43 protein-coding genes (1 of these 43 running past the window's edge) are annotated in these 49266 nt (G+C 58.8%); 37 read left to right on the top strand and 6 right to left on the bottom strand.

From position 1 onward, the window contains the following. Window positions 1-169 precede the first annotated feature (169 nt). Entirely contained in the window at window positions 170-1801 is a 1632-nt protein-coding gene (locus KGB25_RS14750) for a Na+/H+ antiporter (protein ID WP_008039389.1), read from the top strand. A 40-nt stretch (window positions 1802-1841) separates the two neighbouring features. Here the strand turns inward: KGB25_RS14750 and dapC are convergent, their stop codons facing one another. The 3 genes from dapC to map all read right to left on the bottom strand — a co-directional run bounded on the left by dapC (window position 1842) and on the right by map (window position 6724). Then, window positions 1842-3041, bottom strand: coding sequence for a succinyldiaminopimelate transaminase (gene dapC / locus KGB25_RS14745; protein ID WP_008039390.1), 1200 nt, complete (start codon window positions 3039-3041; stop codon window positions 1842-1844). A gap of 152 nt (window positions 3042-3193) precedes the next feature. Next, window positions 3194-5896 (bottom strand): [protein-PII] uridylyltransferase, encoded by a 2703-nt coding sequence (locus KGB25_RS14740; protein WP_223435462.1) that lies wholly within the window; start codon window positions 5894-5896, stop codon window positions 3194-3196. 45 nt (window positions 5897-5941) lie between these two features. Beyond that, window positions 5942-6724, bottom strand: coding sequence for a type I methionyl aminopeptidase (gene map, locus KGB25_RS14735; protein ID WP_008028962.1), 783 nt, complete (start codon window positions 6722-6724; stop codon window positions 5942-5944). Between the two features lie 373 nt (window positions 6725-7097). On the opposite strand from map, the gene rpsB reads away from it, so the two are divergent. The 23 genes from rpsB to ispD all read left to right on the top strand — a co-directional run bounded on the left by rpsB (window position 7098) and on the right by ispD (window position 33245). After that, the gene (rpsB, locus tag KGB25_RS14730) at window positions 7098-7835 is read left to right on the top strand and encodes a 30S ribosomal protein S2 (protein WP_008028964.1); all 738 of its coding nucleotides are present in this window, start codon (window positions 7098-7100) and stop codon (window positions 7833-7835) included. Between the two features lie 193 nt (window positions 7836-8028). Continuing rightward, complete coding sequence (gene tsf / locus KGB25_RS14725) at window positions 8029-8892, top strand: translation elongation factor Ts (RefSeq protein ID WP_008028965.1); 864 nt, start codon at window positions 8029-8031, stop codon at window positions 8890-8892. 210 nt (window positions 8893-9102) lie between these two features. Then, entirely contained in the window at window positions 9103-9846 is a 744-nt protein-coding gene (pyrH, locus tag KGB25_RS14720; protein WP_003172271.1) for a UMP kinase, read from the top strand. Next, on the top strand, window positions 9843-10400 hold the full coding sequence (gene frr / locus KGB25_RS14715) for a ribosome recycling factor (RefSeq protein ID WP_008028968.1): 558 nt from the start codon (window positions 9843-9845) through the stop codon (window positions 10398-10400). Before pyrH ends, frr begins: the two co-directional genes overlap by 4 nt. A 13-nt stretch (window positions 10401-10413) precedes the next feature. Then, entirely contained in the window at window positions 10414-11169 is a 756-nt protein-coding gene (gene uppS, locus KGB25_RS14710; RefSeq protein ID WP_008039394.1) for a polyprenyl diphosphate synthase, read from the top strand. Beyond that, on the top strand, window positions 11169-11975 hold the full coding sequence (locus KGB25_RS14705) for a phosphatidate cytidylyltransferase (protein ID WP_008039396.1): 807 nt from the start codon (window positions 11169-11171) through the stop codon (window positions 11973-11975). The genes uppS and KGB25_RS14705 overlap by 1 nt, the downstream gene beginning before the upstream one ends. After that, window positions 11972-13162, top strand: a complete 1191-nt coding sequence (ispC, locus tag KGB25_RS14700) for a 1-deoxy-D-xylulose-5-phosphate reductoisomerase (RefSeq protein WP_008039399.1) — start codon at window positions 11972-11974, stop codon at window positions 13160-13162. The genes KGB25_RS14705 and ispC overlap by 4 nt, the downstream gene beginning before the upstream one ends. Before the next feature lie 52 nt (window positions 13163-13214). Then, a complete protein-coding gene (gene rseP / locus KGB25_RS14695; protein ID WP_223435460.1) occupies window positions 13215-14567 on the top strand; it encodes a sigma E protease regulator RseP in 1353 nt (450 codons plus the stop codon). 74 nt (window positions 14568-14641) lie between these two features. Next, on the top strand, window positions 14642-17017 hold the full coding sequence (bamA, locus tag KGB25_RS14690; protein WP_008039402.1) for an outer membrane protein assembly factor BamA: 2376 nt from the start codon (window positions 14642-14644) through the stop codon (window positions 17015-17017). A gap of 45 nt (window positions 17018-17062) precedes the next feature. After that, entirely contained in the window at window positions 17063-17566 is a 504-nt protein-coding gene (locus KGB25_RS14685) for an OmpH family outer membrane protein (RefSeq protein ID WP_008028980.1), read from the top strand. A 3-nt stretch (window positions 17567-17569) separates the two neighbouring features. Next, window positions 17570-18625 (top strand): UDP-3-O-(3-hydroxymyristoyl)glucosamine N-acyltransferase, encoded by a 1056-nt coding sequence (gene lpxD, locus KGB25_RS14680; RefSeq protein ID WP_008039404.1) that lies wholly within the window; start codon window positions 17570-17572, stop codon window positions 18623-18625. A 108-nt stretch (window positions 18626-18733) separates the two neighbouring features. Continuing rightward, entirely contained in the window at window positions 18734-19174 is a 441-nt protein-coding gene (gene fabZ / locus KGB25_RS14675; protein WP_008028982.1) for a 3-hydroxyacyl-ACP dehydratase FabZ, read from the top strand. Beyond that, on the top strand, window positions 19171-19947 hold the full coding sequence (gene lpxA, locus KGB25_RS14670) for an acyl-ACP--UDP-N-acetylglucosamine O-acyltransferase (RefSeq protein ID WP_008039405.1): 777 nt from the start codon (window positions 19171-19173) through the stop codon (window positions 19945-19947). The genes fabZ and lpxA overlap by 4 nt, the downstream gene beginning before the upstream one ends. A gap of 2 nt (window positions 19948-19949) precedes the next feature. Then, window positions 19950-21080 (top strand): lipid-A-disaccharide synthase, encoded by a 1131-nt coding sequence (gene lpxB, locus KGB25_RS14665; protein ID WP_192228497.1) that lies wholly within the window; start codon window positions 19950-19952, stop codon window positions 21078-21080. Next, on the top strand, window positions 21077-21715 hold the full coding sequence (gene rnhB, locus KGB25_RS14660; RefSeq protein ID WP_008028985.1) for a ribonuclease HII: 639 nt from the start codon (window positions 21077-21079) through the stop codon (window positions 21713-21715). Before lpxB ends, rnhB begins: the two co-directional genes overlap by 4 nt. 76 nt (window positions 21716-21791) lie before the next feature. Next, window positions 21792-25313, top strand: coding sequence for a DNA polymerase III subunit alpha (dnaE, locus tag KGB25_RS14655; RefSeq protein ID WP_008028986.1), 3522 nt, complete (start codon window positions 21792-21794; stop codon window positions 25311-25313). 140 nt (window positions 25314-25453) lie between these two features. Beyond that, window positions 25454-26401: an acetyl-CoA carboxylase carboxyltransferase subunit alpha gene (locus KGB25_RS14650; protein ID WP_008028987.1), complete on the top strand. Its 948-nt coding sequence runs from the start codon at window positions 25454-25456 to the stop codon at window positions 26399-26401. 158 nt (window positions 26402-26559) lie between these two features. Further along, window positions 26560-27888 (top strand): tRNA lysidine(34) synthetase TilS, encoded by a 1329-nt coding sequence (gene tilS, locus KGB25_RS14645; protein ID WP_223435459.1) that lies wholly within the window; start codon window positions 26560-26562, stop codon window positions 27886-27888. A gap of 274 nt (window positions 27889-28162) precedes the next feature. Continuing rightward, window positions 28163-29794, top strand: coding sequence for a CTP synthase (locus KGB25_RS14640; protein ID WP_008028989.1), 1632 nt, complete (start codon window positions 28163-28165; stop codon window positions 29792-29794). A 5-nt stretch (window positions 29795-29799) separates the two neighbouring features. Beyond that, the gene (gene kdsA / locus KGB25_RS14635) at window positions 29800-30645 is read left to right on the top strand and encodes a 3-deoxy-8-phosphooctulonate synthase (protein WP_008028990.1); all 846 of its coding nucleotides are present in this window, start codon (window positions 29800-29802) and stop codon (window positions 30643-30645) included. Window positions 30646-30801: 156 nt separating this feature from the next. Beyond that, the gene (gene eno / locus KGB25_RS14630) at window positions 30802-32091 is read left to right on the top strand and encodes a phosphopyruvate hydratase (protein ID WP_008039408.1); all 1290 of its coding nucleotides are present in this window, start codon (window positions 30802-30804) and stop codon (window positions 32089-32091) included. A 171-nt stretch (window positions 32092-32262) separates the two neighbouring features. Beyond that, a complete protein-coding gene (ftsB, locus tag KGB25_RS14625) occupies window positions 32263-32541 on the top strand; it encodes a cell division protein FtsB (RefSeq protein ID WP_008028992.1) in 279 nt (92 codons plus the stop codon). Then, a complete protein-coding gene (ispD, locus tag KGB25_RS14620) occupies window positions 32538-33245 on the top strand; it encodes a 2-C-methyl-D-erythritol 4-phosphate cytidylyltransferase (RefSeq protein WP_223435456.1) in 708 nt (235 codons plus the stop codon). The genes ftsB and ispD overlap by 4 nt, the downstream gene beginning before the upstream one ends. A 157-nt stretch (window positions 33246-33402) precedes the next feature. Here ispD and KGB25_RS14615 read toward each other — a convergent pair whose 3' ends face one another. Next, window positions 33403-34299 (bottom strand): LysR substrate-binding domain-containing protein, encoded by an 897-nt coding sequence (locus tag KGB25_RS14615; protein ID WP_223435453.1) that lies wholly within the window; start codon window positions 34297-34299, stop codon window positions 33403-33405. Window positions 34300-34405: 106 nt separating this feature from the next. Between KGB25_RS14615 and KGB25_RS14610 the strand changes: the two genes are divergently transcribed. The 8 genes from KGB25_RS14610 to rpoS all read left to right on the top strand — a co-directional run bounded on the left by KGB25_RS14610 (window position 34406) and on the right by rpoS (window position 41538). Then, window positions 34406-35518 carry an S-(hydroxymethyl)glutathione dehydrogenase/class III alcohol dehydrogenase gene (locus KGB25_RS14610; protein ID WP_008029001.1) on the top strand — a complete coding sequence of 371 codons (1113 nt, stop codon included), beginning with the start codon at window positions 34406-34408 and terminating at the stop codon, window positions 35516-35518. A gap of 8 nt (window positions 35519-35526) precedes the next feature. After that, window positions 35527-36372, top strand: coding sequence for an S-formylglutathione hydrolase (fghA, locus tag KGB25_RS14605; RefSeq protein WP_008029003.1), 846 nt, complete (start codon window positions 35527-35529; stop codon window positions 36370-36372). Window positions 36373-36425: 53 nt separating this feature from the next. After that, entirely contained in the window at window positions 36426-36899 is a 474-nt protein-coding gene (ispF, locus tag KGB25_RS14600; RefSeq protein ID WP_008029005.1) for a 2-C-methyl-D-erythritol 2,4-cyclodiphosphate synthase, read from the top strand. After that, entirely contained in the window at window positions 36896-37954 is a 1059-nt protein-coding gene (gene truD, locus KGB25_RS14595) for a tRNA pseudouridine(13) synthase TruD (RefSeq protein WP_008029007.1), read from the top strand. The genes ispF and truD overlap by 4 nt, the downstream gene beginning before the upstream one ends. After that, entirely contained in the window at window positions 37942-38691 is a 750-nt protein-coding gene (gene surE, locus KGB25_RS14590) for a 5'/3'-nucleotidase SurE (RefSeq protein WP_008029009.1), read from the top strand. The genes truD and surE overlap by 13 nt, the downstream gene beginning before the upstream one ends. Window positions 38692-38729: 38 nt before the next feature. Further along, window positions 38730-39365, top strand: coding sequence for a protein-L-isoaspartate(D-aspartate) O-methyltransferase (locus KGB25_RS14585; protein ID WP_177318174.1), 636 nt, complete (start codon window positions 38730-38732; stop codon window positions 39363-39365). A 202-nt stretch (window positions 39366-39567) separates the two neighbouring features. After that, the gene (locus KGB25_RS14580) at window positions 39568-40425 is read left to right on the top strand and encodes a peptidoglycan DD-metalloendopeptidase family protein (protein WP_223435447.1); all 858 of its coding nucleotides are present in this window, start codon (window positions 39568-39570) and stop codon (window positions 40423-40425) included. A gap of 105 nt (window positions 40426-40530) precedes the next feature. After that, complete coding sequence (gene rpoS, locus KGB25_RS14575; protein WP_008029016.1) at window positions 40531-41538, top strand: RNA polymerase sigma factor RpoS; 1008 nt, start codon at window positions 40531-40533, stop codon at window positions 41536-41538. 1600 nt (window positions 41539-43138) lie between these two features. Here rpoS and fdxA read toward each other — a convergent pair. Both fdxA and mutS read right to left on the bottom strand, forming a co-directional pair. Further along, complete coding sequence (fdxA, locus tag KGB25_RS14570) at window positions 43139-43462, bottom strand: ferredoxin FdxA (protein ID WP_007908827.1); 324 nt, start codon at window positions 43460-43462, stop codon at window positions 43139-43141. Between the two features lie 142 nt (window positions 43463-43604). Beyond that, complete coding sequence (gene mutS, locus KGB25_RS14565; protein WP_008039328.1) at window positions 43605-46184, bottom strand: DNA mismatch repair protein MutS; 2580 nt, start codon at window positions 46182-46184, stop codon at window positions 43605-43607. A gap of 201 nt (window positions 46185-46385) precedes the next feature. Here mutS and KGB25_RS14560 point away from each other — a divergent pair, with 201 nt between their 5' ends. The 5 genes from KGB25_RS14560 to KGB25_RS14540 form a co-directional block, all read left to right on the top strand. Continuing rightward, a complete protein-coding gene (locus KGB25_RS14560; RefSeq protein WP_008039327.1) occupies window positions 46386-47120 on the top strand; it encodes an XRE family transcriptional regulator in 735 nt (244 codons plus the stop codon). Window positions 47121-47616: 496 nt separating this feature from the next. Then, window positions 47617-47802 (top strand): Com family DNA-binding transcriptional regulator, encoded by a 186-nt coding sequence (locus KGB25_RS14555; protein ID WP_223435440.1) that lies wholly within the window; start codon window positions 47617-47619, stop codon window positions 47800-47802. Between the two features lie 9 nt (window positions 47803-47811). Continuing rightward, on the top strand, window positions 47812-48681 hold the full coding sequence (locus KGB25_RS14550; RefSeq protein WP_223435438.1) for a putidacin L1 family lectin-like bacteriocin: 870 nt from the start codon (window positions 47812-47814) through the stop codon (window positions 48679-48681). Between the two features lie 96 nt (window positions 48682-48777). Then, window positions 48778-49125 (top strand): phage holin family protein, encoded by a 348-nt coding sequence (locus tag KGB25_RS14545; protein WP_008039324.1) that lies wholly within the window; start codon window positions 48778-48780, stop codon window positions 49123-49125. Window positions 49126-49213: 88 nt separating this feature from the next. Further along, on the top strand, window positions 49214-49266 hold the start of the coding sequence (locus tag KGB25_RS14540; RefSeq protein ID WP_223435437.1) for a hypothetical protein. Its footprint extends 472 nt past the window's final position; the window shows 53 of its 525 coding nt (coding positions 1-53); it begins with the start codon at window positions 49214-49216; its stop codon lies off the right edge, out of view.

The following is a 49266-nucleotide window of genomic DNA, read 5'->3' as shown; positions in this document are numbered from 1 at the left end:
ACATTGATAGTGGCTGACCTGCCGCTTTCGCGAGCAAGCTCGGCTCCTACAGGGTTTGGGGTTTTTTCGAGACTGGCGACAGCCTGCGACATTGGTACAACGGTCAACCCGCAGTCTAAGCGGCTAATATGGCACTTCAATGCTGTCGATTGTCCGGGAACCGCGCTTTATGCAAACCGCCTACACCGTCCTGATCCTGTTGATGCTGGTCAGTGTTTCGCGCCTGGTCGGACGCGTGATCCCGTTGCCATTGCCGCTGGTGCAAATCGGTGCCGGCGCCTTGCTGGCCTGGCCGACGCTCGGTTTGCACGTCGCCCTGGACCCGGAATTGTTTCTGTTTTTGTTTCTGCCACCGCTGCTGTTCTCCGACGGCTGGCGCATGCCCAAGCGCGAACTTTGGCGATTGCGGGGGCCGATCCTGACCTTGGCGGTCGGCCTGGTGCTGTTTACCGTCGTCGGTGCGGGTTACTTCATTCATTGGTTGTTGCCGAGCATTCCGCTACCGGTGGCCTTTGCCCTGGCGGCGGTGTTGTCGCCGACGGATGCCGTGGCCGTCTCGGCGATTTCTCAAAACCGACTGCCGACACCACTGATGCACATGCTGCAGGGCGAGGCGCTGATGAATGACGCGTCGGGCCTGGTGACCTTCAAGTTCGCCCTGGTCGCGGCGGTGACCGGGGTGTTCTCGCTGGCCAACGCTAGCCTGACGTTCGTGTTGGTGGCGGTTGGTGGCCTGGCGGTCGGTGTTGCGTTGAGCTGGCTGGTCGGGCGTTTGCGCTCGTGGATGATTGCTCGCGGTTGGGATGATCCGGCGACTCACGTGGTCTTCATGTTGTTGCTGCCGTTTGCGGCATACGTGCTGGCCGAACGCCTGGGGGGCTCGGGGATTCTGTCTGCCGTGGCGGCCGGGATGATGCAGAGCTGGCTCGATCTGCTGCCGCGCCAGACCAGCACCCGACTGCTCAACCGCAGCGTCTGGTCACTGCTGGAGTTCGCGTTTAACGGGCTGATCTTCCTGCTGCTGGGTTTGCAGTTGCCGGACATCATCAAAGCCGTGGCCAGCCACGAAACGTCGTTGTGGCCAACGCTGCTGTATCGCTGCCTCGACGTGGTGGCGATTTTCCTGGTGTTGGTGGTGTTGCGGTTTGTCTGGGTGCAGAGCATCTGGCGATTGTCGGGGCTGCTGCGTCGTTGGCGCGGCAAGGGCGAAATGACGCAAGTGCCGACGGCGCGCTCCTGCTGGTTGTTGACCGTCGGTGGGGTGCGCGGTGCGGTGACGCTGGCGGGTGTGTTGTCAGTGCCGATACTGATGGGGAATGAGGCGTTTCCTGAGCGTGATCTGCTGATTTTCATCGCGGCCGGGGTCATTCTGCTGTCGCTGATTGCCGCGTGTATTGCATTGCCATTGCTGCTGCGCGGCATCGAGAAGAGCCCTGACGACAAACGTCGCAGTGAAGTACGCGATGCCTGGCGCAAGACCGCCGAAGCCGCCATTCATGCGCTCGAAACCGAAGAGGCCAATCCGCAGGACGCCGCCCAGGCGGCGCTCGCTGTCGAACTCAAGGCACGGATCATGTCCGAGTATCGGCATCAACTGGAGGTGTTCAACGATTCGGCGGAAGCCCAGGCGCTGGCGTTTCAGATGGACCTGCTGGAGCGGCGTCTGCGCTTGAAGGCGCTGCGGGCGCAACGCCTGGAGTTGTATAAGCTCAGCCGTCACCACCAGATTGGTGATGACGTGTTGCGCGAGGTGCTGGGGGAGCTGGACTTGAGCGAAGCCAATCTGGGGCAGGTGAAATAGCGTCGCTCGTGCCGGCAAGCCGGCACCTACAGGTTTGTGTTTATTTGCGGCGCTGGATGAAGGCGCGGATGCGTTCAGCGGCTTCCACACACTCGGCCAGTGGCGCAACCAGCGCCATGCGCACCCGACCGGCACCCGGATTCGCACCGTCAACGTCACGGGACAGATAAGAGCCAGGCACCACGGTCACGTGTTCTTCGACGAACAGATCGCGGCAGAACGCCTCGTCATCACCTTCAACATTCGGCCACAGGTAAAAACCGCCATCCGGGCGCTGTACGTCCATCACCGGGCCGAGGATTTCCAGCACCGCGTCATACTTCTCGCGATACAGCGCACGGTTGGCGCGCACATGCACTTCGTCATTCCAGGCGGCAACGCTGGCCAGTTGAGTCTGAACCGGCATTGCGCAGCCGTGGTAGGTGCGGTACAGCAGGAAGCCTTTGAGAATGTCGGCATCACCGGCCACGAAACCCGAACGCAGGCCCGGCAGGTTGGAGCGCTTGGACAGACTGTGGAACACCACGCAGCGCTTGAAGTCCTTGCGGCCCAGTTCCGCGCAGGCGCTGAGCAGGCCGGCGGGCGGGGTTTGTTCGTTGAAATACAGTTCGCTGTAGCACTCGTCCGCAGCGATCACGAAGTCGTACTCATCGGCCAGGGCGATCAGCTTTTTCAGGGTTTCGACCGGGATCAACGCGCCGGTCGGGTTGCCCGGCGAGCACAGGAACAGGATCTGGCAACGCTTCCAGATGTCCGGGGAAACGGCATCGAAATCCGGGTTGAAGCCATTCTCGTCCAGGCACGGCAGGTAATGCGGCTTGGCGCCGGCGAGGAACGCGGCACCTTCATAGATCTGATAGAACGGGTTCGGGCTGACCACCAGGGCGTCGTCGCCACGGTTGACCACGGTCTGGGTGAACGCGAAGAGCGCTTCGCGGGTGCCGTTCACCGGCAGTACGTTGCGCGCCGGGTCGAGCCAGCCGTTCGGCACGTTGAAGCGGCGTTCGCACCACGCGGCGATGGCTTCACGCAGGGCCGCAATGCCGAGGGTGGTCGGATAGACGGCCATCTGGTCCAGATTGCTTGCCAGGGCTTCGGCGACAAAGCTTGGCGAACGGTGCTTCGGCTCGCCGATGGACAGCGCGATAGGGCGCTTGTCCGGGTTTGGCGTGACGCTGCCGAGCAGGGCGCGGAGCTTCTCGAACGGGTAAGGCTGCAACTGGGACAGAGCGTTGTTCATCGGTAGATCTCGTTCAATGTGGAGGCCTGCCTGCCCTGTGTAGGAGCTGGCTTGCCGGCGATGGTCGTTAACGATGACGCGTGCTTATCGGGTAAGCGCGGGGCCTTCAAGTCCATCGCTGGCAAGCCAGCTCCTACAAAGAGCCGGCCAATTCAAATGCTTATGCGCGACAGCTTGATATCGGGTTCCTGGCTGACACTGAGCTGTTCGACGATCGCATCCTGCAAACGGCTGCACAACAGTGGGTCAGACAACGGTTGGTTGTTGGCGTCGGTAATGAAGAACACGTCTTCCACACGCTCGCCGAGCGTGGCGATCTTGGCGTTCTGCAGCGACAGGTCGAATTCCAGAAAAATCGTACCGATCCGCGCCAGCAAGCCCGGGCGATCCGGGGCGCTGAGCTCCAGCACCGTCACCGGGCGCTGGGCGTCATTGTGGATCGTCACCTGAGGTGCAAATGCGAAATGCTTGAGCTGGCGCGGTACGCGACGCTGGATGATCGTCGGGTAATCGTCCGGGTTGCGCAGGGCTTCGGTCAGGCCTTCGCGGATCTGTTTGACCCGGGCCGGGTTATCGCCAATCGAGTCGCCGTCAGTGTCGAGCACGATGTAGGTGTCGAGGGTGAACTGGCTGCTGGAGGTGATGACCCGGGCGTCGTGAATGTTCAGGTTGAGCTGGTCCATCGCGGCCACGGTCACGGCGAAGAAGTCGTGCTGGTCCGGCGCGTAGATGAAGATCTGCGTGCCGCCCTCGAACTCGCGCTGGGTGGTTTCCTTGATCAGCACCAGCGGGCCGCCATCGGCCGGCTGCTGCAGGATCGCATCGGTGTGCCAGGCCACATCGCCGGCGGTGTGACGCAGGAAATAGTCATCGCCCAGTTGCGACCACAACTGCTCGACGTCGTCGGGGTCGTTGCCGCCGCGTACCAGAATGTCCAGGGCTGCGCTCTGGGTCTGGCGGATCTGCATTTCGCGATCCACCGGGTTTTCCAGGCCGCGACGCAACGCACGCTTGGTCTCGGTGTAGAGCTGGCGCAGCAGGCTGGCGCGCCAGGAATTCCACAGCGTCGGGTTGGTGGCGTTGATGTCGGCGACGGTCAGCACGTACAGGTAATCCAGGCGGGTTTCGTCACCGACGATCTGCGCGAAATCATGGATCACCTGCGGGTCGGACAAGTCCTTGCGCTGGGCGGTGGTCGACATCACCAGATGGTTCTGCACCAGCCAGACGATCAGGCGGCTGTCCCAGATCGGCAATTGATGGCGCTGGCAAAAGGCTTCGGCGTCCACTGCGCCGATTTCCGAGTGATCGCCATGCCGGCCCTTGCCGATGTCGTGGTACAGGCCGGCGAGGTAGATCAGCTCGGGCTTGGGCAGCTTGCCCATGAGCTTGCTGGCCAGCGGGAATTTTTCCGACACTTGCGTGTACTGCAACTTACGCAGGTGCTTGATCAGGTTCAGGGTGTGCGCATCGACCGTATAGATGTGAAACAGGTCGTGCTGCATCTGCCCGACAATGAAGCCGAACTCCGGCAAATAGCGCCCGAGGATGCCGTAACGGTTCATCCGCCGCAGGTTGCGGTGAATGCCGATCTTGCACTTGAACAGTTCGATGAACAGGCTGGTATTGCGAATGTCGTTGCGGAAATCGTCGTCGATCAGGTGCCGGTTTTCCCGCAGCAGACGAATGGTGTCGGCGCGCACGCCTTTGATTTCCGGTTGCTGGGCCATCAGCACGAAGATTTCGAGCATGGCGAACGGCGTGCGGCGGAACACGTTGTCGTTGCGCGCCTCGATGTAGCCATCGTGCAACTGGAACCGCGAGTTGATCGGCTGCGGCGGCGCTTCGTCTTCGGGCGCGAGGATGACTTCCTCGAAGTGCTGGATGATCAGGTCGCTGAGCTGGGCGATGCTCATGACCACCCGGTAATACTGCTGCATGAAGTTTTCGATGGCTTGCTTGGCGTCATCGCCCTTGAACCCCAGCAGGCCGGCAATCGAACGCTGGTGGTCGAACAGCAAGCGGTCTTCCGAGCGGCCGGCGAGCATGTGCAGCGCGTAGCGGACTTTCCACAGGAATTCCTGGGATGAAGCCAGCAGGGCGTTTTCGCTCTCGACCAGAAACCCTTCGCCGGCCAATGCCCGCAGGTTCAGGGTGCCGTATTCGCGACGGGCGACCCACAGAATCGTCTGAATATCCCGTAGTCCGCCGGGCGAGCCTTTGACGTTGGGTTCCAGGTTGTATTCGGTGTCGTTGTACTTGTGATGACGGGCTTTCTGCTCGGCGCGCTTGGCCAGGAAGAAGTCCTTGCTCGGCCACATGTGCGCAGTGCTGGTGACGTCGAGCATGCGCTGGCGCAAATGCTCGGGGCCGCAGATGGTGCGGCTTTCCATCAGGTTGGTGACAACCGTCAGGTCGGCGCGGGCTTCAACGGCGCATTCTTCAACCGAGCGAACGCTCTGACCGACTTCCAGGCCGATGTCCCACAACAACGTCAGAAAACGCTCGATGGAATCGCGGAAAACTTCGTGGTCGGCGCTGTCCAGCAGGATCAGCAAATCGATATCGGAATAAGGGTGCAATTCCCCGCGACCGTAGCCGCCGACCGCGACCAGCGCGATGTCGGCATCTTCACTCCAGTTGAACTGCTCCCAGGCCTTTTGCAGGATGTTGTCGACGAACCACGCACGATCCTCGATCAGCCGGCGAATCTCCCGGCCGCTGCGAAAGCGCTCGTCGAGCACCTCGCGTGCCTGGCGGATGGCCTTCTTGAAGGCCGCGATCGGGCTGGCCTTCAGGGCCAGTTCAGCCTGGAACTGGCCACGGTCGAAGAGTTCGGGATCCACCTGCGGCATCGATTGGCTTTCCTATCTATAAGGCTGAGAGCTGTGCGGACCGGATCAGGCCGAAACGCGCGGGATGGTGTCGTCGCTGCGCAGGGTGAAGATCTCGTAACCGGTTTCGGTCACTGCCAGGGTGTGTTCCCACTGGGCCGAGAGCTTGCGGTCCTTGGTGATCGCGGTCCAGCCATCGCCCAACACCTTGGTGTCGGCCTTGCCCTGGTTGATCATCGGCTCGATGGTGAAGGTCATGCCCGCTTTCAGTTCCATGCCGGTGCCGGCGCGGCCGTAGTGCAGGATCTGCGGTTCTTCGTGGAACACCTTGCCAATGCCGTGGCCGCAGAACTCGCGAACCACCGAGAAGCCGTTCTTTTCGGCGTGCTTCTGGATCACTTCACCGATGTCGCCCAGGCGGCAGCCGGGTTTGACGATTTCGATGGCCTTGTACATGCATTCCTGGGTCACTTGCGACAGGCGTTCGGCCCAGACCGGCACGGTGCCGACGTGGAACATGCGGCTGGTGTCGCCGTGGTAGCCGTCCTTGATGACGGTGACGTCGATGTTCAGCGTGTCGCCGTCTTTCAATGGCTTCTCGTTCGGGATGCCGTGGCAGACCACGTGGTTGATCGAGGTGCAGATCGACTTCGGATAGCCTTTGTAGTTGAGCGGGGCAGGGATGGCCTGCTGCACGTTGACGATGTAGTCGTGGCAGATGCGGTCCAGCTCTTCAGTGGTGACGCCCGGCTTGACATGTTCAGCAATCATTTCCAGCACATCGGCGGCCAGTTTGCCGGCGACACGCATTTTTGCGATGTCCTCCGGGGTTTTGAGGGTGACGGTCATACAGGCTCTCTCTACGCTCGATGGCGCTTGTCAAAACGGAATGGGCAGTGTGCGATCAATCTTTACCGCCCTGAAAAACGCGATTCTAACAGACGAACAGCGCAAATCTGAGCCTCTGTACATCGCTTCTCTCTATAGATAGGCGCATTCTTGAGCGATTCCAAGGGCGCGGATAAAGGCGCGCGTCAGGAATTGAGAATCCGGGTTCCGTTTTTGCGAGCCTTGTGATATAAAATGCGCCGCTTTCCGGGGATACCCCGAAAGGCTTAAATCCACACACGTGTCGACACGATGACCTGGGTGCCTTCAGCTGATGCTGCTGGTTGGTCATTGGGATACGTGGAGGCCAAACCCGACTTATTAAGGAACTATCATGTCCCAAGTCAACATGCGCGATATGCTGAAGGCCGGTGTGCACTTCGGTCACCAGACCCGTTACTGGAACCCGAAAATGGGTAAATACATTTTCGGCGCGCGTAACAAGATCCACATCATCAACCTTGAAAAAACCCTGCCAATGTTCAACGAAGCTCTGACTTTCGTAGAGCGTCTGGCCCAGGGCAAAAACAAGATTCTGTTCGTCGGCACCAAGCGTTCCGCTGGCAAGATCGTTGCTGAAGAAGCAGCACGTTGCGGTTCGCCGTACGTCGATCACCGCTGGTTGGGCGGCATGCTGACCAACTTCAAAACCATCCGTGCTTCCATCAAGCGTCTGCGTGACCTTGAAGTACAAGCCGAAGACGGTACTTTCGCCAAGCTGACCAAGAAAGAAGCGCTGATGCGCTCCCGTGACCTGGAAAAGCTGGATCGTTCCCTGGGTGGTATCAAGGACATGGGCGGTCTGCCAGACGCTCTGTTCGTTATCGACGTTGATCACGAGCGCATCGCGATCACCGAAGCCAACAAGCTGGGCATCCCGGTTATCGGCGTAGTCGATACCAACAGCAGCCCGGAAGGCGTTGACTACATCATCCCAGGCAACGATGACGCAATCCGCGCTATCCAGCTGTACATGGGTTCGATGGCTGACGCAGTAATCCGCGGTCGCAACCACGTTGCTGGCGGCACCGAGCAGTTCGTTGAAGAAGCTCCGGCAGCTGCAGCTGAGTAACTGACGCCTTGGCGTTGACTCAGTAAGCAAAAAGGGGGCTTGGCCCCCTTTTTGCCACCTCGAAAACCATTTGTCCGGTGGCGCATTTACATCATTTGTAACTTGCAGCTGCTAACAAGGGTGGTTCGGGAAGAATTGAACGCCCGTTCGATCGGGTGGAATGGTTGAAAACCTATCCAAGAGGAATTTTGAAATGGCAGAGATTACTGCAGCGTTGGTCAAAGAACTGCGCGAGCGTACTGGCGAAGGCATGATGGACTGCAAAAAGGCCTTGACCAAGGCTGGCGGCGACATCGAAAAAGCCATTGATGACATGCGTGCTTCGGGCGCCATCAAGGCTGCCAAGAAAGCAGGCAACGTGGCTGCTGAAGGCGCTATCGCTCTGAAAGAAGACGGTAAATCCGCCGTTCTGCTGGAAGTGAACTCGCAGACCGACTTCCTGGCTCTGCAGGACGACTTCAAGGCATTTGTTGCTGCCAGCGTTGAAAAAGCGTTCGCCGACAAGCTGACTGACGTCGCTCCGCTGATCGAAGCTCAAGAAGCTGCTCGCCTGGTACTGGTCGGCAAGGTTGGCGAAAACGTCAACATCCGTCGCCTGGTTCGCGTTGAAGGTGATGTTGTTGGTGGTTACCTGCACGGCAACAAAATCGGTGTTGCGGTTGTTCTGAAGGGCGGCGACGTTGAGCTGGCCAAAGACATCGCTATGCACGTAGCGGCCAGCAACCCTGAGTTCCTGCTGCCATCGGAAGTTTCTGCTGAAGCTATCGAGCGCGAAAAAGCCGTGTTCCTGCAGCTGAACGAAGAAAAAATCAAAGGCAAGCCAGAAAACATTGTTGAGAACATGGTCAAAGGCCGTATCAGCAAGTTCCTGGCTGAAGCAAGCCTGGTTGAGCAGGCGTTCGTCAAGAACCCTGAAATCAAGGTTGGCGAACTGGCCAAGAAAGCCGGTGCAGAAATCGTTTCTTTCACCTACTTCAAAGTAGGCGAAGGCATCGAGAAGCCGGTCGACAACTTCGCTGAAGAAGTTGCTGCCCAGCTGGCTGCCGCCAAGCAATAAGACGGTTTTTTAACTGTCGCCCTGAAGAGGCTGCCCGCTTACGCGCGCAGCCTCTTTTCAGATGGGGCACCAATTTTTAATTGGTTTCCTTTTGGAACTGGCTTACAAAGCCATGTTCCGATGGCGCTGAAGCAGCGCCAAGCTAGAGTGAACGCCAGCTGTAAACAGCTCGCAAAGAATTTTTAAAATACGCCGCAGGAGAGATTCGCAATGGCTCAGCAGGGCAGTGGTTATCAGGCTCGCTATAAACGCATTCTACTCAAGCTTAGCGGCGAGGCCCTGATGGGCTCGGAAGAGTTCGGGATCGATCCGAAAGTTCTGGACCGCATGGCGCTGGAAGTCGGCCAACTGGTCGGCATCGGCGTCCAGGTCGGCCTGGTGATCGGCGGCGGCAACCTGTTCCGTGGTGCAGCGCTGAGCGCGGCCGGCATGGATCGGGTCACCGGCGACCACATGGGCATGCTGGCCACCGTGATGAATGCCTTGGCCATGCGCGACGCGCTGGAACGTGCCAATATCTCGGCCATCGTGATGTCGGCGATTTCCATGGTTGGCGTGACTGATCACTACGATCGTCGCAAAGCCATGCGCCACCTGAACGCCAAGGAAGTCGTGATCTTCGCGGCCGGTACCGGCAATCCGTTCTTCACCACGGATTCGGCTGCCTGCCTGCGAGCAATCGAAATCGATGCCGATGTCGTGCTGAAAGCGACCAAGGTCGATGGCGTCTACACCGCTGATCCATTCAAAGACCCGCATGCCGAGAAGTTCGATCATCTGACCTACGATGAAGTGCTGGATCGCAAGCTGGGTGTGATGGACCTGACCGCCATTTGCCTGTGCCGCGACCACAAGATGCCGTTGCGCGTATTTAACATGAACAAACCCGGCGCCCTGCTGAACATCGTGCATGGCGGCGCTGAAGGGACCCTGATCGAGGAAGGCCAACAATGATCAACGAAATCAAGAAAGACGCTAAAGAGCGTATGCAGAAATCCGTCGAGTCGCTGATGCACAACTTCGGCCGTATTCGTACTGGCCAGGCGCACCCAAGCATCCTCGAAGGCGTGATGGTGCCGTACTACGGTTCCGACACCCCGATCAAGCAAGTCGCCAACATCACCGTCAAAGACGCCCGTACCCTGCAAGTGGTCGCTTTCGAGCGCAACATGCTGGGCGCCGTCGACAAGGCCATCGGCAGTGCTGGTCTGAACCTCAACCCGACCAACCTGGGTGAGTTGCTGCTGATCTCCATGCCGGCCCTGACCGAAGAAACCCGCAAGGGCTTCACCAAGCAGGCTCGCGATGTCGCTGAAGATGCCCGTGTTGCCGTGCGCAACATCCGTCGTGATGCGAACAGCCAGCTCAAGGATCTGGTCAAGGAAAAGGAAATCAGTGAAGACGAAGAACGTCGCGCCACTGGTGAAATTGATGATCTGACCAAAAAGTACGTGGCTGAAATCGACGCGAATTTGGCCCAGAAAGAAAAAGACCTGATGGCCGTATAAGGGTCGCGTTTTCATGGAAAAGACCAAGCAGTCAGTGCCGTCCGCGGTGCCGCGTCATGTCGCGATCATCATGGATGGCAATAATCGCTGGGCGAAAAAACGCTTTATGCCGGGTGTCGCCGGGCATAAAGCGGGTGTGGACGCAGTTCGTGCAGTGATCGAGGTGTGTGCCGAGGCCAAGGTCGAGGTATTGACCCTGTTCGCCTTCTCCAGCGAGAACTGGCAGCGTCCGGCCGATGAAGTCAGTGCCTTGATGGATCTGTTCTTCAAGGCGTTGCGTCGTGAGGCCAAGCGCCTCAACGACAACAACATCAGTCTGCGCATCATTGGCGACCGTTCGCGTTTCCATCCAGAGCTTCAGGCTGCGATGCGTGAAGCGGAAGCGATGACCGCGGGCACCAATCGCTTCGTTCTGCAGATCGCCGCCAACTACGGCGGTCAGTGGGACATCGCGCAAGCCGCACAGCGTCTGGCGCGGGAAGTTCAGGCCGGGCATCTGCGTCCGGAAGACATCACCCCGGAACTGTTGCAAACCTGCCTGGCCACTGGCGATCTGCCGTTGCCGGACTTGTGCATCCGTACCGGTGGCGAGCACCGCATCAGCAACTTCCTGCTGTGGCAACTGGCCTACGCCGAGTTGTACTTCTCCGACCTGTTCTGGCCGGACTTCAAACACGACGCCATGCGCACCGCGCTGGCCGATTTTGCTTCTCGCCAGCGCCGCTTCGGTAAAACGAGCGAGCAGGTCGAGGCTGGGGCCCGGGTTTAATGCTCAAACAACGAATCATCACCGCGCTGATCCTGCTGCCGATCGCCTTGTGCGGGTTTTTCCTGCTCGAAGGCTCCGGTTTCGCGCTGTTCATCGGGCTGGTCGTGACCCTCGGTGCCTGGGAATGGGCGCGTCTGGCGGGCTTCACTGAGCAGCCGATCCGCGTTGCCTATGCTGCAGTCGTCGCGTTGATGCTGTTTGTCATGCATATCCTGCCGGGCCTGGCACCTTGGGTGTTGGGCGCTTCGGTACTGTGGTGGGGCGTGGCGACGTACCTGGTGTTGACGTATCCGCGTTCGAGCGAGCGTTGGTCCAGTGCGGCGACCAAACTGGTGATCGGCCTGTTGATTCTCCTGCCGGCCTGGCAAGGTCTGGTGCAGATCAAACAATACCCATTGGGCAACTGGTTGATCATGGCGGTCATGGTGCTGGTCTGGGGTGCCGACATCGGTGCTTACTTTTCCGGCCGGGCCTTTGGTAAGCGCAAGCTGGCACCGCAGGTCAGTCCCGGCAAGAGCTGGGAAGGCGTGTATGGCGGTCTGGCGCTGAGCCTGGTCATCACCGTCATTGTCGGCCTGGTTCGCGACTGGACGGTTGCCGAGCTTTTCAAAGGGTTGATCGGTGCCGCAATTATCGTGTTCATCTCGGTAGTGGGTGACCTCACCGAAAGCATGTTCAAGCGCCAGTCCGGGGTCAAGGACAGTAGCAATCTGCTGCCCGGCCACGGTGGTGTACTCGATCGCATCGACAGCCTGACGGCAGCGATCCCGGTGTTCGCGGTGTTGTTGTGGATGGCGGCACCGTGAGCCGCCCTCAACAGATTACCGTTCTGGGGGCTACCGGCTCGATCGGCCTGAGCACGCTCGACGTTATTGCCCGTCATCCCGAGCGTTATCAGGTGTTCGCCTTGAGCGGTTTCACTCGCCTGAGTGAGTTGTTCGCGTTGTGCGTCCGTCATACGCCACGGTTTGCCGTTGTGCCAGAGCAGGGCGCTGCCCGAGGCTTGCAGGACGACTTGCGTGCGGCCGGGTTGTCGACCCGCGTTCTGGTGGGGGAGGAGGGGCTGTGTCAGGTCGCCGCCGATCCTGAAGTCGATGCCGTCATGGCCGCCATTGTCGGTGCGGCGGGCTTGCGCCCGACGCTGGCGGCGGTCGAGGCTGGCAAGAAAATACTCCTGGCCAACAAAGAAGCACTGGTGATGTCCGGTGCGTTGTTCATGCAGGCCGTGCGTAAAAGCGGTTCGGTGCTGCTGCCGATCGACAGCGAGCACAACGCGATTTTCCAGTGCATGCCGCAGGATTTTGCTCGTGGGCTGGGTGCGGTCGGTGTCCGTCGGATCTTGCTGACAGCTTCCGGTGGTCCTTTCCGGCAGACGCCTATGGCTGAACTGGTGCATGTGACCCCTGATCAGGCGTGTGCCCATCCGAACTGGTCCATGGGGCGCAAGATTTCGGTAGATTCGGCCAGCATGATGAACAAGGGCCTCGAGCTGATCGAAGCCTGCTGGCTGTTTGATGCCAAGCCGTCCCAGGTCGAAGTGGTGATTCACTCGCAGAGCGTGATTCATTCGCTTGTCGATTACATCGATGGCTCGGTCCTGGCTCAGTTGGGTAATCCCGACATGCGCACGCCTATTGCCAATGCGCTGGCCTGGCCGGAGCGTATCGATTCGGGTGTCGCACCGCTGGATCTGTTTGCCATTGCGCGCCTGGATTTCCAGGCTCCCGATGAAGAGCGTTTCCCATGCCTGCGCCTGGCGCGTCAGGCCGCAGAGGCTGGCAATAGCGCGCCAGCCATGCTCAATGCGGCGAATGAAGTGGCTGTCGCGGCCTTTCTCGACGGGCGGGTTCGCTATCTGGAAATCGCGAGTATCATCGAAGAAGTGTTAAATCTCGAGCCCGTGGTTGCGGTGGATGATCTCGAGGCGGTGTTCACGGCTGACGCGAAAGCGCGAGTACTGGCCGGGCAGTGGTTGAGTCGTCACGGGCGGTAAGTGCTGCAATACGTTGGCCCATGCAGCACCGGATAAGTTGCGGAGAAAGTAGATGAGCGCGCTCTATATGATTGTCGGCACCCTGGTAGCCCTGGGCGTGCTGGTCACTTTCCACGAATTCGGCCATTTCTGGGTCGCACGTCGCTGTGGAGTCAAAGTGCTGCGTTTCTCCGTGGGCTTCGGTATGCCGTTGCTGCGCTGGCACGACAAGAAAGGCACTGAATTCGTGATTGCCGCCATCCCGCTGGGTGGCTACGTGAAAATGCTCGACGAGCGTGAAGGTGAAGTGCCGGCCGATCAGCTCGATCAATCCTTCAATCGCAAATCCGTCCGTCAGCGCATTGCTATCGTGTCGGCGGGGCCGATTGCCAACTTCTTGCTGGCGATGATTTTTTTCTGGGTGCTCGCCATGCTTGGCAGCGAGCAGGTGCGGCCAGTCATCGGTGCCGTTGAGTCCGGCAGTATCGCCGCCAGGGCGGGTTTGAGTGCAGGTCAGGAAATTGTTGCCATTGATGGTGAGCCGACTTCGGGCTGGGGTGCAGTAAATCTGCAACTGGTTCGCCGTCTTGGTGAAAGCGGTTCCCTTCAGTTGCTGGTTCGTGAGCAGGGTTCCACAGCGGATTCGCCGCGTGAGCTGGTGCTGGATAAATGGCTCAAGGGCGCTGACGAGCCGGATCCGATTCGCTCGCTGGGTATTCGCCCATGGCGTCCGGCGTTGCCGCCGGTGCTGGCGGAACTCGATCCGAAAGGCCCGGCGCAGGCTGCCGGCCTGAAAACCGGTGACCGATTGTTGGCTCTGGATGGCAAGGCGCTCGATGACTGGCAACAAGTGGTCGATATCGTCCGTATTCATCCTGATACCAAAATCATGCTGCGCGTCGAGCGCGATGGTGCTCAAATCGACGTCCCTGTGACGCTGGCTTCTCGCGGCGAGAAAAAGTCGCCCAGTGGTTATCTCGGCGCCGGGGTGAGGGCGATCGATTGGCCGCCGGAGATGATTCGCGAGGTCAGTTACGGTCCTTTGGCAGCGATTGGCGAGGGGGCTCGACGCACCTGGACCATGAGCATACTGACCCTCGATTCGCTCAAGAAAATGTTGTTCGGTGAGCTCTCGGTAAAAAACTTGAGTGGACCGATAACCATTGCTAAAGTGGCGGGCGCTTCTGCCCAGTCGGGCGTCGCTGATTTCCTGAATTTCCTTGCTTATCTGAGTATTAGCCTGGGTGTTCTGAATTTGTTGCCCATTCCGGTACTGGATGGGGGGCATTTGTTGTTTTATCTGATTGAGTGGGCGCGTGGTCGCCCCTTGTCGGATCGGGTGCAGGGTTGGGGGATACAGATCGGCATCAGTTTGGTGGTCGGGGTGATGTTGCTCGCTCTGGTCAATGATTTGGGTCGTCTGTAACACTTCGCTGAATTGCGAATCTGCCGCATTTTGCGGCAGTTTGTTTATTGCCAGTTGGAATAAGAAAGGACTTCATGAAACGTCTGCTGCTAACTGCGGTTCTCACCGTATTGATGATCGCCGAAGTTCACGCCGAGTCCTTCACTATCTCTGATATTCGCGTCAATGGCCTCCAGCGGGTCTCCGCGGGTAGCGTCTTTGGTGCCTTGCCGTTGAACGTCGGTGAACAGGCGGATGATCGTCGCCTGGTGGAATCCACTCGTGCGCTGTTCAAAACCGGGTTCTTTCAAGATATCCAGCTGGGCCGTGATGGCAACGTCCTGGTCATTACTGTAGTCGAGCGTCCGTCCGTCGCCAGTATCGAGATCGAGGGTAACAAGGCGATCTCCACTGAAGACCTGATGAAGGGCCTCAAACAGTCCGGTCTGGCCGAAGGCGAGATCTTCCAGCGCGCCACCCTCGAAGGTGTTCGTAACGAGCTGCAGCGCCAGTACGTCGCTCAGGGCCGCTACTCGGCTACCGTTGACACCGAAGTGGTGCCGCAGCCGCGTAACCGCGTCGGCCTCAAGGTCAATATCAACGAAGGCACCGTTGCAGCTATCCAGCACATCAACGTGGTGGGTAACACGGTTTTCCCTGATGAAGACCTGATCGACCTGTTCGAACTCAAGACCACCAACTGGTTGTCGTTCTTCAAGAACGACGACAAGTACGCTCGTGAAAAACTGTCCGGTGACCTGGAGCGTCTGCGTTCCTACTACCTGGACCGTGGCTATATCAACATGGATATCGCTTCGACCCAGGTGTCCATTACCCCGGACAAGAAGCACGTCTACATCACCGTCAACGTCAACGAAGGCGAGAAGTACACCGTTCGTGACGTCAAGCTGAGCGGCGACCTGAAAGTTCCTGAAGACCAGGTCAAGTCCCTGCTGCTGGTGCAGAAAGGCCAGGTGTTCTCGCGCAAGCTGATGACCACCACCTCCGAACTGATCACCCGTCGCCTGGGTAACGAGGGTTACACCTTCGCCAACGTCAACGGCGTACCTCAGCCGCATGATGAAGACCACACCGTCGATATCACTTTCGCGGTCGATCCGGGCAAGCGTGCTTACGTTAACCGCATCAACTTCCGTGGCAACACCAAGTCCGAAGACGAAGTGCTGCGCCGTGAAATGCGTCAGATGGAAGGCGGCTGGGCTTCGACTTACCTGATCGACCAATCCAAGACCCGTCTTGAGCGTCTGGGCTTCTTCAAGGAAGTCAACGTTGAAACCCCGGCTGTACCGGGTGTCGATGACCAGGTTGACGTGAACTACAGCGTTGAAGAACAAGCGTCCGGTTCGATTACCGCCAGCGTCGGCTTTGCACAGAGTGCCGGTCTGATCCTCGGTGGTTCGATCACCCAGAACAACTTCCTCGGTACCGGTAACAAGGTCAGCGTTGGCTTGACCCGCAGTGAATACCAGAGCCGTTATAACTTCGGTTATGTCGACCCGTACTGGACTGCTGACGGTGTGAGCCTGGGTTACAACGCGTTTTATCGCACCACTGACTACAAAGACCTCGACGTCGACGTTGCCAGCTATGCGGTAGACAGCTACGGTGCCGGCGCGAGCGTCGGTTATCCGATCAGCGAGACTTCGCGTCTGACGTTCGGCCTGACTGCGCAACAGGACAAGATCAAGACTGGCCTGTACACCGTTGACGAAATCTTCGACTTCGTTAACAAGGAAGGCGACAGCTACCTGAACTTCAAGGCTTCGGCCGGTTGGTCCGAGTCGACCCTGAACAAAGGCGTGCTGGCGACCCGTGGTCATTCGCAAAGCCTTGTGCTGGAAACCACGACCCCTGGCAGCGACCTGTCGTTCTTCAAACTCGACTACCGTGGCCAGTTGTTCCAGCCGTTGACCGAAAACTACACCATGCGCCTGCATACCGAACTGGGTTATGGCGATGGCTACGGTTCGACCGATGGCTTGCCGTTCTATGAAAACTACTATGCTGGTGGTTTCAACTCGGTTCGTGGCTTCAAGGACAGCACCCTGGGTCCTCGCAGTACTCCAAGTACCGGCAAGAACCCTGGCACTGCGCTCGATCCGGACCAGGATCCGCTGCCGTTCGGTGGTAACGTCCTGATCCAGGGCGGTGTGGAGGTTCTTTTCCCTCTGCCGTTCGTCAAGGATCAGCGTTCCCTGCGCACCTCGGTATTCTGGGACGTGGGTAACGTGTTCGACTCGCAGTGCAAGTCGACCACCAATGCCGATGGTTCGAAGTCCAATACACAGTGCAACGACATCAGCCTGAGCAACATGGCCAGCTCTGTCGGTGTAGGCGTGACATGGGTTACCGCACTGGGTCCTCTGAGTTTCGCGTTGGCCATGCCGATCAAGAAACCGGATGAGGCTGAAACTCAAGTGTTCCAATTCTCCCTCGGCCAGACGTTCTAAGCGTCTGACCCAAGATAACGACAATGGATTTTGTAGGAGTGCATCGTGCGTAAGTTGACTCAATTGGTTCTCCTGGCGACCGTACTGGTAGCAGGCCCGGCTTTTGCCGACATGAAAATTGCCGTTCTGAACTATCAAATGGCTTTGCTGGAATCCGATGCGGCCAAGAAGTACGCCGTGGATGCCGAGAAGAAGTTCGGCCCGCAACTGACCAAGCTCAAGACGCTGGAAAGCAGTGCCAAGGGTATTCAGGACCGTCTGATGGCTGGCGGCGACAAGATGCAGCAAGGCGAGCGTGAGCGTCTGGAACTTGAATTCAAGCAAAAGGCCCGTGACTTCCAGTTCCAGTCCAAGGAATTGAACGAAGCCAAAGCCGTTGCCGACCGTGAAATGCTGAAGCAGCTCAAGCCGAAACTGGACAGCGCTGTGGAAGAAGTCATCAAGAAAGGTGCTTTTGACCTGGTCTTCGAGCGTGGCGCAGTGATTGATGTCAAACCTCAGTACGACATCACTCGCCAGGTTATCGAGCGCATGAATCAGCTGAAGTAATCCATGACAGCGACCATAAAACTCGGCCAGTTGGCCGAGTTCCTCGGCGCCACCCTACGTGGCGACCCAGAGAAGGAAATTACTGGGCTAGCCACTTTGCAAGAGGCTGGCCCAGCTCAGTTGAGCTTTCTGGCAAATCCTCAATACCGCAAATACCTGGCTGACAGCCGGGCTGCAGCACTGTTGCTGAAAGCCGCTGACGCTGAAGGTTTTGCCGGGAATGCATTGGTCGTACCTGATCCGTACGCCGCCTACGCTCGTGTTTCCCACCTGTTCGATCCCAAGCCCAAGGCGGCTGCCGGCATTCATCCGACCGCAGTGATTGCGGCGGACGCGGTGGTTGATCCAGCGGCGAGCATCGGTGCCTTTGTGGTCATCGAGAGCGGGGCGCGAGTTGATGCAGGTACGACCATCGGCGCGCATTGCTTCATCGGCGCTCGTAGCGTTATCGGCGAAGGTGGCTGGCTCGCACCGCGCGTCACGCTGTATCACGACGTGCGCATCGGCAAGCGGGTGGTGATTCAGTCCGGTGCAGTATTGGGTGGCGAAGGCTTCGGCTTTGCCAACGAGAAAGGCATCTGGCAGAAAATCGCCCAGATCGGTGGCGTTCTGGTCGGTGACGATGTGGAGATCGGCGTGAATACCGCCATCGACCGCGGTGCACTGGCCGATACCATTCTTGGTAATGGCGTCAAGCTCGACAATCAGATTCAGATCGCCCACAACGTTCAGGTTGGTGATCACACTGCCATGGCGGCGTGCGTGGGGATTTCCGGCAGCACCAAAATCGGCAAGCATTGCATGCTCGCCGGTGGCGTAGGGCTGGTGGGACATATCGAAATTTGCGACAAGGTTTTCATCACCGGAATGACCATGGTGACCCACTCGATTACCGAGCCGGGCTCCTACTCTTCCGGCACGGCCATGCAACCGGCTGCCGAATGGCGCAAAAGCGCGGCACGTATCCGTCAGCTCGATGACATCGCGCGGCGGCTGCGACAGCTGGAAAAGCGAGTAGGGGAAGTGACCCCTGACGGTATTGCTTCATCAGATGGCTGATACCATTTCCATATCAAGTGTGCACAGCCGCTAGACTGCCTCCTTGATTTGCTAGAGGAGCGCGCGTCAGTCGCGCGTTCCCAATCTTTACATAGGCTTCCCCCCGAAATGATGGACATCAACGAGATTCGCGAATACCTGCCTCACCGTTACCCGTTCCTGCTGGTGGACCGGGTCGTGGATCTGGATGTGGAAGGCAAGCGCATTCGCGCCTACAAGAATGTCAGCATCAACGAACCGTTCTTCAATGGTCACTTCCCTGCGCATCCAATCATGCCGGGCGTACTGATCATCGAAGCGATGGCTCAGGCTGCCGGGATCCTTGGTTTCAAGATGCTGGACGTGAAGCCGGCTGATGGCACCCTGTACTACTTCGTAGGCTCCGACAAACTGCGTTTCCGTCAGCCGGTCAAGCCTGGCGACCAGTTGATCCTTGAAGCCACGTTCATCAGCTGCAAGCGCAAGATCTGGAAGTTCGAATGCCAGGCATCGGTAGATGGCAAGCCGGTCTGCTCGGCCGAGATCATCTGTGCGGAACAAAAAGTATGAGTTTGATTGACCCTCGCGCAATCATCGATCCGACGGCCATTCTGGCCGACGACGTCGAGGTCGGCCCTTGGTCGATCGTCGGCGCTGGTGTGGAAATCGGCGAGGGGACAGTGATCGGGCCGCATGTGATTCTCAAAGGCCCGACCCGAATCGGTAAGCACAACCGCATCTACCAGTTTTCTTCGGTAGGCGAAGACACGCCCGATCTGAAATACAAGGGTGAAGAAACCCGTCTGGTCATCGGTGACCACAACGTCATCCGTGAAGGCGTGACCATTCACCGCGGGACTATTCAGGACCGTTCCGAAACGACCCTGGGCGATCACAACCTGATCATGGCCTACGCTCACATCGGCCACGACAGCGTCATCGGCAACCATTGCATCCTGGTCAACAACACCGCGTTGGCGGGCCATGTGCATGTTGAAGACTGGGCGATCCTGTCCGGTTTTACCCTGGTTCACCAGTATTGCCACATCGGCGCCCACAGCTTTTCCGGTATGGGCACCGCCATCGGCAAGGACGTTCCAGCGTACGTCACGGTGTTCGGCAACCCGGCCGAAGCTCGCAGCATGAACTTCGAAGGCATGCGCCGTCGTGGTTTCAGCGAAGACGCGATCCACGCCCTGCGCCGTGCCTACAAGGTGGTTTATCGCCAGGGCCTCACGGTTGAGCAGGCACTCGCGGAGCTGGCCGAGCCTTCGGAGCAGTTTCCGGAAGTTGCGGTGTTCCGTGACTCCATCCAGTCTTCGACCCGCGGCATCACACGTTAATCATGGCTAATCTGCGTATTGCGCTGGTGGCGGGTGAGGCTTCCGGTGACATTCTGGGCGCCGGTCTCATGCGTGCGCTCAAGGCACAGCATCCGGCGGTCGAGTTCATCGGTGTCGGTGGCCCGCTGATGCAGGCTGAAGGCCTGACCTCGTATTTTCCGATGGAACGTCTCTCGGTCATGGGGCTGGTGGAAGTGCTCGGTCGGCTGCGCGAGTTGTTGAAACGCCGCAAGAAGCTGATCGCAGACCTGATCGCCGAGAAACCGGACGTGTTCATCGGTATCGATGCGCCGGATTTCAACCTCAACATCGAACTGAAGCTGCGTCAGGCCGGGATCAAGACAGTGCATTACGTCAGCCCGTCAGTGTGGGCGTGGCGGCAGAAGCGAGTGCTGAAGATTCGCGAAGGTTGCGACCTGATGCTGACGCTGTTCCCGTTCGAAGCGAAATTCTATGAAGAGAAGGGCGTGCCGGTGCGGTTTGTCGGTCACACCTTGGCCGATGCGATACCCCTTGAGGCTGATCGTCGCGCTGCACGCGCCGAGCTCGGTTTGCCTGATGGCCCATTGGTCGCGCTGATGCCGGGTAGTCGCGGTGGCGAAGTCGGGCGTCTGGGCGCTTTGTTCCTCGATGCCGCCGAGCGTTTGCGCGCCATGCGCCCTGGCGTGCGGTTCATTATTCCTTGCGCCAGCCCTCAGCGCCGCGTGCAGCTTGAAGAACTGCTGGCCGGTCGCGATCTGCCGCTGACCCTGCTCGACGGCAAGTCCCATCTGGCGCTGGCCGCCTGCGACGCAGTGTTGATTGCCTCCGGAACGGCGACCCTCGAAGCCTTGCTGTACAAGCGTCCGATGGTGGTGGCTTATCGCCTGGCACCGCTGACGTTCTGGATCCTCAAGCGCATGGTGAAAAGCCCTTACGTCTCGTTGCCGAACCTGCTCGCCCAGCGCCTTTTGGTGCCTGAATTGTTACAGGACGATGCAACGGTTGAAGCCTTGGCCCAGACGCTGTCGCCCCTGATCGAAGGTGGCGAAGAGCAGACCCGCGGTTTCGACGAAATCCACCGGACCTTGCGCCTGGATGCCTCCAATCAGGCGGCGGACGCGGTATTGAATCTGATCGGCAAAACACAATGACAAAAGCACAACAGATGGGCCTTGATTTCACCCTGGTCGCCGAAGTCGAAGAGCTGGTTGCCGGTGTTGATGAAGTCGGTCGCGGGCCGCTCTGCGGCGCTGTGGTGACGGCAGCGGTGATTCTCGATCCGAATCGTCCGATCCTTGGCCTCAACGATTCGAAGAAGCTCACCGAAGCCCGCCGCGAAAAACTCTTCGACGAAATCTGCGAAAAAGCCCTGAGCTGGTGCATCGCTCGCGCGGAAGTCGAAGAAATCGACGAGCTGAACATCCTGCATGCCACCATGCTGGCCATGCAGCGTGCGATCGAAGGCCTGCACATTCAGCCAAAACTGGCGATGATCGACGGTAACCGTTGCCCGAAACTGGCCATGCGCGCTGAAGCCGTGGTCAAGGGCGACAGCAAGGTCCCGGCCATCGCCGCGGCCTCGATTCTGGCCAAGGTCAGCCGCGACCGTGAAATGGCGGCATTTGAACTGATTTACCCGGGTTACGGCATCGGCGGCCACAAAGGCTACCCGACGCCAGTTCATCTGGAAGCGCTGGCACGCTTGGGGCCGACGCCGATTCACCGCCGCTCGTTCGCACCGGTGCGGTTGGCGTATGAGGCGCGCGAAAGCCTCATCGAGAGTTAGTCGCGAGGCTGATGTTTTCGCCAAGGCCCGGTACAATCCGGGCCTTGTTGTTTTCATGACATAACGCAGGATCACTATGCCGGCTTCATTCGTTCACCTACGCCTGCACACTGAATACTCCCTGGTCGACGGTCTGGTGCGGATCAAACCGCTGGTCAAGACCCTGGTCGGCATGAACATGCCTGCCGTAGCGGTCACCGATCAGAACAACATGTGTTCCCTGGTCAAATTCTATAAAGCCTCGATGGGCGCAGGCATCAAGCCGATCTGCGGCGCCGACTTGTGGCTGTCGAACAAGGACCCGGACAACGCCCTGAGCCGGATCAGCCTGCTGGCGATGAACGCTGTCGGCTATCGCAACCTGACCGAACTGATTTCCCGCGGTTTCATCGACGGCCAGCGCAATGGCTCGATCATTATCGAGCGTGAGTGGGTGGCCGAGGCCAGCGAAGGCTTGATCATGCTGTCGGCGGCGAAGGAAGGCGAAATCGGCCTGGCCATGCTCAGCGGCAATCCGGCGGAAGCGGAAAAACTGGCACGCGAATGGATGGCGGTGTTCCCGGATCGTTTCTACCTGGAAATCCAGCGCACCAACCGCCCTAACGATGAAGAACAACTGCACGGTGCCGTGGCCCTGGCCGAGAAAATCGGCGCGCCACTGGTAGCGACCAACGACGTGCGCTTCATCAAGCAGGAAGACTTCGCCGCTCACGAAACCCGCGTCTGCATCGGTGAGGGCCGTGCCCTCGACGATCCGCGGCGTTCGAAGAACTACAGCGATCAGCAATACCTCAAAAGCGCCGAGGAAATGGCCGAGCTGTTCAGCGACATTCCCGAGGCGCTGGAAAACACCGTCGAGATCGCCAAGCGCTGCAACATCGAAGTGAAGCTGGGCACGCACTTCCTGCCCAACTTCCCGATTCCCGATGGCATGACCATCGACGAGTATTTCCGCAAGGTGTCCTTCGATGGCCTGGAAGAACGGCTGACCGTTCTGCTGCCCAAGGACACCACCGAAGACTATGAAGCCAAGCGCCAGGTCTACGTCGACCGGTTGAATTTCGAGCTGGATATCATCATCCAGATGGGCTTCCCCGGTTACTTCCTGATCGTGATGGACTTTATCCAGTGGGCCAAGAGCAACGGCGTACCGGTAGGTCCTGGCCGTGGATCGGGTGCCGGGTCGCTGGTGGCCTATGTGCAGAAAATCACCGACCTCGACCCGCTGGAATATGACCTGCTGTTTGAGCGGTTCCTCAACCCGGAACGGGTCTCCATGCCCGACTTCGACGTTGACTTCTGCATGGACGGTCGTGACCGCGTGATCGACTACGTGGCCGAGAAATACGGGCGCAACGCGGTAAGCCAGATCATCACTTTCGGTTCCATGGCGGCGAAGGCTGTGGTCCGTGACGTGGCGCGGGTCCAAGGCAAGTCCTACGGCCTGGCGGATCGTCTGTCGAAGATGATTCCGTTCGAAGTCGGCATGACCCTGGAAAAAGCCTACGAACAGGAAGAAATCCTGCGTGACTTCATCAAGGTCGATGAAGAAGCCGCGGAAATCTGGGAAATGGCGCGCAAGCTTGAAGGCGTCGTGCGTAACGTCGGTAAACACGCCGGTGGTGTGGTTATCGCGCCGACCAAGCTGACCGACTTCTCGCCGATCTATTGCGACGAGGCCGGTGACGGCCTGGTAACCCAGTTCGACAAGGATGACGTTGAAGCCGCCGGCCTGGTGAAGTTCGACTTCCTCGGTCTGCGGACCCTGACGGTCATCGACTGGGCGCTGAAAACCATCAACCGCGACCGCGCCAAGGTCAACGAACCGCCGCTGGACATCGCGTTCATCCCGCTGGACGACAAGCCGACCTACACGCTGCTGCAAAAAGCGGAAACCACCGCGGTGTTCCAGCTCGAGTCGCGCGGCATGAAAGAGCTGATCAAAAAGCTCAAGCCCGACTGCCTGGAAGACTTGATCGCACTGGTGGCCCTGTTCCGTCCGGGCCCTTTGCAATCCGGCATGGTTGACGACTTTATCAACCGTAAGCACGGCCGCGCCGAACTTGCGTACCCGCACTCGGATTACCAGTACGAAGGCCTGAAACCGGTACTGGCACCGACTTACGGCATCATCCTGTATCAGGAACAGGTGATGCAGATCGCCCAGGTCATGGCCGGTTACACCCTCGGCGGTGCGGACATGCTGCGGCGGGCCATGGGTAAGAAAAAGCCCGAAGAAATGGCCAAGCAGCGCGGCGGTTTCATTGAAGGTTGCAAGACCAACAATATCGAAGCCGACCTGGCCGGTAACATTTTCGACCTGGTAGAGAAATTCGCCGGTTACGGCTTCAACAAATCCCACTCCGCCGCCTACGGGCTGGTGTCGTACCAGACCGCGTGGCTGAAAACGCACTACCCGGCGCCGTTCATGGCCGCGGTACTGTCGGCGGATATGCACAACACCGACAAGGTCGTGACCTTGATCGAAGAAATTCGCACCATGAAGCTGCGTCTCGACGCGCCGGATGTGAATACTTCGGAGTTCAAGTTCACGGTGAACGACGAAGGCCGCATCATTTACGGCCTCGGCGCGATCAAGGGTGTGGGCGAAGGCCCGGTGGAGGCGATTACTGAGGCGCGTCAGGACGGTCCGTTCAAGGATCTGTTCGATTTCTGCGCCCGTGTTGACCTCAAGCGCATCAACAAGCGCACCCTCGACGGTTTGATCCGCAGCGGTGCACTGGATCGTCTGGGCCCGTATTTCCATGACGAACCTAAAGCCTATCAAGCGAGCATCGACCAGAACCGCGCAGTGCTGCTGAATGCAATGGAAGGGGCGATCAAGGCCGCCGAACAAACCGCTCGCACCCACGACAGTGGCCACGCCGATCTGTTTGGCGGGCTGTTCGTCGAGGCAGACGCCGACGTCTACGCCAATCACCGCAAGGCGAAAGAGCTGACCCTGAAGGAGCGGTTGAAAGGGGAGAAAGACACCCTGGGCCTGTACCTGACCGGTCACCCGATCGACGAATACGAAGGTGAAATCCGCCGTTTTGCCCGTCAGCGAATTATCGACCTGAAGCCGGCTCGCGATACACAGACCGTCGCGGGCATGATCATCGCCCTGCGTGTGATGAAGAACAAAAAGGGCGACAAGATGGGGTTCATCACCCTTGACGATCGCTCTGGGCGCATCGAAGCTTCGTTGTTCGCCGACGCGTTCCATTCGGCGCAGTCGCTGTTGCAGACTGATGCGATGGTTGTTGTCGAAGGCGAAGTCAGCAACGACGATTTCTCCGGCGGTTTGCGCCTGCGGGTCAAGCGGGTGATGAGCATGGAAGATGCGCGCACCAACCTGGCCGAAAGTCTGCGCTTGAAGCTGCAGACCAAGGATTTGAAAGGCGATCAGCTACGCTGGCTGGGTGAGCTGTTCAAGCGTCACCGAGGTGCGTGCCCGATCACCATGGAGTACACGAGCCCCGATGCGAAGGCCTTGCTGCAGTTCGGCGAGACCTGGCGAATCGACCCGGCGGATGCGTTGATTCAAGCCTTGCGTGACCAGTTCGGGCGAGACAACGTCTTCCTCCAATACCGTTGACGGTCAGGTAGCAACTGAACGCCCTGATCTCGACCTGAATTTTTAATCTCGACCTGAACGCGCCTCTCCCTTAAGGTAGGGCGCGAATAGACAACCGGCCGGCCCAAGCTCTCTTGGACGTCGACCCAAGACGGACGCCTATGAACCCGAATTTTCTAGATTTCGAACAGCCGATCGCCGACCTGCAAGCCAAGATCGAAGAGTTGCGCTTGGTCGGTAACGACAATTCGCTGAATATCGGCGATGAGATCTCCCGCCTGCAGGACAAAAGCAGCACGCTGACCGAAGACATCTTCGGCAAGCTGACCAGCTGGCAGATCGCGCGTCTGGCGCGTCACCCGAAACGTCCATACACCCTGGACTACATCGAACACATCTTCACCGAGTTCGACGAACTGCACGGCGACCGTCACTTCTCTGACGACGCTGCCATCGTTGGCGGCGTGGCCCGTCTGGATGACCAGCCGGTGATGATCATCGGTCACCAGAAAGGCCGCGAAGTGCGCGAGAAGGTTCGCCGCAACTTCGGCATGCCGCGTCCGGAAGGCTACCGCAAGGCGTGCCGCCTGATGGAAATGGCCGAGCGCTTCAAAATGCCGATCCTGACCTTCATCGACACGCCGGGTGCTTACCCGGGCATCGACGCTGAAGAGCGCAACCAGAGCGAAGCGATTGCCTGGAACCTGCGTGTCATGGCTCGCCTGAAAACCCCGATCATCGCCACCGTCATCGGTGAAGGTGGTTCCGGTGGTGCACTGGCAATCGGCGTGTGCGATCAGTTGAACATGCTGCAGTACTCGACCTACGCGGTGATCTCGCCGGAAGGTTGTGCGTCGATTCTGTGGAAAACCGCCGAAAAAGCGCCGGATGCCGCTGAAGCCATGGGCATCACCGCCGAGCGCCTGAAAGGCCTGGGCATCGTTGACAAAGTGATCGGCGAACCTCTGGGCGGCGCTCATCGCGACCCGGTGGCGGCCGCTGCATCGATCCGTGCCGAGCTGACCTCGCAACTGGCGATGCTGAAGAAGTTCGATAACGAAGCGCTGCTCAAGCGCCGTTACGAGCGACTGATGAGCTACGGTCTCTGAGATTGACGCAGTACTAATGTAGGAGCCGGCTTGCTGGCGATGGCGGCCTTGAGGCTGGCGGTGTATGACCGATCCCATCGCCGGCAAGCCGGCTCCTACATTTGGTCCTCGCAGTTTTGAAGTAGTGATTCTGTACCGGATTGCGGCGGCATTTTGAGATGAAACCTTTCAAGCCGGACCTCCCCGCTAATCTGCTGAAAACCCTGGCTCCGTGGCGCAACGCCACAACCTGGCACATCGCCTTCTCCGGTGGACTCGACTCCACGGTCCTTTTGCACCTTCTCGCCCATCTCGCCAAAACCGAACACCTCCCTGAGCTGAAAGCTATCCACATTCATCACGGCCTCCAGTCTGCGGCCGATGCGTGGCCGGAGCATTGCCAGTCAGTCTGTGATGCGCTGGGAATACCTCTACAGGTCGTTCACGTCCAGGTTCAGCCCGGCGCCAGCCTTGAGCGTGCAGCCCGTGACGCGCGTTATGGTGCGTTCATCGAGGCTACTCAAGCCAATGAAGTGCTGCTGACCGCCCAGCATCGTGATGATCAGGCGGAAACCCTGTTGTTCCGATTGCTGCGTGGGGCAGGGGTGAGAGGGTTGTCAGGGATGCCACGTCAACGTGTGTTGGGCAAAGGGCATCTGGTGCGACCCTTGCTCGATGTCACGCGAGCAGAGTTGGAGGGGTACGCGAACCAGTGCTCATTGAGCTGGATCGAGGATCCTTCCAATCAGGATCGACGTTTCTCGCGTAATTACTTGCGCAATCAGGTGTTCCCGGTGCTGACCGAACGCTGGCCTCAAGCGATGGCGACTATGGCTCGCAGCGCCGCGCATCTGAGCGAAGCGCAGGAATTGCTCGATGAGTTGGCGCAAATCGATCTGGCCCAGGCCAGCTCCATCAGTGAATTCGATTGGCTGGGTGTGCCGTCACTTGAGCTTTCTACGCTTGTCAGCCTGTCCGCCGCTCGCCAGCGAAATGCAGTGAGTCACTGGCTCTCGGCATTGACCCGTTTACCGGATAGCGACCATTGGTCGGGTTGGGAAGATTTTCGTGATGCTGCCGCGGATGCCTCTCCGGTCTGGCGCTTGGCCGATGGGGAATTGCATCGGGCGAACGGGCGGATCTGGTGGTTGTCGGGCTGCTGGCTGCGAACGCCGCCGCCCGCGCCTGATTGGCCTTATCCCTCGCGATCACTGGCGTTGCCAGATAACGGCGTGCTCTCGCTCACCGGTCAAACCCCCGATGGCCCGCTGCATATCCGCTATCGTGAAGGGGGTGAGGTCATGAGTCTGCCCGAGCGCGGCCATCGTGATCTGAAGCGTTTGCTCAACGAACGCGGCGTCCCGGGCTTCGTCCGTGGCAGATTGCCGTTGCTCTATCAGGGCGAGCAATTGTTGGCGGTGGCGAGGCTGCAAGGTTTGAATGGCAGTGAGCAGGACGGCTGGAATTTGCATTGGCAGCCACCGAACGAAGATCAAGGTTTGAGCTGAAAGGGGCTTTCCGGTAGACTACGCTCCCTTCTTGATACAACTTCTGTGGATTCGCCTGAATTGCAGGAGTTGCCGATTACCAAGCAGTCTTTGCTGGGCGATTCCAAAAAATGTGTAGCGAGCAACGCACCGGTGTTTCATCTTCCGGTCTGTCCCAACGCGGCGGTTTTTTTGAAAGGTGCACTGTGATTAATGCAGGTGATCGGGGGCTTCGGCCTTCCTTCGCTTTCCCCGGCGGCTCGGACCGCTTTAACGCAGACTTCTAGGGTTTTTCATGACGCGCTACATATTCGTCACGGGCGGTGTTGTTTCTTCATTGGGGAAAGGCATTGCATCGGCTTCATTGGCGGCCATCCTGGAGGCGCGGGGACTTAAGGTCACCATGCTGAAGCTGGATCCGTACATCAACGTCGATCCGGGCACCATGAGCCCGTTCCAGCACGGTGAAGTGTTCGTCACCCACGACGGCGCCGAGACCGACCTGGACCTGGGTCACTACGAGCGGTTCATCCGCACGACCATGACCCAGAACAACAACTTCACCACCGGCCGTGTCTACGAACACGTCCTGCGCAAAGAGCGCCGTGGTGATTACCTGGGCGCGACCATCCAGGTGATCCCGCACATCACCGACGAAATCAAGCGCCGGATCATCAAGGGCGCCGGCGATGCCGACGTGGCCATGGTCGAGATCGGTGGCACCGTGGGTGACATCGAATCCCAACCGTTCCTCGAAGCCATCCGCCAGCTGCGTTTCGAAGTCGGCGCCAAGCGCGCGATGCTGATGCACCTGACACTGGTGCCGTACATCGCCACTGCCGGCGAAACCAAAACCAAGCCAACCCAGCACTCGGTCAAGGAGCTGCGCTCCATCGGCCTGCAACCTGACGTGCTGGTGTGCCGCTCCGATCACCCGATCGACATCTCCTCGCGTCGCAAGATCGCGCAATTCACCAACGTTGAAGAACGTGCGGTAATCGCGCTGGAAGACGCCGACACCATCTACAAGATCCCGGGCATCCTGCATTCGCAAGGCCTGGATGATTTTGTGGTCGAGCGTTTCGGCCTGCAATGCGGCGGCGCCGATCTGTCCGAATGGGAAGCCGTGGTTGACGCCAAGCTCAATCCTGAGCACGAAGTCACCATCGCCATGGTCGGCAAGTACATGGAATTGCTGGACGCCTACAAGTCGCTGATCGAAGCGATGAGTCACGCCGGCATCAGCAACCGCACCAAGGTCAACCTGCGCTACATCGATTCCGAAGACATCGAAAACCAGGGCACCGCGCTGCTGGAAGGCGTCGACGCGATCCTGGTTCCAGGCGGCTTCGGTCTGCGCGGCGTGGAAGGCAAGATCACCGCCGTCCAGTACGCTCGCGAAAACAAGGTTCCGTACCTCGGCATCTGCCTGGGCATGCAAGTGGCGGTCATCGAGTTCGCTCGTAACGTCATGGGCTGGAAAGACGCCAACTCCACCGAGTTCGATCGTGCAAGCGGTCACCCGGTCGTGGGTCTGATCACCGAGTGGGAAGACGCCACCGGCGCCGTCGAAACCCGTACCGAAACCTCCGATCTGGGCGGCACCATGCGTCTCGGCGCACAGGATTGCCTGCTGGAGCCGGGTTCCCTGGTCCACGGCTGCTACGGCAAGGACGTGATCGTCGAGCGTCACCGTCACCGCTACGAAGTGAACAACAACCTGCTGCCGAAAATCATGGAAGCCGGCCTGAAAATCTCCGGTCGCTCCGGTGATGGCGCGCTGGTTGAAGTGGTCGAAGCCCCGGATCATCCATGGTTCGTCGCTTGCCAGTTCCACCCTGAGTTCACCTCGACGCCACGCGACGGTCACCCGTTGTTCAGCGGCTTCGTCAAAGCAGCTTTGGCTCAACACCAGAAGAAGGCTTGAACCTTATGGCGCAGAAGATCATCCGCGTAGGCGATATCGAGATTGCCAACGACAAGCCAATGGTGCTTTTCGGTGGCATGAACGTGCTGGAAAGCCGCGACATGGCGATGCAGGTCTGCGAAGAGTACGTGAAGGTTACCGAGAAACTCGGTATCCCTTACGTGTTCAAGGCCAGCTTCGACAAGGCCAACCGTTCCTCCGTGACCTCTTACCGTGGCCCCGGCCTGGAAGAGGGCATGCGGATTTTCCAGGACATCAAGCAAGCCTTCGGCGTGCCGATCATCACCGACGTCCACGAGCCTGAACAGGCTGCGGTCGTCGCTGAAGTCTGCGACATCATCCAGCTGCCGGCCTTCCTGTCGCGCCAGACCGACCTCGTGGTCGCGATGGCCAAGACCGGTGCGGTGATCAACATCAAGAAAGCCCAGTTCCTCGCACCTCAGGAAATGAAACACATCCTGAACAAGTGCGTGGAAGCGGGTAACGATCAGTTGATCCTCTGCGAGCGTGGTTCTAGCTTCGGCTACAACAACCTGGTGGTCGACATGCTCGGCTTCGGCATCATGAAGCAGTTCGAGTACCCGGTGTTCTTCGACGTGACCCACGCGCTGCAAATGCCTGGCGGTCGTGCCGATTCCGCCGGCGGTCGTCGCGCCCAGGTCCTCGATCTGGCGAAAGCCGGGATCAGCCAGTCACTGGCCGGTCTGTTCCTCGAAGCACACCCGGACCCGGACAACGCCAAATGCGACGGCCCTTGCGCCTTGCGTCTGGACAAACTGGAGCCATTCCTGGCCCAGCTCAAAGCTTTGGACGAACTGGTGAAGAGTTTTCCGACGGTAGAAACCGCGTAATCCTCATTTCTCCGGTAAAGTACCGCACGATTTGTTGCTCAGGCCCTCGGGCCTGAGCCTTATCGTCCGCAAGTCTGCCCGTTGCACATCACTTGCCGGCGATAAAAGATTTCCTTCAGCTGCGTCGTTTTCGTCAACTTTGGAGTGTTTACAACAATGGCAAAAATCGTCGACATCAAAGGTCGTGAAGTTCTCGACTCCCGTGGCAACCCCACCGTGGAAGCGGACGTGCTTCTCGATAACGGCATCATCGGCAGCGCTTGCGCGCCGTCCGGTGCTTCCACTGGCTCGCGTGAAGCGCTCGAGCTGCGTGATGGCGACAAGAGCCGTTACTTGGGCAAAGGCGTTCTGAAAGCCGTCGCCAACATCAACGGTCCGATCCGCGACCTGTTGAAAGGTACAGATCCGAGCGACCAGAAAGCGCTGGATCACGCGATGATCAAGCTGGACGGTACTGAAAACAAAGGCTCCCTGGGCGCCAACGCGATCCTCGCCGTTTCCCTGGCCGCGGCCAAGGCAGCAGCTCAGGACCAGGACCTGCCGCTGTACGCACACATCGCCAACCTGAACGGTACCCCGGGTGTTTACTCGATGCCGGTTCCGATGATGAACATCATCAACGGTGGCGAGCACGCCGATAACAACGTCGACATCCAGGAATTCATGGTTCAGCCGGTTGGCGCCAAGTCTTTCTCGGAAGGTCTGCGCATGGGCACCGAGATTTTCCATCACCTCAAAGCTGTGTTGAAGGCCCGTGGCCTGAGCACTGCCGTCGGTGACGAAGGTGGTTTCGCACCGAACCTGGCTTCCAACGAAGACGCTTTGAAAGTGATCTCCGAAGCCGTGGCCAACGCTGGTTACAAGCTGGGCACCGACGTGACCCTGGCACTGGACTGCGCGGCCAGCGAGTTCTACGAAGACGGCAAGTACAACCTGTCCGGCGAAGGCCAGGTGTTCACCGCTGAAGGTTTCGCCGATTACCTGAAAGGCCTGACCGAGCGTTACCCGATCATCTCCATCGAAGATGGCCTGGACGAGTCCGATTGGGCTGGCTGGAAAATCCTCACCGACAAGATCGGCGAGAAAACCCAGCTGGTAGGCGACGACCTGTTCGTGACCAACACCAAGATCCTGAAAGAAGGCATCGATAAAAAGATCGCCAACTCGATCCTGATCAAGTTCAACCAGATCGGCACCCTGACCGAAACCCTGGAAGCCATCCAGATGGCCAAGGCCGCTGGTTACACCGCCGTGATCTCGCACCGCTCCGGTGAAACCGAAGATTCGACCATTGCCGACCTGGCTGTGGGCACTTCGGCTGGCCAGATCAAGACCGGCTCCCTGTGCCGTTCCGATCGCGTTTCCAAGTACAACCAACTGCTGCGTATCGAAGAGCAGTTGAACGGCAAAGCCAAGTACAACGGCCGCAGCGAGTTCCGCGGTTAAGCTGTAGAAGGTAAAAAGACACCGGATTGTGTCGGAAAAATCGCGACAGCGACGTTTTTGCCACTAATCTGATGCCTTAAGAGCACAAGCCTGGATTTTCCAGGCTTCGTGCTATCAGAAGCTTCAAAGTTTTGGCATGGCTGTCTTTTTTCACTGGATACCTGATATTCGATGCGCAGTCCCAATTGGTTGTTCCTCGTCTTGCTCTTGTTGCTGGCTGGCCTGCAATACCGCCTGTGGGTGGGTAATGGCAGTCTGGCGCAAGTGGCCGAGCTGACTCAGCAGATCGCGGATCAACATGCTGAGAACGAAGGCCTGCTGGAACGCAATCGGGTCATGGACGCCGAAGTCAGTGAATTGAAAAAAGGCATGGAGACCGTTGAAGAACGAGCTCGCCATGAGTTGGGCATGGTCAAGGACGGTGAAACCCTTTACCAGTTGGCTCAATGAATTCCTCGTTACCGGCCTTCTGGGCCGTTATCCCTGCCGCGGGCATCGGTGCCCGTATGGCCGCAGACCGTCCCAAGCAATACTTGCACCTGGGCGGGCGCACTATTCTTGAACACAGCCTTGGCTGTTTCCTTGACCATCCTTCCCTGAAGGGACTGGTGGTCAGTCTGGCTGTTGATGATCCTTATTGGCCCAATCTGGCATGCGCCGGCGATTCGCGTATTCAACGCGTTGACGGTGGTGCCGAGCGTTCCGGGTCGGTGCTCAATGCCTTGCTACACTTGCATGCGTTGGGTGCGGACGATGAGGATTGGGTGTTGGTCCACGATGCTGCGCGACCGAATCTGAGCCGCGATGATCTGGACAAGTTGCTGGTTGAACTGGCTGACGATCCGGTCGGCGGGCTGCTGGCGGTTCCGGCACGCGATACCCTGAAGCGGGTCGACAAGCACGGTCGTGTCCTAGAAACCGTGGATCGCAGAGTGATCTGGCAGGCGTATACGCCGCAGATGTTTCGACTTGGCGCGTTGCATCGGGCGTTGGCGGACAGTCTGGTGGCGGATGCTGTTATCACTGATGAAGCGTCGGCGATGGAGTGGGCTGGTTCATCGCCACGCCTTATCGAAGGGCGTTCCGACAATCTCAAGGTCACACGTCCCGAAGATCTTGAATGGTTGAGACAACGCTGGGCCAATCGCCGCTAGAGTGCTTTCATCATTCTGAAACCGCGTCGCGTCCTTCGCGAGCAAGCCCGCTCCCACATTCGGTCGCATTCTTTTTCTGAAGGAACTCGGTGAACTGTGGGAGCGGGCTTGCCCGCGAAAGCGGTAGTCCAGACAGCAAATCCGGCAATGATTTACATCAGCTTCGGTACTCCGGTCTTTGTGCCAACCCTTCCTTCAAATAATCCACCAACTTGCGCACCTTCGGCGACAGATGCCGCTGCTGTGGATAAAGCGCCCAAACGGCAGTGTTCGGCGGCTGATGAGCCTCCAGCAGCGAAATCAAATCCCCGCTTTTCAGATGCTCCAGCACGTAGTAATCCGGCAACTGACAGAGCCCGACGCCCTGTAACGCCGCATCCAGCACCGCTTGCCCACTGTTGCAACGCCAGTTTCCCTGCACCCGCTGGGAAAATTCCCGCCCGTTCTGTTCCAGTTGCCACAGGTCCGAACTACCGATGAGGCAGTTGTGGCGGCTCAATTCCGACAAGCTATGTGGGCGACCATACCGTTCCAGGTAGGACGGCGACGCACACAAATACATGCGTCGCGGTGCCAGTCGCGTCGCCACCAGTCGCGAGTCCTGAAGGCGGCCGAGGCGGATCGCCAGGTCCAGGCCTTCATGCACCAGGTCGAGTTGCCGGTTGCTCAGTTCGATATCAATCCGCAGTTGCGGATAGAGCCCCATGAATCGCGTCACCAGCGGCACGATAAAGCGCTCGCCGTAGGCCACCGCGCAGGTCATGCGCAACATGCCTTTGGGCTCGCTGGTCAGGTCGCCGACGGCTCTGAGCGCTTCTTCACGACCGTCCTGCAACCGTTGGCAATGCTGCAAAAACGTTTGCCCGGCTTCGGTCAGCGTGACTCGTCGGGTGCTGCGGTACAGCAGGCGCGTCTGAAGGCGCTCTTCGAGGCGTACTATTTGGCGACTGATGTGGGAGGAAGACACCCCAAGACGCTCCGCCGCCGCCGTAAACTGGCTGCACTCGGCCACGGCGACGAACTCGTCGATACCTTCCCAGCGTTTTTCGGACATTAACGATTATCCCTGTGTAGCAATAATGTTTTGCTTTTGTCCGGATTATTCACCGTAAGGCGCTGTATTACACTCACTGTCTCGTTTTATTCACTGGAGAACCAACATGATCAAGTCGCGCGCCGCCGTTGCCTTCGAGGCCAAGAAACCCCTCGAGATCGTTGAAGTCGATGTCGCCCTGCCCAAGGCCGGTGAAGTTCTGTTGCGTGTGGTTGCCTCCGGTGTCTGTCATACCGATGCCTACACCCTGTCGGGCGCTGACCCGGAAGGTATCTTCCCGTCGATCCTCGGCCACGAAGGTGGCGCGGTTGTTGAGGCGATTGGCGAGGGCGTGACCTCGGTCGCTGTCGGCGATCATGTGATCCCGCTGTACACCCCGGAATGCCGTCAGTGCAAATTCTGCCTGTCGGGCAAGACCAACCTGTGCCAGGCGATTCGTGCGACCCAGGGCAAAGGCCTGATGCCAGATGGCACCACGCGTTTTTCCTACAAGGGCCAGCCGATTTTCCACTACATGGGCACCTCGACGTTCTCCGAATACACCGTGCTGCCGGAAATCTCCGTCGCCAAGATTCCTAAAGAAGCGCCACTGGAAAAAGTCTGCCTGCTGGGCTGCGGCGTCACCACCGGCATTGGCGCGGTACTCAACACAGCCAAGGTGAAACCGGGTGATACCGTGGCGATTTTCGGTCTTGGCGGTATTGGTCTGTCGGCGGTCATTGGCGCGGTAAAAGCCAAGGCTGCGCGCATCATCGCCATCGACATCAACCCGGCCAAATTCGAAATCGCCAAACAGTTGGGTGCAACCGACTGCGTGAACCCGAAAGACTTCGACCGTCCGATCCAGGAAGTCATCGTCGACATGACCGATGGCGGCGTCGACTTTTCCTTCGAATGCATCGGCAATGTCCAATTGATGCGCGCCGCACTTGAGTGCTGCCACAAAGGCTGGGGCGAGTCGGTGATCATCGGCGTCGCCGGTGCCGGTCAGGAAATCGCTACCCGCCCATTCCAGTTGGTCACCGGTCGCGTCTGGCGCGGTTCGGCGTTCGGCGGTGTGCGCGGTCGTACCGAGTTGCCGAGCTATGTCGAAATGGCCGAGACCGGCGAAATCCCGCTGGATACGTTTATCACCCACACCATGGGCCTGGAAGATATCAACAAGGCTTTCGACCTGATGCATGAAGGAAAAAGCATCCGTTCCGTCATTCATTTCTGAGGTCGGTCATGAGCCTGGAAAATATCTCCTGCCAGAAAAGCTTCGGCGGCTGGCACAAACGCTACCGGCACCGCTCCGACGTGCTCGGTTGCGACATGGTGTTTGCCGTGTACCTGCCGCCGCAAGCGGAGCAGGGCGGCAAACTGCCGGTGCTGTACTGGTTGTCCGGCCTGACCTGCACCGACGAAAACTTCATGCAAAAGGCCGGCGCCATGCGCATGGCCGCCGAGCTTGGGTTGATCATCGTTGCCCCGGACACCAGCCCGCGCGGTCCCGATGTGCCGGGTGATCCGGACGGTGCCTGGGACTTCGGCCTCGGCGCCGGGTTTTATCTGAATGCCACGCAGGAACCCTGGTCGCGGCACTATCGGATGCATGACTATGTCGTGCAGGAATTGCCGGCATTGGTCGAAGCCCATTTCCCTGCTTCGGACAAGCGCGGTATCAGCGGCCACTCCATGGGCGGTCACGGCGCGCTGGTCTGTGCGTTGCGCAATCCGGGGCGCTATCAGTCGGTGTCGGCGTTCTCGCCGATCAACAATCCGATGGATTGCCCGTGGGGTCAGAAAGCCTTTTCCCGCTACCTGGGCGAAGACCGTTCGAAGTGGCGCGAGTGGGATGCCTGTGCGCTGATTGCCGAGGCTGACGAGAAGCTGCCGCTGTTGGTCGACCAAGGTGATCGAGATGATTTTCTCGCCACCCAGCTCAAGCCTGAAGCCTTGCAACAGGCGGCCAAACTGGCCGGTCATCCGCTGACGTTGCGCTTGCAACCGGGCTACGACCACAGCTATTTCTTCATCGCCAGCTTCATCGATGAACACTTGCAGCATCATGGACGTGCTCTAAGCGCCTAATGACTGACAAAGCAGGTAGAATCACGCCCTGACAAAAATCGGGGCGTTTTTTTATGCGTATTGGCCACGGCTATGATGTGCACCGTTTCGCTGAAGGCGATTTCATTACTCTGGGCGGCGTGCGCATTGCACACGGCTTCGGGCTGCTCGCTCATTCCGACGGTGACGTCCTGCTGCACGCCTTGAGCGATGCCTTGCTCGGCGCTGCTGCGCTGGGTGATATCGGCAAGCATTTCCCGGACACCGACCCGACATTCAAGGGTGCCGACAGCCGTGTGCTGTTGCGTCATGTCGTCGCACTGGTCCACGCCAAGGGCTGGAAGGTCGGCAACGTCGATAACACCATCGTCGCCCAGGCGCCAAAAATGGCCCCGCATATCGAATCGATGCGTGCGCTGATTGCCGCGGATCTTCAAGTTGAGTTGGATCAAGTGAACGTGAAAGCTACCACCACCGAAAAGCTCGGCTTTGTCGGTCGCGAAGAAGGTATTGCCGTGCACTCCGTTGCCTTGTTGCTGCGCGCATGAACGAACTGCAATTGCTTGGCCCGCGTGCCTATGGTGAAGCCCTCGGCACCGCTGTACTGAAAGCTACGGCGGAAGATTTCCAGGTCGATGAAGTCCTCAATATTCCGCTCAGCGGCGACGGCGAGCACCTGTGGATCTGGGTGGAAAAACGCGGCCTGAATACCGAAGAGGCAGCACGTCGAATCGCCAAGGCGGCGGGCGTGCCATTGCGCACCGTCAGTTACGCCGGTCTCAAGGATCGTCAGGCGCTGACGCGTCAGTGGTTCAGCGTGCAACTGCCGGGCAAGGCCGACCCTGATCTGTCGGCGGCCGAAAACGATACGCTGAAAATCCTCAAGACCGGTCGGCACAAACGCAAGCTGCAACGCGGCGCCCACTCGGCCAACGGTTTCACCTTGCGCCTCACGCAATTCGCTGGCGACAAAGCGGCGATCGAAGCGCGTCTGCAACTGATCGCCAAACAAGGTATTCCGAATTATTTCGGCGCCCAGCGTTTCGGCTTTGACGGTGGCAACGTGGTCGATGCCCGTAGCTGGGCCGCGCGCAAGGCCTTGCCGGAGCAGCGCAACGTGCGTTCGCGTCTGCTTTCCACCGCCCGCAGTTTTCTGTTTAACCAAGTGTTGGCGGCGCGCGTTGCTGATGGCACCTGGCAGCAAGCGCAGGTTGGCGATCTGTTGGCGTTTACCGACAGCCGCAGTTTTTTCCCGGCTGGTGAGGCCGAGTGCAGCGACCCGCGTCTGGCGATTCTCGACCTGCACCCGACCGGCCCACAGTGGGGTGAAGGTGACTCGCCGGCGACGGGCGCTGTCCATGAACTGGAGCAGGCAATCGCTGCCCGCGAAGCAGACCTTCGCGATTGGTTGATTAACGCCGGAATGAGCCACGAACGTCGCATCCTGCGGCTGCCCATTGGTGGGTTGACGTGGCATTATCCCGAGCCTGACATTCTGCAACTGGAATTCGTCCTGCCGGCCGGATGCTTTGCCACTGTATTGGTGCGCGAGCTTGTTGATCTGGTGCCGGTGGGGCAGACGGACAGCCCATGCGTATTCTGATTTCTAACGACGATGGGGTAACCGCACCCGGTCTCGCCGCGCTTTATGCTGCGCTGGCGGATTACACCGAATGCGTGGTTATCGCCCCGGACCAGGACAAAAGCGGCGCCAGCAGTTCGCTGACGCTCGACCGTCCGTTGCACCCGCAAACCCTGGCCAACGGCTTTATCAGCCTTAATGGCACACCGACCGATTGCGTGCACCTGGGCCTCAACGGCTTGCTGGAGCGCGAAGCGGACATGGTGGTTTCCGGCATTAACCTGGGCGCCAACCTGGGGGACGATGTGTTGTATTCCGGTACCGTGGCAGCGGCCCTCGAGGGGCGTTTCCTGAAGCGGCCATCGTTTGCCTTTTCGTTGGTCTCACGGCAGGTCGAGAACCTTCCCACAGCCGCTTACTTTGCGCGCAAACTGGTGGAAGCCCACGCTGACCTTGACCTGCCACCGCGCACGGTGCTGAACGTGAACATTCCCAATTTGCCGCTGGACCACATCCGCGGAATCCAGCTGACGCGCCTCGGCCATCGCGCCCGCGCCGCGGCACCGATGAAAGTGGTCGACCCGCGCGGCAAGTCCGGCTACTGGATCGCCGCAGCAGGGGACGCCGAAGACGGCGGCCCGGGCACCGACTTCCATGCGGTGATGCAAGGCTATGTATCCATCACGCCGCTGCAACTGGATCGCACCTTCAATGATGCTTTCGCAAGTCTCGACGGCTGGCTGGAGGGACTGCGCTGATGGCTCGTGAACAAGACCCGATGCATCGCGGTATCGGGATGACCTCGCAACGTACCCGCGAGCGCCTGATTCAGCGGTTGTACGAGGAAGGCATTTCCAACACCAAGGTGCTGGAAGTGATCCGCCTTACGCCACGACACCTGTTTGTCGACGAAGCGCTGGCGCACCGTGCCTACGAAGACACGGCGTTGCCGATCGGTAACAACCAGACGATCTCCCAGCCTTACATGGTGGCCCGCATGAGCGAGCTGCTGCTGGAAGCGGGGCCTCTGGACAAGGTAATGGAAATCGGCACGGGCTCGGGTTATCAGACCGCAATCCTGTCGCAACTGGTCGAGCGGGTTTTTTCCGTCGAACGCATCAAGGTTCTGCAGGACCGGGCCAAGGAACGCCTGGTTGATCTGAACTTGCGCAATGTGGTTTTCCGCTGGGGCGATGGTTGGGAAGGCTGGCCTGCGCTGGCGCCGTATAACGGCATTATCGTGACGGCGGTGGCGACCGATGTGCCTCAGGCCTTGCTTGATCAGTTGGCACCCGGAGGGCGACTGGTCATACCGGTCGGCTCGGGTGAAGTGCAACAGTTGATGCTGATCATCCGCGAAGAACACGGGTTTTCCAGGCGTGTTCTGGGGGCGGTGCGTTTCGTTCCATTGCTCAACGGCCCCCTGGCCTGAGCATTTGTCCGGGCGCTGTGAATTCTCTTCGATTGCCTCTGTCTTACAGCGGCGTCGATCGGTTAAACGGGTTTCATCGTCAGGTAGCAAACGTGTGCTTCGCTTCATTAAAGGTAAAGCCTGCACAGCCCGTTATACTGGTGACACTTCATGCCGGGAGCGCGGCAATTCAATATTTCAGCCACCACAAAGGGAGCGGCGGGTGAGTCTCACAGTCATTGCGCAGCGAATGGGTATAACGAGCTTTCAGCGCCTGGTGACTGGCCTAGTCTTGAGTACCTTGCTGGTCGGTTGTTCCAGCAACAAGTCGAGCGACGTACGCGTCGTCGATCGCAACAATGCCGTGGCCCAGCGTCCGGCAGTGACCACGGGTCAGTATGTGGTTCGACCTAAAGACACCTTGTTTTCCATCGCCTTCCGCTACGGCTGGGACTACAAGGCCCTCGCCGCACGCAACAACATTCCTGCGCCTTACACGATACATCCGGGTCAGACGATTCGCTTTGACGGTCGCACCGGTTCAACGCCGACGGCGGTGGCCAGCCCGGCCGATTCGACGCCTTCATCGTCGAGTAAAACCACAGTAATCCGGCGCCAGCCAAATGGCGCAACTACGACGACAACGGTGGTTGCACCGTCCGTCGCCAACAAGCCAGCACCCGCTCCGATGCCTCCTGCAGGCCCGGCCCCGACCGGCTGGGGGTGGCCTTCTAATGGCATTCTCATTGGAAAATTCTCTTCAAACGGTAGTTTGAATAAAGGAATTGATATCGCCGGGGATTTGGGACAGCCTGTTTTAGCTGCGTCTGATGGGACGGTGGTATACGCCGGGAGTGGCTTAAGGGGCTACGGCGAATTGGTCATCATCAAACACAGCGACACCTACGTCAGTGCCTACGGTCACAACCGCAGGCTGTTGGTTCGGGAGGGGCAGCAGGTCAAGGTCGGACAGACAATTGCCGAAATGGGGTCAACGGGTACAGACCGGGTGAAACTGCATTTTGAGATTCGCCGACAAGGTAAACCTGTAGATCCGCTGCAGTTCCTGCCACGTCGTTGATTTGTTACCAGCCTGTTCCGTCACGTAGAGGGAACAGGCTCCAGCGTTGCCAAGGATAAAGGCGCCGCTTGAGCCTGAGGTCGAACTCACCAAAGGACTATAACAATGGCTCTCAGTAAAGAAGTGCCGGAGTTTGACATCGACGATGAGGTTCTCCTGATGGAGACCGGCATCGGTACGGATTCGATGTCGAATGATGAAGGGGCTGCTCCACCTTCCGTTCGTGCCAAATCCAGACACTCCGCCTCGTTAAAGCAACACAAGTACATCGATTACACGCGTGCGCTCGATGCCACGCAGCTGTACCTCAATGAAATCGGCTTTTCCCCTCTGCTGTCCCCCGAAGAAGAAGTTCACTTTGCACGCTTGTCGCAAAGTGGCGATCCGGCCGGGCGCAAACGCATGATTGAAAGCAACCTGCGGCTGGTGGTGAAAATCGCCCGACGCTATGTCAATCGTGGCTTGTCGCTGCTGGACCTGATCGAAGAGGGCAACCTCGGACTGATTCGGGCGGTAGAAAAGTTCGACCCCGAACGTGGCTTCCGCTTTTCGACCTACGCAACCTGGTGGATTCGTCAGACCATCGAGCGCGCGATCATGAATCAGACCCGGACCATCCGGTTGCCGATCCATGTGGTCAAAGAGCTTAACGTGTACCTGAGGGCCGCACGGGAGCTGACGCAAAAACTCGATCATGAACCCTCACCCGAAGAAATCGCCAACCTGCTGGAAAAACCGGTGGGCGAGGTCAAGCGCATGCTGGGCCTGAACGAGCGGGTTTCTTCGGTCGATGTCTCACTGGGTCCGGATTCGGATAAAACCCTGCTGGACACCCTTACCGACGACCGTCCGACCGATCCATGCGAACTGCTGCAGGATGACGACCTGTCCCAGAGCATTGATCAATGGCTTTCGGAACTGACCGACAAGCAGCGCGAGGTGGTGATACGCCGCTTCGGTCTGCGCGGGCACGAGAGCAGCACGCTGGAAGATGTAGGCCTGGAAATTGGCTTGACCCGGGAACGCGTCAGACAGATTCAGGTTGAAGGCCTGAAGCGTCTTCGGGAGATTCTGGAGAAAAATGGCTTGTCGAGTGAGTCGCTGTTCCAATAAGCGAATCGCTTGAGCGGCATGCAAAAAGCCCCGACTGGTTCGGGGCTTTTTGTTGTCTGGCTGATGCTCCTGCAATGACGATATGTTTGTAGTCTTGCGGTGTAAGTCTTGGCTTACTCTTGCGTAAGTGTTCGCTATTTTTACACCCTGGAAGACGACTACTGTTCGCCGATGATTTTTTTAATGCTTTGATTTTTATAGGTATTTATAAAAATCAGGAGCATGTGACAGCGGATTTTTACCGCGGAGGGTGATTGCTCTTGCTCGGGAATTCTCTAGTATTCAGGTTGTGTCGACGGACAGACACGCCCTTCAAGGATGAGGGGAAAGGACATTGCAGGATGCGATTCATCAGGACGATGAAAAGGAACACAGGGAATAGGGAAAAAATGTGGGCGGGTCAAACCGCCCCTTTTTTTGTCTTTTTTTTGGTTTGGGTGCCACTTTATTTTCCGCGTGGGCACTGTTCTTTGTAGGAGCCAGCTTGCTGGCGATGGCGGCTTGATAGCCGACCATTTTCTTCCTGGTGTACATATCCGTTTCTGCGGTGACGGCGGCTAATGGTTTCGCCCTTACGGCGAGTCACTTGGAAAAGCCCCAAGTAACCAAGCGCTCTTGCCCCTTTCGTTCGGTGCCTCGCTAAGGCTCGGCATGCCCTCGCTCCGGTCCTGCTCCGTGGGCCCGCCGCCATCGGCCATCCATGGCCGGGGGCGGCTAACCCGGCATCCATGCCGGGTTGCCCACTGCGCAGAACCTCCACTCGGCCTCTCGAGGGGGCGTGTACCTCAAGATCAAAAGCTGAAGGCGAGCTAACGCTCGGCCTGATGAGTGGTGAAAATCAAAAGCGTACGTGCCCCTCTGTAGGAGCTGGCTTGCCAGCGATGGTCGTTAACGATAACGCGTGCTGTCTGGATAGGCGCGGCGCACTTGAGTCCATCGCCAGCAGGCTGGCTCCTACAGGAGTGGCGTGATCCCGGTTCTGTCTCACGACACAGAATCTGTAGGAGCTGGCTTGCCAGCGATGGTCGTCAACGATAACGCGTGCTGCCTGGATAGATACGGAGCACTTGAATCCATCGCCAGCAGGCTGGCTCCTACAGGAGTGGCGTGATCCCGGTTCTCTCACACGACACAGAATCTGTGGGAGCTGGCTTGCCAGCGATGGTGGTCAACGATAACGCGTGCTGCCTGGGTAGACGCGGCGCACTTGAGTCCATCGCCAGCAAGCTGGCTCCTACAGGGAGGGGCGGTGATCCCGTTTCTCTCACACGACACAGAATCTGTAGGAGCTGGCTTGCCAGCGATGGTCGTCAACGATTACGCGTGCTGCCTGGGTAGACGCGGCGCACTTGAGTCCATCGCCAGCAAGCTGGCTCCTACAGGAGTGGCGTGATCCCGGTTCTCTCACACGACACAGAATCTGTAGGAGCTGGCTTGCCAGCGATGGTGGTCAACGGTAACGCGTGCTGTCTGGATAGACGCGGCGCACTTGAATCCATCGCCAACAAGCCGGCTCCTACAGGTTTTTGCGTTATCAACTTTTTTGCCTGCAAAAAAGCAAAAAGGCCCGCAAGGGGCCTTTTCGGGAACGCAGGGTCAATCAGCGTTCGAGGTCTTTGATCTTGCCTTTGACGCCATCCCACTCTTCGGCATCGGGCAGCGATTCTTTCTTCTCGGTGATGTTCGGCCAGATTTCGGCCAACTCAACGTTCAGCTGAATGAATTCCTGCATCTCTTCCGGGACTTCATCTTCGGAGAAGATGGCCACGGCAGGGCATTCTGGTTCGCACAGTGCGCAGTCGATGCACTCATCCGGGTGAATCACCAGGAAATTCGGGCCTTCGTAAAAGCAGTCCACCGGACAGACTTCTACGCAGTCGGTGTACTTGCACTTGATGCAGTTGTCGGTGACGACGAAGGTCATTTCTAATTTTCTCCTCAGGCGGCGGCAGCGGAGCCCCTTCACGTTGGGGTCGCCAGGTTTGGGAGCGATAGTCTGCAGGCCAGGCTATTAGCCTGCAGCATCCCAAACCGCGCGAGATTCTAACAGCTTGCAGGCAAGTGCGTTAGATCCGTGTCTTTAGTGTATAGAGCATTTCTAGTGCACGACGCGGTGTCAGGTCGTCCAGATCCAGTTTGGCCAGTTCTTCGAGTACCGGATGCGGCAGGCTGGCGAACATGTCGCTTTGCTGTGGCGCGGCCGATTTGCCTTTGGCAGCCTTGGGCACTTCATGCGGCAGCGCGGTGGCTTCCAGGCGACCCAGGTGCTCGCGAGCGCGCACGATCACTTCGCTCGGCACGCCGGCCAGTTGTGCAACGGCCAGGCCATAACTCTGGCTGGCAGGCCCGGGCAGCACGTGGTGCAGGAACACGATGCGCTCGTTGTGCTCAGTGGCATTGAGGTGCACGTTGGCCACCAGCGGTTGCGCTTCCGGTAGCACCGTCAGTTCAAAATAGTGCGTGGCGAACAGCGTGTAAGCCCGCAGCTGCGCCAATCGTTCAGCCGCCGCCCATGCCAGGGACAGGCCGTCGAAGGTGCTGGTGCCGCGACCGACTTCGTCCATCAGCACCAGGCTGCGCTCGGTGGCGTTGTGCAAAATGTTGGCGGTTTCGCTCATTTCGACCATGAAGGTCGAGCGCCCACCGGCCAGGTCGTCGCTGGAACCGATCCGGGTAAAGATCCGGTCCACCAGCGACAATTCGCAACTGGCCGCCGGCACGAAGCTGCCGATGTGCGCCAGCAGTACGATCAACGCGGTCTGGCGCATGTAGGTGGATTTACCGCCCATGTTCGGACCGGTGATCACCAGCATGCGCGTGTTGTCGTCGAGGCTCAGGTCGTTGGCCACGAACGGCGTGGTCAGCACTTGCTCGACCACCGGGTGACGACCCTGGCTGATGCGCATGCACGGCTCGTCGACGAAGCGCGGGCAGTTCAGGTCGAGGTTCAGCGCGCGTTCGGCGAGGTTGCTCAGCACATCCAGTTCGGCCAGGGCTGCAGCGGTGTCTTGCAGCGGTGGCAATTGGCTGATCAAGTCTTCGAGCAGCGCTTCGTAGAGCATCTTCTCGCGGGCGAGGGCGCGGCTCTTGGCCGACAGCGCCTTGTCCTCGAACGCCTTCAGTTCCGGCGTGATAAAGCGTTCGGCGCCTTTGAGCGTCTGGCGACGGATATAGTCGGCCGGCGCCGATTCAGCCTGCTTGCTCGGCAGCTCGATAAAGTAGCCGTGAATGCGGTTGTACCCGACTTTCAGGTGCGACAGGCCGGTACGGGCCTTCTCGCGTGCTTCCAGATCGATCAGGAACTGCCCGGCGTTTTCGCTGAGCGATTGCAGGTCATCGAGTTCGCTGTCGTAACCGGTTTTCAACACGCCGCCGTCACGGATCACCGCAGGCGGGTTGTCGATGATGGCTTTTTCCAGCAGGGCCGCCAGTTCAGGGTAGGTGCTGGTGGTTTTCGCCAGTTGAATAATGTGCGGCGCTTCCAGCTCGGCCATCGCCACTTGCAGCTCGGGCAATGCGCCGAGGGCATCGCGCAGACGCGCCAGGTCGCGAGGACGCGCATTACGCAAACCGATGCGCGCGAGGATCCGCTCGATGTCACCGATTTCCTTGAGCTGCGGTTGCAGCTTTTCGAAACGGTAAGCGTCGAGCAGGCACGTGATCGAGGTCTGGCGCGCCAGCAAAACGTTCAGGTCCCGCAGCGGACGATTCAACCAGCGGGTCAGCAAGCGGCTGCCCATGGCGGTCTGGCAGCGATCGACCACCGATTGCAGCGTGTTGTCGCGGCCACCGGCCAGGTTAGTGTCCAGTTCCAGGTTGCGACGGCTTGCGCCATCCAGCACCACGGTGTCGTCCAGACGCTCATGGCGCAGGCTGCGCAAATGGGGCAGGGCGGTGCGTTGGGTTTCCTTGGCGTAGCTGAGCAGGCAGCCGGCAGCGCCGATGGCCAGGGTCAGGTTCTCGCAGCCAAACCCTTTCAGATCCTGGGTCGAAAACTGCTGGCACAGACTTTTCAGCGCCGAGTCGCGCTCGAAATCCCACGGTGCACGACGACGAACCCCACGGCGTTTCTCCGCCGGCAAATCCTTCGGCCAGTCATCCGGGATCATCAACTCCACCGGATTGACCCGCTCCAGTTCCGCCAGCAGGTTTTCCCAGCCCTTGATCTCCAGCACGGAGAAATTGCCGCTGGTGATATCCAGCACCGCCAGACCGAACAGGCGCTCGTCACCCAGCACCGCCGCGATCAGGTTGTCCCGACGCTCATCCAGCAGCGCTTCATCACTGACCGTGCCCGGCGTGATGATCCGTACTACCTGCCGATCCACCGGCCCTTTGCTGGTCGCCGGATCGCCGACCTGTTCACAGATCACCACCGATTCGCCGAGCTTCACCAGTTTCGCCAGGTAACCTTCCGCAGCGTGGTAAGGAATCCCACACATCGGAATCGCCTGGCCGGCCGACTGCCCACGGGCGGTCAGGGTGATGTCCAGCAACTTGGCGGCCTTCTTCGCGTCTTCATAGAAGATCTCGTAGAAGTCACCCATGCGGTAGAACATCAACTGGTCGGGGTGCTGGTTCTTCAGGCGCCAGTACTGCTGCATCATTGGCGTGTGAGAGGACAGATCGGAGAGTGCTTTATTCATCGGATAATCAGGCAAATTCGTTGAAAGGTGTAGGGCAAAGGAGGGACATCGGCCCGGCTTTTCCGCGATGGGCGCAAGGTTACCATGGGCGGTCCGCCCGACGCAGGCAACTAAAGCTGTGCGATACATTTCTGCTGTCTATGCATGAATTATGCAATTCTGCATTTGCCTCGGTAAAAAAGATCAAGCACTATGCGCGTTATGCAAAAACGCAATGTTTCTTCCGTCTTAAGAGCGCTGCTCGATCAGCACGGGATCTCCCCCACGGAGCTTCACCGTCGCACCGGCGTGCCTCAATCCACTCTCTCGCGGATCCTCGGCGGGAAGATTGTCGATCCTTCGGATAAGCACATTTCGAAGATCGCCGAGTACTTCGCCGTGAGCACCGATCAGTTGCGTGGCCGCGCGGATGTCGCGCCTGCCGCCAATTCCGGTCGCGATGAATTGCATTCCGAACTCAAGGACATAAGCCTGTGGGACGACGATACGCCTGTCGATGACGACGAGGTGTCGGTCCCCTTTCTTCGCGAGGTTGAATTGGCTGCTGGATCAGGAAGATTCGTCATCGAAGAAAGCGAGCGCTCTAGCTTGCGCTTCGGCAAGCGCAGCTTGCGCCATAACGGTGTGCAGTTCGACCAGGCCAAATGCGTGACGGTGCGTGGTAACAGCATGCTGCCGGTACTGCGTGACGGCGCCACCGTAGGGGTCAATGCCGGCAAGTGCGGGATCGGCGATATCGTCGATGGCGACCTTTATGCGATCAACCACAACGGCCAACTGCGGGTTAAACAGCTTTATCGCTTGCCCACGGGGATTCGCCTGCGCAGCTTCAATCGCGATGAACATCCGGACGAGGACTACACCTTCCAGGAGATCCAGGAAGAGCAGATTGTCATCCTCGGCCACGTCTTCTGGTGGGGCATGTACGCCCGCTAACCTCATCGCTGTCAGATAAAACCCGCCATCGTGCGGGTTTTTTTTCGCCTGCTGAAAACCCACCAACGCCTTTGTCTGTGGGGGGCTTCATGCGTCAGTGCATTTAAAATGCATAAATAAATGCATTTGTGCATTGACTGTATATGCATCCATGCATATTCTTTGTCTCAAGCCGCTCAACAAAGCAGCTCGAAACGAAGTTCTTTAGTTCCACGACAAAGGCAGCGATGAACCGGCCTCAACGGTTCAGAGGGTTGGCAACTGACCCGGGTGTGCAGCGTAAAGCACCGAAAGCAGTTATCCGGCGGGCAGGGACCGCGGTCGGAAAAACAATCTGAATGGACCCGTACCGCGCCAGTAGCGCCGAAAGGTCAACGCGAAGGACCGCATTACTGAAAAGCCCGGCAAGCGCCGGGCTTTTTGGAATGCCTACCTCGTACGAGGTCGATCAACCTCATCCACAGAAAGGATTCGACACAAGCCAGGAGGCGTCGTGATGTTGAAAGATTGCAGATGTGGGCAGTGCAAAAGACTGCTCGCCCGGGTGGGTGAGTACACCGAGCTCCAGATCAAATGCTCCCGATGCGGAACATTGAATCACGTGAAGGCCGCGAGCCTTGAGCGATCGCCGTTGAGCGACATGAACGCGCAATCCAGCGCACACAACCATTCAACTCAATAGGTGATAACCATGGCTGGACCATCAGGACCACCCCGTATTCAGTTCACAAACAATGGCAGCCCGGTGTTGCCGCCGCGCAACTCCATGAGCCCGGGCCAGTATCTCGAGTCGCCGAGCAAGCGGTTCAAACTGCTGCTGCAACCGGACATGAACCTGGCGCTCTATGACAATGGCGCACTTGCCTGGGTAGCTGACGGCAACGCTTACACGAGCACGCTCAATCCTGTGGCGGCGGTGCCTAACTGTTTCTACGTGTATTACAGCGGTGTTCTCGTAGACCACACACGTAACCGTTGCTGGACCACGGTCAATACCACGGCAGTCGACAGTGTCGAGGCCGCCGCGAATCGCACTTATCTTCAAGTGCAGGACGACGGCAACATCGTGATCATCGATTCGCAAACTCTCTGGAATGGCACTCCGTCAATTCCCGTCATCACGGGCAGTGCCGCAGTGATTTTTCCGGGGCCATCCGAGTTGGTCAGAGGGCAGCCTTACTTTGCAGGCGACGGCGCCATTATCTTCCAGGGCGACGGCAACGTTGTGAACTACGGCCCGAACTGGAGTGTTCGCTGGGCCAGTTACACGCAGAACAAAGGCGCGGTCAGGGCGGTGTTTCAGGCAGACGGTAACTTCGTGGTTTATGGCGCGAATAACGTTCCGCTCTGGAATTCAGGAACCGCTGGCCGTCCGGGTGCTTCTTTGCGCCTGCAACCCAATGGCAGCCTGGCGATTGTCCAGGATGTCCCTGTCTGGGCGCGTTTCGGCTATACGCCGACCATTCGCGCTCGAAAAATCTACTACCCGGACACCACAAGCCCCGAGCACAACGGTACTGCGCCGTATCCAACTTACGGACATATCGGTTGGGAGTTTTAAGGGTAGATCCAAGGGCTCCCTGCCAGTTGGCAGGGCGTCTTGTTTTATTGCACAGAACCTTTTCGTTTTGGGCCATTCACCCCCAGGAGGCGTGACATGACAAACGAGCAACAAGCGTTGCTGGACATGCCGATCTGGCTGGTCATCGTGCTCGCCCTGGTGGGCGGGGTAACCGGCGAAATGTGGCGTGCCGACAAGGAGGGCGCTCGCGGCTGGTCATTGCTGCGGCGTCTGGCCCTGCGTTCCGGGGCCTGCATGATTTGCGGGGTCTCGGCCATCATGCTGCTGTACGCCGCCGGCCTGTCGATCTGGGCGGCCGGCGCGTTCGGCTGCCTTACGGCGATGGCCGGCGCCGATGTCGCCATTGGCCTTTATGAGCGCTGGGCGGCCAAGCGGATCGGCGTGTGTGAAGTGCCGCCGCGTGATTCCCGCCCGGATCAATAAAGCCAGGTCCCTTTGCCGTTCTGGCATCCCCGGTCCGCTGCATGAACCCACGCAGCCGGACGCCTCGAAATTTGAATGGAAGCCTCTTATGTCCCCCGACATCGATAAACCGTCGCGTCTGTTTTTTGCCATTGCCGACGC

It is taken from the genome of Pseudomonas sp. BF-RE-21 (assembly GCF_019947305.1).
Taxonomy (GTDB): Bacteria; Pseudomonadota; Gammaproteobacteria; order Pseudomonadales; family Pseudomonadaceae; genus Aquipseudomonas; species Aquipseudomonas migulae.
Note: the sequence above shows the minus strand (reverse complement) of the source record. Positions and strands in the feature narration are given on the sequence as shown.

What these genes read in the sequence shown, in the direction of transcription:
- KGB25_RS14750 (WP_008039389.1), top strand. Translation starts at nt 170, where the DNA reads ATGCAAACCGCCTACACCGTCCTGATCCTGTTGATGCTGGTCAGTGTT.
- dapC (WP_008039390.1), bottom strand. Translation starts at nt 3,041, where the DNA reads ATGAACAACGCTCTGTCCCAGTTGCAGCCTTACCCGTTCGAGAAGCTC.
- KGB25_RS14740 (WP_223435462.1), bottom strand. Translation starts at nt 5,896, where the DNA reads ATGCCGCAGGTGGATCCCGAACTCTTCGACCGTGGCCAGTTCCAGGCT.
- map (WP_008028962.1), bottom strand. Translation starts at nt 6,724, where the DNA reads ATGACCGTCACCCTCAAAACCCCGGAGGACATCGCAAAAATGCGTGTC.
- rpsB (WP_008028964.1), top strand. Translation starts at nt 7,098, where the DNA reads ATGTCCCAAGTCAACATGCGCGATATGCTGAAGGCCGGTGTGCACTTC.
- tsf (WP_008028965.1), top strand. Translation starts at nt 8,029, where the DNA reads ATGGCAGAGATTACTGCAGCGTTGGTCAAAGAACTGCGCGAGCGTACT.
- pyrH (WP_003172271.1), top strand. Translation starts at nt 9,103, where the DNA reads ATGGCTCAGCAGGGCAGTGGTTATCAGGCTCGCTATAAACGCATTCTA.
- frr (WP_008028968.1), top strand. Translation starts at nt 9,843, where the DNA reads ATGATCAACGAAATCAAGAAAGACGCTAAAGAGCGTATGCAGAAATCC.
- uppS (WP_008039394.1), top strand. Translation starts at nt 10,414, where the DNA reads ATGGAAAAGACCAAGCAGTCAGTGCCGTCCGCGGTGCCGCGTCATGTC.
- KGB25_RS14705 (WP_008039396.1), top strand. Translation starts at nt 11,169, where the DNA reads ATGCTCAAACAACGAATCATCACCGCGCTGATCCTGCTGCCGATCGCC.
- rseP (WP_223435460.1), top strand. Translation starts at nt 13,215, where the DNA reads ATGAGCGCGCTCTATATGATTGTCGGCACCCTGGTAGCCCTGGGCGTG.
- bamA (WP_008039402.1), top strand. Translation starts at nt 14,642, where the DNA reads ATGAAACGTCTGCTGCTAACTGCGGTTCTCACCGTATTGATGATCGCC.
- lpxD (WP_008039404.1), top strand. Translation starts at nt 17,570, where the DNA reads ATGACAGCGACCATAAAACTCGGCCAGTTGGCCGAGTTCCTCGGCGCC.
- fabZ (WP_008028982.1), top strand. Translation starts at nt 18,734, where the DNA reads ATGATGGACATCAACGAGATTCGCGAATACCTGCCTCACCGTTACCCG.
- lpxA (WP_008039405.1), top strand. Translation starts at nt 19,171, where the DNA reads ATGAGTTTGATTGACCCTCGCGCAATCATCGATCCGACGGCCATTCTG.
- lpxB (WP_192228497.1), top strand. Translation starts at nt 19,950, where the DNA reads ATGGCTAATCTGCGTATTGCGCTGGTGGCGGGTGAGGCTTCCGGTGAC.
- rnhB (WP_008028985.1), top strand. Translation starts at nt 21,077, where the DNA reads ATGACAAAAGCACAACAGATGGGCCTTGATTTCACCCTGGTCGCCGAA.
- dnaE (WP_008028986.1), top strand. Translation starts at nt 21,792, where the DNA reads ATGCCGGCTTCATTCGTTCACCTACGCCTGCACACTGAATACTCCCTG.
- KGB25_RS14650 (WP_008028987.1), top strand. Translation starts at nt 25,454, where the DNA reads ATGAACCCGAATTTTCTAGATTTCGAACAGCCGATCGCCGACCTGCAA.
- tilS (WP_223435459.1), top strand. Translation starts at nt 26,560, where the DNA reads ATGAAACCTTTCAAGCCGGACCTCCCCGCTAATCTGCTGAAAACCCTG.
- KGB25_RS14640 (WP_008028989.1), top strand. Translation starts at nt 28,163, where the DNA reads ATGACGCGCTACATATTCGTCACGGGCGGTGTTGTTTCTTCATTGGGG.
- kdsA (WP_008028990.1), top strand. Translation starts at nt 29,800, where the DNA reads ATGGCGCAGAAGATCATCCGCGTAGGCGATATCGAGATTGCCAACGAC.
- eno (WP_008039408.1), top strand. Translation starts at nt 30,802, where the DNA reads ATGGCAAAAATCGTCGACATCAAAGGTCGTGAAGTTCTCGACTCCCGT.
- ftsB (WP_008028992.1), top strand. Translation starts at nt 32,263, where the DNA reads ATGCGCAGTCCCAATTGGTTGTTCCTCGTCTTGCTCTTGTTGCTGGCT.
- ispD (WP_223435456.1), top strand. Translation starts at nt 32,538, where the DNA reads ATGAATTCCTCGTTACCGGCCTTCTGGGCCGTTATCCCTGCCGCGGGC.
- KGB25_RS14615 (WP_223435453.1), bottom strand. Translation starts at nt 34,299, where the DNA reads ATGTCCGAAAAACGCTGGGAAGGTATCGACGAGTTCGTCGCCGTGGCC.
- KGB25_RS14610 (WP_008029001.1), top strand. Translation starts at nt 34,406, where the DNA reads ATGATCAAGTCGCGCGCCGCCGTTGCCTTCGAGGCCAAGAAACCCCTC.
- fghA (WP_008029003.1), top strand. Translation starts at nt 35,527, where the DNA reads ATGAGCCTGGAAAATATCTCCTGCCAGAAAAGCTTCGGCGGCTGGCAC.
- ispF (WP_008029005.1), top strand. Translation starts at nt 36,426, where the DNA reads ATGCGTATTGGCCACGGCTATGATGTGCACCGTTTCGCTGAAGGCGAT.
- truD (WP_008029007.1), top strand. Translation starts at nt 36,896, where the DNA reads ATGAACGAACTGCAATTGCTTGGCCCGCGTGCCTATGGTGAAGCCCTC.
- surE (WP_008029009.1), top strand. Translation starts at nt 37,942, where the DNA reads ATGCGTATTCTGATTTCTAACGACGATGGGGTAACCGCACCCGGTCTC.
- KGB25_RS14585 (WP_177318174.1), top strand. Translation starts at nt 38,730, where the DNA reads ATGACCTCGCAACGTACCCGCGAGCGCCTGATTCAGCGGTTGTACGAG.
- rpoS (WP_008029016.1), top strand. Translation starts at nt 40,531, where the DNA reads ATGGCTCTCAGTAAAGAAGTGCCGGAGTTTGACATCGACGATGAGGTT.
- fdxA (WP_007908827.1), bottom strand. Translation starts at nt 43,462, where the DNA reads ATGACCTTCGTCGTCACCGACAACTGCATCAAGTGCAAGTACACCGAC.
- mutS (WP_008039328.1), bottom strand. Translation starts at nt 46,184, where the DNA reads ATGAATAAAGCACTCTCCGATCTGTCCTCTCACACGCCAATGATGCAG.
- KGB25_RS14560 (WP_008039327.1), top strand. Translation starts at nt 46,386, where the DNA reads ATGCAAAAACGCAATGTTTCTTCCGTCTTAAGAGCGCTGCTCGATCAG.
- KGB25_RS14555 (WP_223435440.1), top strand. Translation starts at nt 47,617, where the DNA reads ATGTTGAAAGATTGCAGATGTGGGCAGTGCAAAAGACTGCTCGCCCGG.
- KGB25_RS14550 (WP_223435438.1), top strand. Translation starts at nt 47,812, where the DNA reads ATGGCTGGACCATCAGGACCACCCCGTATTCAGTTCACAAACAATGGC.
- KGB25_RS14545 (WP_008039324.1), top strand. Translation starts at nt 48,778, where the DNA reads ATGACAAACGAGCAACAAGCGTTGCTGGACATGCCGATCTGGCTGGTC.